At 56.8% G+C, this 57,671-nt stretch carries 50 protein-coding genes and 1 tRNA gene (2 of these 51 only partly in view); 23 read left to right on the top strand and 28 right to left on the bottom strand.

Translation table 11 applies throughout. The annotated features are described in order from the left end of the window. Positions 1 to 259, bottom strand: partial view of an efflux RND transporter permease subunit gene (locus K5845_RS16190; RefSeq protein ID WP_046478451.1) — the 5' end (the start) only. 2,093 nt of this gene lie to the left of the window's left edge; the window shows 259 of its 2,352 coding nt (coding positions 1–259); the start codon lies at positions 257 to 259; its stop codon lies beyond the left edge, outside the window. 299 nt (positions 260 to 558) lie between these two features. On the opposite strand from K5845_RS16190, the gene K5845_RS16185 reads away from it, so the two are divergent. From K5845_RS16185 to K5845_RS16175, 3 genes are all read left to right on the top strand, one after another. Continuing rightward, positions 559 to 786 (top strand): sulfurtransferase TusA family protein, encoded by a 228-nt coding sequence (locus K5845_RS16185; RefSeq protein ID WP_046478450.1) that lies wholly within the window; start codon positions 559 to 561, stop codon positions 784 to 786. A 192-nt stretch (positions 787 to 978) separates the two neighbouring features. Then, on the top strand, positions 979 to 1,986 hold the full coding sequence (locus K5845_RS16180; RefSeq protein ID WP_090230124.1) for a hypothetical protein: 1,008 nt from the start codon (positions 979 to 981) through the stop codon (positions 1,984 to 1,986). A gap of 79 nt (positions 1,987 to 2,065) precedes the next feature. Beyond that, positions 2,066 to 2,140: transfer RNA gene (locus K5845_RS16175), tRNA-Val, on the top strand. A gap of 12 nt (positions 2,141 to 2,152) precedes the next feature. Here the strand turns inward: K5845_RS16175 and speB are convergent. Both speB and K5845_RS16165 read right to left on the bottom strand, forming a co-directional pair. Then, positions 2,153 to 3,103, bottom strand: a complete 951-nt coding sequence (speB, locus tag K5845_RS16170) for an agmatinase (RefSeq protein WP_046478448.1) — start codon at positions 3,101 to 3,103, stop codon at positions 2,153 to 2,155. A gap of 107 nt (positions 3,104 to 3,210) precedes the next feature. Then, positions 3,211 to 4,404 carry a type III PLP-dependent enzyme domain-containing protein gene (locus K5845_RS16165; protein ID WP_046478447.1) on the bottom strand — a complete coding sequence of 398 codons (1,194 nt, stop codon included), beginning with the start codon at positions 4,402 to 4,404 and terminating at the stop codon, positions 3,211 to 3,213. Positions 4,405 to 4,832: 428 nt separating this feature from the next. Between K5845_RS16165 and K5845_RS16160 the strand changes: the two genes are divergently transcribed. Beyond that, complete coding sequence (locus K5845_RS16160; RefSeq protein ID WP_090230116.1) at positions 4,833 to 5,924, top strand: YeeE/YedE family protein; 1,092 nt, start codon at positions 4,833 to 4,835, stop codon at positions 5,922 to 5,924. Positions 5,925 to 5,937: 13 nt separating this feature from the next. Here K5845_RS16160 and K5845_RS16155 read toward each other — a convergent pair whose 3' ends face one another. Next, positions 5,938 to 8,139, bottom strand: coding sequence for a DUF4384 domain-containing protein (locus K5845_RS16155; RefSeq protein ID WP_287959480.1), 2,202 nt, complete (start codon positions 8,137 to 8,139; stop codon positions 5,938 to 5,940). A 299-nt stretch (positions 8,140 to 8,438) separates the two neighbouring features. Between K5845_RS16155 and K5845_RS16150 the strand changes: the two genes are divergently transcribed. Then, positions 8,439 to 8,630, top strand: a complete 192-nt coding sequence (locus tag K5845_RS16150; protein ID WP_090230111.1) for a hypothetical protein — start codon at positions 8,439 to 8,441, stop codon at positions 8,628 to 8,630. A 408-nt stretch (positions 8,631 to 9,038) separates the two neighbouring features. Then, entirely contained in the window at positions 9,039 to 9,701 is a 663-nt protein-coding gene (locus tag K5845_RS16145) for a 2OG-Fe(II) oxygenase (protein WP_210184050.1), read from the top strand. A 37-nt stretch (positions 9,702 to 9,738) separates the two neighbouring features. Here the strand turns inward: K5845_RS16145 and K5845_RS16140 are convergent, their stop codons facing one another. Beyond that, positions 9,739 to 11,010, bottom strand: coding sequence for a threonine ammonia-lyase (locus K5845_RS16140; RefSeq protein ID WP_502814143.1), 1,272 nt, complete (start codon positions 11,008 to 11,010; stop codon positions 9,739 to 9,741). A gap of 122 nt (positions 11,011 to 11,132) precedes the next feature. On the opposite strand from K5845_RS16140, the gene K5845_RS16135 reads away from it, so the two are divergent. Further along, a complete protein-coding gene (locus K5845_RS16135; RefSeq protein ID WP_287959490.1) occupies positions 11,133 to 12,035 on the top strand; it encodes an NAD(P)-dependent oxidoreductase in 903 nt (300 codons plus the stop codon). 8 nt (positions 12,036 to 12,043) lie between these two features. Continuing rightward, entirely contained in the window at positions 12,044 to 12,505 is a 462-nt protein-coding gene (locus tag K5845_RS16130; RefSeq protein ID WP_287959479.1) for a PaaI family thioesterase, read from the top strand. Between the two features lie 11 nt (positions 12,506 to 12,516). Here K5845_RS16130 and K5845_RS16125 read toward each other — a convergent pair whose 3' ends face one another. Then, entirely contained in the window at positions 12,517 to 12,996 is a 480-nt protein-coding gene (locus tag K5845_RS16125) for an Lrp/AsnC family transcriptional regulator (RefSeq protein WP_046480381.1), read from the bottom strand. A 229-nt stretch (positions 12,997 to 13,225) separates the two neighbouring features. Between K5845_RS16125 and K5845_RS16120 the strand changes: the two genes are divergently transcribed. Further along, on the top strand, positions 13,226 to 13,678 hold the full coding sequence (locus tag K5845_RS16120; RefSeq protein WP_090230108.1) for a protein tyrosine phosphatase family protein: 453 nt from the start codon (positions 13,226 to 13,228) through the stop codon (positions 13,676 to 13,678). Positions 13,679 to 13,695: 17 nt separating this feature from the next. On the opposite strand, the gene K5845_RS16115 is transcribed toward K5845_RS16120, so the two are convergent. From K5845_RS16115 to K5845_RS16095, 5 genes are all read right to left on the bottom strand, one after another. After that, positions 13,696 to 15,366, bottom strand: coding sequence for an acyl-CoA dehydrogenase family protein (locus K5845_RS16115; protein WP_244464915.1), 1,671 nt, complete (start codon positions 15,364 to 15,366; stop codon positions 13,696 to 13,698). Between the two features lie 51 nt (positions 15,367 to 15,417). Next, positions 15,418 to 16,059 (bottom strand): uracil-DNA glycosylase family protein, encoded by a 642-nt coding sequence (locus tag K5845_RS16110; RefSeq protein ID WP_046480380.1) that lies wholly within the window; start codon positions 16,057 to 16,059, stop codon positions 15,418 to 15,420. 78 nt (positions 16,060 to 16,137) lie between these two features. Beyond that, complete coding sequence (locus K5845_RS16105; RefSeq protein WP_090230104.1) at positions 16,138 to 16,884, bottom strand: MBL fold metallo-hydrolase; 747 nt, start codon at positions 16,882 to 16,884, stop codon at positions 16,138 to 16,140. Between the two features lie 114 nt (positions 16,885 to 16,998). After that, complete coding sequence (locus tag K5845_RS16100) at positions 16,999 to 17,610, bottom strand: glutathione S-transferase family protein (protein WP_287959478.1); 612 nt, start codon at positions 17,608 to 17,610, stop codon at positions 16,999 to 17,001. Between the two features lie 49 nt (positions 17,611 to 17,659). Then, entirely contained in the window at positions 17,660 to 18,139 is a 480-nt protein-coding gene (locus tag K5845_RS16095) for a thermonuclease family protein (protein WP_287959477.1), read from the bottom strand. A gap of 213 nt (positions 18,140 to 18,352) precedes the next feature. On the opposite strand from K5845_RS16095, the gene K5845_RS16090 reads away from it, so the two are divergent. From K5845_RS16090 to K5845_RS16065, 6 genes are all read left to right on the top strand, one after another. Continuing rightward, positions 18,353 to 20,005, top strand: a complete 1,653-nt coding sequence (locus K5845_RS16090) for a sensor histidine kinase (protein ID WP_287959476.1) — start codon at positions 18,353 to 18,355, stop codon at positions 20,003 to 20,005. A 111-nt stretch (positions 20,006 to 20,116) separates the two neighbouring features. After that, positions 20,117 to 20,284: a DUF1289 domain-containing protein gene (locus K5845_RS16085; protein WP_046478435.1), complete on the top strand. Its 168-nt coding sequence runs from the start codon at positions 20,117 to 20,119 to the stop codon at positions 20,282 to 20,284. 3 nt (positions 20,285 to 20,287) lie between these two features. Continuing rightward, positions 20,288 to 20,995, top strand: coding sequence for a retropepsin-like aspartic protease family protein (locus K5845_RS16080; RefSeq protein ID WP_244512475.1), 708 nt, complete (start codon positions 20,288 to 20,290; stop codon positions 20,993 to 20,995). A 79-nt stretch (positions 20,996 to 21,074) separates the two neighbouring features. Next, positions 21,075 to 21,635 (top strand): retropepsin-like aspartic protease family protein, encoded by a 561-nt coding sequence (locus K5845_RS16075; RefSeq protein WP_287959475.1) that lies wholly within the window; start codon positions 21,075 to 21,077, stop codon positions 21,633 to 21,635. A 168-nt stretch (positions 21,636 to 21,803) separates the two neighbouring features. Continuing rightward, on the top strand, positions 21,804 to 23,303 hold the full coding sequence (locus K5845_RS16070) for a phosphomannomutase/phosphoglucomutase (RefSeq protein ID WP_046478433.1): 1,500 nt from the start codon (positions 21,804 to 21,806) through the stop codon (positions 23,301 to 23,303). Between the two features lie 387 nt (positions 23,304 to 23,690). Then, positions 23,691 to 24,248: an AAA family ATPase gene (locus K5845_RS16065; protein ID WP_090230093.1), complete on the top strand. Its 558-nt coding sequence runs from the start codon at positions 23,691 to 23,693 to the stop codon at positions 24,246 to 24,248. A 27-nt stretch (positions 24,249 to 24,275) separates the two neighbouring features. Here the strand turns inward: K5845_RS16065 and K5845_RS16060 are convergent, their stop codons facing one another. The 3 genes from K5845_RS16060 to dusA form a co-directional block, all read right to left on the bottom strand. Further along, positions 24,276 to 24,953 (bottom strand): thioredoxin family protein, encoded by a 678-nt coding sequence (locus K5845_RS16060; RefSeq protein ID WP_160298721.1) that lies wholly within the window; start codon positions 24,951 to 24,953, stop codon positions 24,276 to 24,278. Between the two features lie 76 nt (positions 24,954 to 25,029). Beyond that, complete coding sequence (locus tag K5845_RS16055) at positions 25,030 to 25,863, bottom strand: sulfite exporter TauE/SafE family protein (RefSeq protein WP_287959474.1); 834 nt, start codon at positions 25,861 to 25,863, stop codon at positions 25,030 to 25,032. Positions 25,864 to 25,919: 56 nt separating this feature from the next. Next, entirely contained in the window at positions 25,920 to 26,924 is a 1,005-nt protein-coding gene (gene dusA / locus K5845_RS16050; RefSeq protein ID WP_287959473.1) for a tRNA dihydrouridine(20/20a) synthase DusA, read from the bottom strand. A gap of 246 nt (positions 26,925 to 27,170) precedes the next feature. On the opposite strand from dusA, the gene K5845_RS16045 reads away from it, so the two are divergent. Then, the gene (locus tag K5845_RS16045) at positions 27,171 to 27,920 is read left to right on the top strand and encodes a GGDEF domain-containing protein (RefSeq protein ID WP_287959472.1); all 750 of its coding nucleotides are present in this window, start codon (positions 27,171 to 27,173) and stop codon (positions 27,918 to 27,920) included. A gap of 97 nt (positions 27,921 to 28,017) precedes the next feature. After that, entirely contained in the window at positions 28,018 to 28,446 is a 429-nt protein-coding gene (locus K5845_RS16040; protein WP_244512472.1) for a GNAT family N-acetyltransferase, read from the top strand. A gap of 12 nt (positions 28,447 to 28,458) precedes the next feature. Here the strand turns inward: K5845_RS16040 and K5845_RS16035 are convergent, their stop codons facing one another. Together K5845_RS16035 and K5845_RS16030 are read right to left on the bottom strand one after the other, a co-directional pair. Beyond that, positions 28,459 to 29,391 carry a TAXI family TRAP transporter solute-binding subunit gene (locus K5845_RS16035; RefSeq protein WP_287959489.1) on the bottom strand — a complete coding sequence of 311 codons (933 nt, stop codon included), beginning with the start codon at positions 29,389 to 29,391 and terminating at the stop codon, positions 28,459 to 28,461. A 36-nt stretch (positions 29,392 to 29,427) separates the two neighbouring features. Then, a complete protein-coding gene (locus K5845_RS16030; RefSeq protein WP_046478428.1) occupies positions 29,428 to 31,674 on the bottom strand; it encodes a lysylphosphatidylglycerol synthase domain-containing protein in 2,247 nt (748 codons plus the stop codon). A gap of 632 nt (positions 31,675 to 32,306) precedes the next feature. Between K5845_RS16030 and K5845_RS16025 the strand changes: the two genes are divergently transcribed. Then, positions 32,307 to 33,410, top strand: a complete 1,104-nt coding sequence (locus tag K5845_RS16025; RefSeq protein ID WP_287959471.1) for an efflux RND transporter periplasmic adaptor subunit — start codon at positions 32,307 to 32,309, stop codon at positions 33,408 to 33,410. A 32-nt stretch (positions 33,411 to 33,442) separates the two neighbouring features. Beyond that, the gene (locus K5845_RS16020; RefSeq protein WP_287959470.1) at positions 33,443 to 36,601 is read left to right on the top strand and encodes an efflux RND transporter permease subunit; all 3,159 of its coding nucleotides are present in this window, start codon (positions 33,443 to 33,445) and stop codon (positions 36,599 to 36,601) included. Between the two features lie 110 nt (positions 36,602 to 36,711). Here the strand turns inward: K5845_RS16020 and K5845_RS16015 are convergent, their stop codons facing one another. Continuing rightward, positions 36,712 to 37,302, bottom strand: a complete 591-nt coding sequence (locus K5845_RS16015) for a TetR/AcrR family transcriptional regulator (protein WP_046478425.1) — start codon at positions 37,300 to 37,302, stop codon at positions 36,712 to 36,714. A 130-nt stretch (positions 37,303 to 37,432) separates the two neighbouring features. Here K5845_RS16015 and K5845_RS16010 point away from each other — a divergent pair, with 130 nt between their 5' ends. The 4 genes from K5845_RS16010 to K5845_RS15995 all read left to right on the top strand — a co-directional run bounded on the left by K5845_RS16010 (position 37,433) and on the right by K5845_RS15995 (position 43,430). Next, on the top strand, positions 37,433 to 38,185 hold the full coding sequence (locus K5845_RS16010) for an SDR family NAD(P)-dependent oxidoreductase (protein ID WP_046478424.1): 753 nt from the start codon (positions 37,433 to 37,435) through the stop codon (positions 38,183 to 38,185). Positions 38,186 to 38,519: 334 nt separating this feature from the next. Then, complete coding sequence (locus K5845_RS16005) at positions 38,520 to 39,719, top strand: efflux RND transporter periplasmic adaptor subunit (protein WP_090230067.1); 1,200 nt, start codon at positions 38,520 to 38,522, stop codon at positions 39,717 to 39,719. Next, positions 39,716 to 42,895, top strand: coding sequence for an efflux RND transporter permease subunit (locus K5845_RS16000; protein ID WP_287959469.1), 3,180 nt, complete (start codon positions 39,716 to 39,718; stop codon positions 42,893 to 42,895). The genes K5845_RS16005 and K5845_RS16000 overlap by 4 nt, the downstream gene beginning before the upstream one ends. A 217-nt stretch (positions 42,896 to 43,112) precedes the next feature. Next, positions 43,113 to 43,430 carry a PilZ domain-containing protein gene (locus K5845_RS15995; protein ID WP_287959468.1) on the top strand — a complete coding sequence of 106 codons (318 nt, stop codon included), beginning with the start codon at positions 43,113 to 43,115 and terminating at the stop codon, positions 43,428 to 43,430. A gap of 93 nt (positions 43,431 to 43,523) precedes the next feature. On the opposite strand, the gene K5845_RS15990 is transcribed toward K5845_RS15995, so the two are convergent. From K5845_RS15990 to K5845_RS15940, 11 genes are all read right to left on the bottom strand, one after another. Further along, positions 43,524 to 46,655 carry an efflux RND transporter permease subunit gene (locus K5845_RS15990; protein ID WP_287959467.1) on the bottom strand — a complete coding sequence of 1,044 codons (3,132 nt, stop codon included), beginning with the start codon at positions 46,653 to 46,655 and terminating at the stop codon, positions 43,524 to 43,526. Positions 46,656 to 46,712: 57 nt separating this feature from the next. Beyond that, positions 46,713 to 47,780 (bottom strand): efflux RND transporter periplasmic adaptor subunit, encoded by a 1,068-nt coding sequence (locus K5845_RS15985; protein WP_287959466.1) that lies wholly within the window; start codon positions 47,778 to 47,780, stop codon positions 46,713 to 46,715. A 269-nt stretch (positions 47,781 to 48,049) separates the two neighbouring features. Further along, complete coding sequence (locus tag K5845_RS15980; RefSeq protein WP_152024995.1) at positions 48,050 to 49,828, bottom strand: methyl-accepting chemotaxis protein; 1,779 nt, start codon at positions 49,826 to 49,828, stop codon at positions 48,050 to 48,052. Then, a complete protein-coding gene (locus K5845_RS15975; RefSeq protein WP_287959465.1) occupies positions 49,825 to 50,952 on the bottom strand; it encodes a protein-glutamate methylesterase/protein-glutamine glutaminase in 1,128 nt (375 codons plus the stop codon). The genes K5845_RS15980 and K5845_RS15975 overlap by 4 nt, the downstream gene beginning before the upstream one ends. Before the next feature lie 15 nt (positions 50,953 to 50,967). Next, a complete protein-coding gene (locus K5845_RS15970) occupies positions 50,968 to 51,855 on the bottom strand; it encodes a CheR family methyltransferase (protein ID WP_244464913.1) in 888 nt (295 codons plus the stop codon). 108 nt (positions 51,856 to 51,963) lie between these two features. Then, positions 51,964 to 52,452 (bottom strand): chemotaxis protein CheW, encoded by a 489-nt coding sequence (locus K5845_RS15965; protein ID WP_046478417.1) that lies wholly within the window; start codon positions 52,450 to 52,452, stop codon positions 51,964 to 51,966. 12 nt (positions 52,453 to 52,464) lie between these two features. Then, positions 52,465 to 54,588, bottom strand: coding sequence for a HAMP domain-containing methyl-accepting chemotaxis protein (locus tag K5845_RS15960; RefSeq protein WP_046478416.1), 2,124 nt, complete (start codon positions 54,586 to 54,588; stop codon positions 52,465 to 52,467). Further along, entirely contained in the window at positions 54,585 to 55,109 is a 525-nt protein-coding gene (locus K5845_RS15955; protein WP_244464912.1) for a chemotaxis protein CheW, read from the bottom strand. Before K5845_RS15955 ends, K5845_RS15960 begins: the two co-directional genes overlap by 4 nt. Further along, positions 55,106 to 57,112 carry a chemotaxis protein CheA gene (locus K5845_RS15950; protein ID WP_287959464.1) on the bottom strand — a complete coding sequence of 669 codons (2,007 nt, stop codon included), beginning with the start codon at positions 57,110 to 57,112 and terminating at the stop codon, positions 55,106 to 55,108. Before K5845_RS15950 ends, K5845_RS15955 begins: the two co-directional genes overlap by 4 nt. Beyond that, a complete protein-coding gene (locus K5845_RS15945; RefSeq protein WP_287959463.1) occupies positions 57,109 to 57,477 on the bottom strand; it encodes a response regulator in 369 nt (122 codons plus the stop codon). Before K5845_RS15945 ends, K5845_RS15950 begins: the two co-directional genes overlap by 4 nt. Further along, positions 57,474 to 57,671 carry the 3' portion of an STAS domain-containing protein gene (locus K5845_RS15940; RefSeq protein WP_046478413.1) on the bottom strand. Its footprint extends 147 nt past the window's final position, so the window shows 198 of its 345 coding nt (coding positions 148–345); the start codon falls outside the window, past its right edge — the gene reads right to left on this strand; the stop codon is at positions 57,474 to 57,476. The genes K5845_RS15945 and K5845_RS15940 overlap by 4 nt, the downstream gene beginning before the upstream one ends.

Below are 57,671 nucleotides of genomic sequence, written 5' to 3'. Positions count from 1 at the left end.
CAACAATCAAAACGTCATATTCACTTGATGGGAACAACCGATCGATAGTTTCGTACTGATGAAACTCTGGTGTATCGGTGCGAAAGAGCTCCGAAAGCGAATCGTCCACCTTGAGCCGCGAAACGCCAAGCGCCGCCAAGCCCGAAAGAACGACGATCAACAAAGCCGAGAGAAGAGGGGCGCGAAGCGCAATCAGCCCAAGTTTTTCCAGACCGAATGAAAACCGGAACGTCCTGGGTTTGGGTTCAGACACGTTCATGATTCCCCTCGCGTTCCCATGCCGAAAAAAAGCCGACAGCCCCTAGGTAAGCCAAACCCGACGCAAACCGTATAATGGTGACACCCGCTGATGCCTGATGACAACCAATCCGGCAATGCCTAATTGCCGCGATATACCCACTCACACCGTGCGATTCGGGCGTCAGGCCGCCAAACCTATCGCCAATTTGCACGTTTTGATATCGTCGCGCGCCTTCTACCTCTGCTATCAACCTCTCGTGAGCGGCTGAGAATTAGGCGCCGATAAAAACAAAAATCTGTCCGGAGACTGCGACGACCATGGCCGATATGACACTGGATACAAAGGGTTTGAATTGTCCGCTGCCAATCTTGAAAACCAAAAAAATCATCAAGGACGTTCCCCGCGGCGGCACCCTTGAGGTCCTGGCCACCGATCCCGGATCTGTCGCCGACTTCCAAGCGTTCTGCAAAACAACCGGAAACACCTTGTTGGAACACGAAGAAAGCGGCGGCGTATATCGCTTCCTGATCCAACATTCCGCCTGACCCATACCAGAGGCGCCGTAGGTCCACGCGGCGCCCCTTTTTCGCGCAAAGTGCCTCATTCGCGACGCCCTGTAGCAGTCAGCTGAGGCGCCGCAATTCAGCCGCATCCACCCCCTCTCCTCTCGCTATGAAGAAACTAATTCTGGGGCCAGAACGGCGACTGGGTACCGTTTCAGGCGAGCGAGATAACCGATGCGCCTTCCGACAGCTGAGTGCCACACCATCGATCTGAGCGCTGATCGAAGAGCAAGCGTCGTTCGAACGGTGGCGCTTTTCGTGGTCCTCGCGGCCTCTTTCATGTTCGGCGCACTTCAAGCCTCCGCCCTGCCCCAACAGGCTCTCAACAGTCGGGTCGTGCTCGACCTCCCGGAAGGCTTCGAACCGTCCCCGCTATTCTCCGGTTTTACAAACGAAAATCTCGGTGTGAGCTACGTGATCTTCGAAACGCCTCACGAAGCCTATGACGAATTGATTTCAGGTTTTACGGCGGAAGGGCTTGCCAAGCGCGGAATTACATCCGTCGAACGTGGGACACTGCCCCGGACGGATGACCACATTTACATTCGCGCCCAACAAACCTCGCCAACCGGTACGTACGAAAAGTTCTTCGTTGTGTTCCGTACGGCCGATCAGTCGGTATTGGTTTCCGCGAATGTGCCGGTCGAGATCATGCGTAATCGCACGATAACGGCAGAGGATATTGAGCGCGTTCTCAGTTCGGCGAAAACCGCCGCTCATCTCACGGTGCGGGAGCTTTACCGTCTTGGATATCTCGGAGAATTCAAACGAGCGGGCACCGTTATCGGCACAAGCACGGTCTATACCCGGGACGGCCGATTTGAACCTGAGCGCAAAGGACAAAGTCGCCCCGTTTTCATGATTGCCCCCTCCCTCGACAAGCGACCGGTCAAGGAGCCCCAAGCGTTTGCAACAAAGCTGCTGACCTCACTCACGGGCTATCGCCAGCTTAAGCTGAGCACGCCCACAGAAGTGACTATCGGCGGCCTGGAAGGCATATCGATAGAGGCAACCGCCGTAGACGCAACAGACGAAAATCCGGTCAACCTGCTACAGATTTTGCTTCCGGCACCCGGTGGTGGATACTATCGATTGCTTGGCATCACACCAACATCACAAACGCTTATCCCGGAGTTCCGACGCATCGCCCAAAGCTTCGAGCTGACTGATGCGCGACGGTAAGTGAAGGGTGCGAAGTTCGGTCACCACGGACCTTGACAGCAGGTGAAGAATGTCAGCATAAGCTGGCTTCCCTGGAACCGGGCGGTTAGCTCAGCGGTAGAGCACACGCTTCACACGCGTGGGGTCACTGGTTCAATCCCAGTACCGCCCACCAGTCCTAAGATTATCAGGACAAGACGCGCGAACGGCGCACGCCAGGCCCCGTCCCGGACAAAGCATACGCCATCATCTTGTAGGCAAGTTGCGCCGCAAGAAAATCATACGCATGGAAGCCCGGTATCGGCGCCAGCTCTACGAGATCCGCACCTACGATCGTGCCAACCTGCGCCGCGCGGCGCAGGATCGCAAGCGCCTGCGGATAATTCATACCGCCGGGCGTAGGCGTACCCGTCGCAGGCATGATTGACCCGTCCAGACCGTCGATATCGAAAGTGACGTAGATCGGACGCCCCTTCAGCGGCGCAACGATATCTTCGATCGACCAATGTGCTTGGTCTTTGCCCCAATGGATGTGAACACGATGCTTGTTCGCTTCGGCAAAACCAACCTCTGGAGCCGATACCGCACGGATACCAACCGAAACTAAACTGACGTGCTGATAGTCAAGCACACGCCGCATCGCTGCCGCATGCGAAAAGCGCTCACCCAGATAACCATCCCGCAAATCGGCATGAGCATCGAACTGCAAAACAACGAGGTTGTCATAGTGTGCCGCAAAAGGCCGGATGGCACCTGCAGTCAACGAATGCTCGCCACCAAGCACGAACGGAAATCGGCCAGCTTCCAATGTTTGCTCGACGATGCGTGCGAGCTTATCCAAAGCAGGTTCAGGACCCTTTTCGAGATCAATCATCGGCGGTTTCAACGTCGCGATACCGAAATCATCACAAGGCTGACGCATGAGTTCGTCGTCGTACAACTCAAGCTGATGACTGGCCGCAAGGATGGCCGCAGGACCCCGCGCCGTACCGGAGCCGTAGCTCACCGTCGCCTCGAGCCCAAACGGAATAACGAGAGCACGGGCCAAATGCGGACAAAGCACGTCGGACCGATCTGGATCGAGAAAGGCCTCGTCCGCATGTAGGTAAGTGAAGGGGTCGCTCGGTTGTTGGCCCATATCTTTTGGTCCCTGGCACTAGTCACAAAACGAGGCTCGAAAGCGTCTACCCCCGAGCCTCGTTGTTTATCAATTGTGTTCCGCCAGACGAAGCCGGCAGCGAAATTTTAGCCGCGCGCAAACCGCGCCGGCACAGCGGCATCTTCCGAGTACATGGTCACCTGAGGCTCATCGAGCAGGATGACCTCCTCGTAGTCGCCATAACCATTGAACTTGCCAGCCATCGCCCGGCCATAAGCGCCGATGTTGCCAATCTCAATGTAATCTCCTGGCCGAATGGACGCCGGCAACATGAAGGGTCCTGGCATGTGATCAATTGAATCGCAGGTCGGCCCCCACAGTTCAAACCCCGTGAGCGGTTCACCAGCTTCCGGCTCACGCGAAACCATGCGTGCCGGAAATACGAAGCCAAGATGCGCGGCATCGAACAGCGTCCCGTAAGAGCCGTCATTAATATAAAGATGGCTACCGCGGCGCGCATCCACCCGCACGATTAGGCTTTCAGCCTCTGCGACCAGCGCACGGCCTGGCTCACACATCACGCGGACATCTTCACGCACGGGCATCTCTTCGAGGCCAGCATCAATCGCGTCGATAAAATCGACGAGCGGTGAAGGCTCACTGTTCGGATACCGCGAAGGATAGCCGCCGCCGACATCGATACGGTCGACGACAACGCCAGCAACGCCGATCAATTCGCGCACCGCCTGCAATGCGGCGACGAACGCGTCTGGTGTCGTTGTTTGGGAACCGACATGGAACGTGATGCCCAATTCGGCTGCCACCTGACGCGTCTTAACGAGAAGATCCGCGGCTGCAGCACCAGCGATCCCAAATTTGTGCTCAAGTGGGATGAGGCTGTTGATCGCAGGTACCGCCACGCGCACAAACAGCTTCAAATCCCGCGCCGGGCGGCCATCCGCCCCAGTCGTCTCCTCGACAATTTTAGTAAGCTCATCGAGCCCATCGAGGGAAAAACTACGGACACCCAAATCATACGCGCGACGAATTGCGCTGCGCGATTTGACCGGATGCATGAAATGAAGCTCTGCCCCAGGAATCGTGGCGGCGTCCTCAAGCTCAGGGAGCGAGGCAACGTCGAAATGCCGGATTCCGGCACCATACAGCGCGCCGATCAGAAAGACCGAGCTGTTGGCCTTGTAGGCATAGGCCACATCGCCATCAAAGTTGTCTATAAACCAACGCGCCGCCCGGCCAGCCGCCTGCGGACGAAGTCCAAGTACGGGCTTTTCAGGGCGTCGGGATTGGATCAGAGCTGCCGCGGAAGCGAGCTTTTCCATTTCATGGGACCTCCACCAGTCGGGTTTAAAAATCCGAGGGCGCTGCTCATACCAGCAGAGACCGCCTTATCGCAAAGAAGCGCGGATATATGGTCATTTGCCCCCCACGTAAACCCCTCGTGTGATGATCGAGAAATTCGCCGGTTATCGCGGAATGGCCGTCAGCGAATTACTCGCTCTGAAACACACGAGCAACCCCATGATTCTAGTGTCCCTTTTGATTCCGAAGTTTGCTCCCAAACAAGCATCCCCTGCAGCGAACTTTGGAAACCGGACACTAGCGTGAAGCAAATTTGTTGTTCCAGGCCCGCTGTCACCGCGCCATCTTGTTCCAGGGGCGTTTAGAACAGTGGAATTCAGTTAACATTCTCAAGTTTGACTATGATAACGCTGCCGCCGACAACGGACAGTCTCGGAGACCACTGACGATGGAAGAACTACGCCAAGCCTTTATCGAAAACGCACCACTTTACCTGATGATCTCAGGATTGGTGGTCGGCTTCGCGTTTGGCTGCATCGTCTACGCCACAAACTTCTGCACGATGGGCGGGATCTCCGACGCTTTTAACTTTGGCGACTACCGCCGCTTCCGCTCATGGATCCTGGCAGGCGCGGTCGCAATCCTCGGCACCCAGGCGCTCGCCTACACTGGCATCGTGTCGGTCGAGAAGTCGATGTATCTCGGCCCCTCGTTGAATTGGTCAGGCCATATCCTCGGCGGACTGATCTTCGGCTTCGGCATGGTCTTTTCCGGCGGCTGCCCGAGCCGCAACCTGGCGCGCGCCGGTGGCGGCGACTTGCGGGCTTTGCTCACTCTCGTCGTCGTCGGGATCTTTGCATACGCCACAATCGGCGGCGTCCTAGGCCCTCTGCGAGCTGCAATTGCGGACGCGACAGCACTCCCAATGAGCGGCCTCGGCGCGCCATCGACAAGCCTTGCCGACATGGCTTCAGCCCACCAAATCGTTCCGGGCGACATCGCGGGCCTCGCCGTCGGTGCGATCATCGCGGGTCTAATGATGCTCTATTGCTTCGCAAGCCGCGAAATGCGCGCAAGCCCCGTCCATATCATCGCCGGTATTGCAGTCGGGTTGTGCGTGATCGCAGGCTGGGCGGCCACTGGCCTCGCCTTCGATGAGTTCACCGAAGCGCCCGTTCCTCCAATCTCGTTGACCTACGTCCGCCCCGCGGGCGACAGCCTAGAATGGATCCAGCGCTACACCGCACTAGGCTATCCGGGCTTTGGAGCCGCAAGCGTCTTCGGGGCATTATTCGGCGCCTTCCTTGCCGCCATGTCTATGGGACGTTTCCGCGTGGCGTCCTTTTCCGATGCCGGTGACACCGTGCGGACCTTATCAGGCGCCGCACTCATGGGCTTCGGGGGTGTGATGGCGCTCGGGTGCACGATCGGCCAGGGCCTGACAGGCATCTCGACGCTGGCTTTGGGCTCATACCTGACATTTGTCGCGATCGTTCTCGGTGGCATTCTCGGCTTGAAAGCCCTAGAGCGCTTGGCCTGATCCGCAATAAAGCTCAGTCTATCTTGATGACGATCGCGTCGCGGGCTTGCGGCAGCGGTGTCGGGTCGCTGCGGGCGGGCACTGTGTCCCGGCGCTTGCGGCCGGACACTAATTTCGCCCGCTGCACCGTCCCTCCGCCGGCACGCTCCTTGCTATCCGCTGCCAGCTCATCGCGGAGAAAGGCTTCCCAATCCCCCAGACTGGTAAAGCGTTGACGCTCGAAGTCGTGGAAAACACCGGGCGGCGAGGTACGTCCGCCCGCCATGCAAATCCCAACGATCATTTCCTCACCAACAGTCCGCAATCGGAACCTGAACTCATCAGCCGGTCCCGGCACGCGTAAACGTTGGCGGGCCTTGAGAAGGTTATCGGGATTAAAGTCGTTGGGAAACAAGACGGTAGCCAGCCCCTTGGCATCAACCGAAATCAATGTCAGATGACAATCCTGTGTGCTAGAAGCAAAGAAGTAGGCCGCTTCACCCGCTTTGTAGCTTGGCTTGTCGCTCCATAACGAAAGGCGCAAGTCATCCGCATGGGGCCGAATTGACTGCCTTTGATCCGCATCCTCAACAAGCTCAGAAGCGAGCCAGTCAAACTCCGCGCGTGTGATCACCCCCTGACGCAAGCGCCGGGCGGCAGGCGCCAAATCGCCGTCAAGCTTCTCAAGCGTTTGAGAAATCTGCTGGACGCTTCGACCCATTTCGCGGGCCACGCGGCGAATATCAAGCGCGCGCAGATAGTTCAGAACCAACGCGTGAATCGGCTCCAACCCATCGATTGTCAGATCAGGTCCAATGCCCGCCGAACGGAGGACGATCGTCTGTGCGTTGGCATCGTTCGCCAAGAGCGCATCAAGCTCCGCCTGAGAAACCAGGTGGTTTGCACCGCCTCCGCTCTGGCTGACCTCTTCCATGGCAATGCCACGCAAATCATCCTGAAAGGGCAACAGGACCGGCTGATGACAGACAAAACACCCAAGCCCTCCACCTGTCGCGCGCCCAGCCAATTCAGAGACATGGCTTTCAGTCCCTATCTCCTTTGCCTCGTCCCGCCGGGTACCATCCGCAGAAAACACGGCCGAGCCAAAAAAGCCGTTCGGAAGCTGAAACAGCAAGCGAGACTGTTCAGCACCCGCCGCCACGTCATCTCCCGCCCCGCGGCTTAGTCGGTTCGACAAATTTGTGAGTGCGTCCGACTGCTCCCCAGTCCCAGGCACGAAATCAAAAGCCTCCCAAAGTACCCGCCCATCCTTATCCGCGCGGCGCAAAAAAGTGCGCGCGGCACCCGTAACGGCACTTTGCGCAACGCCAGCAACACGTGTCTGCGCAAGATCAATGTTTCCCGTGAAACCTAACCACGCATCAAAATTCCTCTCTCGGACAGGGATCCGCAAACGCGCGTAGTAGTTTCCAGGCTCAGAGAGGGCGTACGCCAACCAGTCAGCCCGTAAAAGCGGCTGACGGCTCCCGGAACCCTCTAAAATATCCGAACCTAAATCAGGCCGTGTTGCTTCAGGCGTTTGCTTGGCAATGGCTTCCCATTCGTCGGGAGACCATCCCAGATTGCGCACATCAAAAGCAATGAAACTTCCTCGGATATCGACGTTATCCGGACGCAACGGCTTCGGCGCGCGCGAAACACTATTGAGGAGTTTGACGAGAGCCTGCCTGTAAGCATCCAGTTGGCTCTTTCCGCCACATGATGTGCCAAGATGCGAAAGTTGCACGTACCGGCGAAACCTTGCGGTCTCAGGGTCGGCCCCTTGCTGATCGGCCCGGATCAGCGCATCCACGTCCTCGGTGTCCGTGACTCCCCATACACAACGGGAAACGGCACGCAAACCGGCAATCCAAGTCCTAACCGCCGCAATTTCCTCGACGCTGGGCTCCTTGAGGTCGCCAAAGCCGTTCGTAACGTCATTCGGCATATGCCGCGTCTGCATTACGGTAAAAAGTGGAGAAGCATCCGGATAGCCAGGGCGCACTAAGTCCGCGCGCCGTGCAAGAGCATCAAGATCTAGGACATTTCCCAGATCCCCCGCCGAGACACTCCGCTTGAGACGACCCGTCTGGTGGCATCGCGCGCAGTGCTGATCCAGAACCTTGTACGCGCGCACCGCATCGCTGGCCGCGGAAGGTGCAAGCACTGCAGGGGGATCTTGATCTTGTGCCTGACACGGAACGACAAGACAGCCGAGCGCCACGAGGACGGCCACCGCCAGCCATTTCCGCCGTTGAGCTCCCGGAACCAACGAGCCGCCACCTTCCCGCAAATTCGACTCAAGCTTTCAAATAAATACCACAAACTGCTTCTGGGGCATCGCCAACCATCCGCGCGCGACTACCAAAATTGAATTACATAAAAATAAAAGTAATTACTCATTAACTTAGGTTAGCGTGAAGTTAATTTCAAGAAATGGTCGTTATCCATGTCCATTCTACTTCTTCGACTAACAAGAAGTTATCGGTTATAAAAATCCTAACGGCATTTCTCTGAATAGCCTGTGAGGAAACCATGGATCTCGAGGCAGCCAAGTTACTCAGCGGCAATATCTGTCGCTACACGATGATCGCCGCGCTCGGATGCCTTCTACTGGCCGCCCTCATTCTCGTTAGGGTATCGCTGTCGTCGAACCCTATGCTCAAAGACGATGTCGCCCTTAACGAGCCGTCCCCGCAATTTTTCGCGAAAACACGCTTAGACTAAGACAAGCCGAAATCGAGATTACCTCCGACCCAACCCGATACTGCTCCTTCCAACTCTATGACCCCGTTCCTCACCGAACGGGGTCAACTTTTTTAAATTACAGATCAAGCTCTTACCTGAGGGCTTTACTGCCATAAGGCCGACGGCACGCGGCCTCAGCCGATCCGAGCCTTTCTTTCCCCAACTTTTCCACAAATGCCAGCCAACCTGCAGGCAAGGCGTTATGGACAGCTACGGCCAAAACCGTTCAAGCTCGTCGCTGTCCACCCGCAAAAGTCCGTAACCGTCACAGCTCCCGCTCACCAAACTCCTCACGCACTTGCCCCTTGACAGACGGCCCTAGCACCGTGCCTAACCCACGAGGCGGCCACATTCCGCCAGTTGATCTCAATCGGGGACGTCCACAAAATGACCATCTCTTCGCAAGCGATCATCGACAGCATGCTGGCGAGCATTGAGTCGTCGAAACGGACCGACGAACCTTATCGACACTGGTATCTGACGGACTGCCTCCCCGCCGCCGCCGCTGAAGACATTGTCCATCTTCCCTTCCCGGCTCCGGCTCTGGACGGTGTTTCCGGAAAGCGTGAATTGCACAACGCAACGCGCACCTACTTCGATGCTGAGAACATGGCGAAGTTCCCCGTCTGCAAGGCGTTCAATGAAGCCTTCCAGGCTGACCAACTCACGCACGCGCTCGCAGACCATTTCGGCACCAACCTGAATGGTAGCTATCTCCGCGTAGAATATGCGCAAGACATCGACGGGTTTTGGCTGGAGCCACACACGGATCTCGGCGTGAAGGTCTTCACGATGTTGCTCTACATGTCGCGTGAACCCTCACACGCCAACCTCGGCACCGACATCTACGACAACGACAAGAAGCATCTTGGACGTTCACCATTCCAATCAAACTCCGCCATGATCTTCGTTCCGTCCGACAACACCTATCACGGCTTCGAGTCGCGCCCCATTGAAGGCGTTCGTAAGTCAGTGATCATCAATTACGTCACAAACGAATGGCGTGCCCGGGAACAGCTAGCCTATCCGGAAACGCCGATTAAGCAGTGACGCTCCATGAGTGAGTGCGCCCGCAAAGTCCGAAAGCTCAACGGGCGCCCTTCACCTCAACGGCAAAGCCAGCCTCTTCAAGCTGTCGCAAAACTCTACCGAGATGATCCCTATCGCGCGTCTCGATGACAATGTGCAGCTCGGTACCTTTGGCCGGCAGGTCCGTAAACACGCGCTGGTGATAAACCTCAACAACATTGGCGTCAGCCTCCGCGATAATGGCTGACACCGCAGCCAGCTGGCCTGGCCGATCGGGGATATCGATGGTGAGCTGAGACAGCCTGCCCTCGCGCGCGAGTTCCCGCGTCAACACACTGGCCAACAGACGCGTATCGATATTGCCTCCGCACAAGACCAAGCCGACCTTCTGTCCGGCAAACCGTCCCGGCTCCGCGATAAGAGCCGCCAAGCCCGCCGCGCCCGCACCCTCGACCACCGTCTTTTCGATTGCGAGCAACAAACTGACGGCCCGCTCAAGTTCCGGCTCGGAGACAAGCACAATGTCGTCGACGAGCTCTTTCACCATGGGGCTCGTCAACTTGCCCGGCGCTTTGACCGCGATCCCTTCCGCCAATGTATCCCCGCGCATCGGCAAGCTCATGCCACGCGTTGCGTTGTACATGGATGGATAAAGCTTTGCCTGAACGCCGACGACGCAAATTTCCGGCTTCAAAGCCTTCGCAGCGGCGGCAATGCCGGAAATCAAGCCGCCTCCGCCGATCGGCACCACGAGAACATCGAGATCGGGCACATCACGCAGCATCTCCAAAGCGATCGTCCCCTGCCCCGCGATTACGAGTGGATCATCATAGGGATGCACAAACGTGAGCCCATGTTCACGCCCATAGTCGTGCGCGAAAGCAGACGCCTCTTCCAAGGTCGGGCCTTTGAGAATGACCTGAGCGCCGTGCCCCCGCGTGTTCTCGACTTTTACAGTCGGCGTCGCTTCAGGCATGACAATAACCGTCGGAACACCAAGCCGGTTCGCATGATAAGCTACGCCTTGCGCGTGATTGCCCGCCGACATCGCGATAACGCCTTTGCGGCGTTCTTCAGCACTCAGCGCCATCAGGCGATTAAGAGCGCCACGCTCCTTAAAGGCCCCGGTAAACTGTAGATTCTCAAACTTGAGCCAGATGTCCGCGCCGAACATTTCCGACAGCGTACGACTGCGGTCGCAATCCGTATCGACCACCGCTCCCGCTATGGTCTCAGCAGCGCGTTTGACATCCGCCAGCGTCACAGCCAACGCACGCGCACCAGATCCCGAAGCCAGAGAACCGCCGTCATCAAGCTGCTTCGAATTCACTGAGGTGTCCTTTCTTCAGTGTTGTCACTGAACCATAGTCCCAGCTAGCCCCTTTTTCTTTGCTTCCATCATCACCCATTGGCTAAAAGTGCCGGATCAACAAATACGAACCATCGATAATTCTGGGAAGGAGCAGGGGCATGGCAAAAGTTGCGTGGATTGGGCTCGGCGTTATGGGCTTCCCGATGGCGGGCCACATCCTTAAGAAAGGCGGACACGACCTCGTTGTCTATAATCGCACCGCCGCCAAAGCCAAGGAGTGGGTTGAGCAGCACGGCTCAGGACAAACGGCAGCGACGCCCGCTGAAGCTGCCAGGGATGCCGACTTTGTCTTCTGCTGCGTTGGCAACGACGACGACCTGCGCTCCGTCATCATTGGGCCCGATGGCGCGCTCGCCGCGATGAAACCCGGATCCATCCTGATCGACAACACAACGGCTTCCGCCAACGTCGCACGCGAACTTTACGCTGCTGCCAAAGAAAAGGGCATCGGTTTCATCGACGCCCCGGTCTCCGGCGGGCAGGCCGGTGCAGAAAACGGTGTGCTAACCGTCATGTGCGGTGGCGACGCAGATGTCTTCGCGCGTGCAGAACCGGTGATCACGCACTACGCCCGGATGATCAAACACATCGGCGCGCCAGGCGCAGGCCAGCTCACCAAAATGGTGAACCAAATCGCGATTGCAGGATTGGTCCAGGGCTTGGCAGAAGCTATCCATTTCGCTCAGAAGGCTGACCTGGATATCCCGACCGTAATCGATACAATTTCCAAGGGTGCAGCCCAATCCTGGCAAATGGAAAACCGCTGGGAAGCCATGAACGCCGGCAAGTTCGATTTCGGGTTTGCCGTGGATTGGATGCGCAAGGACCTCTCCATCTGCATCGATGAGGCACGGCGTAATGGCGCCAGCCTTCCGGTTGCAGCCGTCGTCGACCAATTCTATAGCGAGGTCCAGAAGATGGGCGGCAATCGCTGGGATACGTCGAGCTTGATTGCGCGCCTGAACGCTTGCGACCGAAAATAAGGACAATTATGATCACGGACACCACCTCTGCAGTGGACCAGCCTGATCCGCGGCAACTCATGGAAGCAATGGCCGCCAATAATCCGGCTTTTAGAGAACTCGGTGTCGAAATCATCGAAGCGGGTGCCCAGCGCAGCCGCTTCGCGATGCGCGTGAAGCCTCAACACACCAACACGTTCGGCGTCTGCCACGGCGGTGTCACTTTCGCCCTGGCCGATTTGGCTTTTGGTTTCACGTGTAACGCCAGGGGCGAACGGTCCATGACGGCGGGAGCGAGCATCGAATATCTCGCACCGATCCCCCTCGGCGCTTATCTTTATGCAGATGTGACCGAAGCTGCCATCAAAGGGCGAAATGTCTACTACGATGTGCGCCTGCATTTGGAGGATGGAACGACAACGGCGATTGCGCGCGGACGAATGCGTATTCTTGGCGGACCGGTCATCACGGACCCGGAAGCCAACTCCTAAGCTGGCTTTGCCTAGGTTCGTTTGGAGTGCTGCGCATCTTCGAGAACGAAATCTAACGGCAACGCCGTGGTGTACTTGATCTGCTCCATCGCAAACGTTGAAGAGACCTTGGCGATTTCGATGCGGCCGATCAGCTTTTTGTAAAATGCGTCGTAGGCGGCAATATCCGGCACAACCACGCGCAGCAAATAGTCAATATCACCAGACATGCGGTAGAACTCGACGACCTCCTCGAAATCGACGACAGCCGCATGAAACTTCTCTAACCATTCCAGGCTGTGCTGATCCGTCTTGATCTGCACAAACACGGTAACGCCTGCATTCACCTTGGTTGGCTCAAGCAAGGCAACACGGCGTTGAATCACGCCAGCCTCCTCAAGCTTCTGAATGCGCCGCCAGCAGGGCGTGGTCGACAATCCAACCTCTTTGCCGATATCAGCGACCGCACGCGTCGTATCCTGCTGCAGCACCTTGAGGATCTTGACGTCCATCTCATCGAGCACAGCACATCTCCACCGGCTATTAAAAATTGGGACATGTCGTCACTAGAAAAAAATTTCAATATCCATGACGAAACGCAAATTTATTAGCATATGATTTCAAGTGGGACTACACCGCGTCGCGTAAAATCCGTGACTGAGATCGAATTGTCGCGTCGACCAACACGCGCGCAACACCTAAACCTGCGACGCGGCAAACGAATTGAAACGAGCGAGGCCCATGCAAACCGTTACCCACCTGACGCCAAACTTCGCGGTCGCCGGAGAATTGAGCGACGCGGATTTTGAAGAAGCGGCCGCAAGCGGCTTCAAAGCCATCATCAACAATCGTCCCGACGGCGAAGCACCTGGCCAACCAACGGCGGCATCCCAAAAGGCAATTGCAGAAAAGCATGGCCTCCAGTACGTCCACATCCCTGTAAATCAGGCGAACATCTTCAGCGACAGCGTCGTCGGCGCCATGGCAGATACCCTTGCCAAGCTGGACGGCCCGATACTCGCACACTGCAAATCGGGGATGCGCTCGGCAATAGTCTGGGCAGCAGCCAGCGCAAGAACCCGACCAGTCGCGGAAGTCGAGAAAATCCTCAGTCAGGGCCCCTTCGACCTGAGCTTCCTGCACGATGAACTGGAGCAGCAAGCCGCACATGCCGCCGGTACGGAAACGGCCTAAGACTTACATGACACCAATCATTGGAGAGGCCGCGCCCGCTCGAGAATTTCGCGATGGCCTGCCTTCCCAACGCCCGTGCCGTAGGTGTGGCGAAACTCTCCCCCTAAGCGGCTCGCGATAAACGCATCGGCCACAAAATCGGGCGAAGATTGGCGCAGCAAACATCCAGCCGCCGTCCGCGCCAACGTTTCGACAAGTGTGCGTGCATCGCCCTCCTGCGCGCTGCCACGCATCAACGTCTCAAGCCGTGCGACCGAAGCTGAAAGTACGGCATCCCCTGCGCTGCTCTCTTTCAACACAGCCATAACCGTCCATACGGCCTCAGGAGTGCGTTGCAATACCCGCAGGAGGTCAAGGCACATAACGTTGCCCGACCCTTCCCAAATGGCGTTGAGCGGCAACTCACGATAAAGCCGGGCGGCGAGCCCATCCTCGACGTATCCATTCCCGCCGAGGCACTCCATCGCTTCAAAGCCCAGCGCTGGCGCCATCTTGCACACCCAATACTTCGTGACCGGCGTCATAACCCGACGCCACGCAGCCTCATGCGGATCCATCCAAGCGCGCTCAAATGCACCGGCCAACCGCACAGCAAGCACCGTCGCGGCCTCAACGTCGATCGCCATATCAGCAAGAACAGCGGCCATCATTGGCTGATCCACAAGTCGCTTCTGAAACACGTAGCGATAGTGGCAATGATGAAGGGCCACCGCCAGCGCAAGACGCATCTGACCTGCTGACGCGACGGCACAATCGAGCCGCGTCATCGTCACCATCTCGATGATGTTGGCAATGCCGCGCCCTTCTTCCCCAATAAGCCAACCGGACGCGCCCTGGAGCTCAACTTCCGATGAGGCATTGGAGTGATTCCCGAGCTTGTTCTTGAGCCGCTGCAGACGCAAAGCGTTGATCGAGCCGTCAGGAAGAAACCGCGGAACCAAGAAGCAGGAAAGGCCGCCGGGGGCCTGCGCAAGCATCAGAAATGCGTCGCTCATCGGCGCTGACATAAACCACTTGTGGCCAGTGAGAATATACTCCTGCCCGGCCCCGGCATTCACGGCGGCAATGGCCGTGCTGGCATTCGCACGGACATCTGTTCCGCCTTGCTTTTCCGTGAGCCCCATTCCGATGCTGACGCTCTCTTTCTGAGGCCATGGCCGAAAGGCTTTGTCATAAGTTCGCGAAAGGATCTTCGGCAGAAGTGACGTAGCCAGATCAGGCTGTAGCAGCAGTGTAGGAACGGCTGCGTTCGTCATAGTCACCGGACAAACATGGCCCGGCTCCATTTGCGTCATCATGTAGAGTCTGGCGGCACGCATCACGTGCGCACCCGGACGTGGACCGGACTCGGCAGCGCCGAGATAGTCCCACGGGCTGCAATGCAGCCCCACGGCAAAACTCATCGCCATACAGTCATGATAGGCAGCGTGAAATTCGACCGTGTCGAGCGGAAATCCCTTCTCGTCAAAGCGTCGGAGCTTCGGTGGGTTTTCATTCGCCAAGCGCCCGGCTTCGAACGCTTGCGCACTTCCCGCCTTTTGCCCAAATCTTGCCAGTTCTTCTGTCTCGTGAGCCGCACCTTCTGCTGCGATCGCGCTTTGAAGAGCCGCATCACTCAAGAAAAGATTGATGTCGCAAAACGACGGGCTTTGGTTCGTAATCTCGTGCGTCGAGAAGCTTGAATGCACCGGAATGCCCTCCATGCGAACTGAGCAGACACCGGTCGCGGATGGCGGTTTCTAACGTCCACCGTCGTGCGCAACAGGGTCCGACGCCGTCGCAATAAGTCTGCGCACTTCAGATCGTACCACCGGCAAAACGTCCACCTCAAACCATGGGTTCGCTTTCAGCCAAGCTGAATTGCGCCAAGACGGATGCGGTAAGGGAATAAAACGAGGAAAATCACTCTGCTCGTAAGTCTCTCTCCAAGCGCGCACGACATCCGTCAGGGACTGCCTACGAGCCTCCGGCAAATGCCAGCGCTGCGCATAAGAGCCAACCAACAAGACGAGTTCGAGGTTGGGGAGCTCCTTGATGAGCCGGGCACGCCAGGTCCGCGCACATTCCCGGCGCGGCGGCAGGTCGCTACCCTTCTCATTGTAGCCAGGAAAGCAAAAGCCCATCGGAACGAAGGCAATACGGTCCTCATCGTAGAATTCTTGTTCATCGACGCCCATCCATTCACGCAAACGAACGCCGGAGGGATCTTTGAATGGGAGCCCGGCATCATGGGCGCGCAGCCCCGGTGCTTGCCCAAAAACCCCAACGCGCGCGCTCGATCGTACGCGCAGAACGGGACGAGGCTCATGCGGCAAAGGCTGGCCGGTCGGTGTGTCAACGCACACACGGCACCCAGAGATCTCACGCAACAAGCGCCCCAGCCCGCTAGCCGCGTTCTTTGCCTGGCGATGTGCGGAGGCAGGAGGAATGGAACTCACCTTTACTCAAATGACGAAACATCAAACGTCGAGACTGAGTCCATCTTTTGCAAGGATTACGTCACCAACATCAAGACCAGCTGCCACTCGCGACAGCATGTCATCGCCCATATGCGTTACAACTACACGGCGCGCATTGAACTCATCAAGATGGCTTGAAATCTTCTGCCAATTCATGTGATGCGGAATGTCTTGGTCGAAACTGAAGCACTCCGTGATGTAGACATCAGCCCCGCTAGCGACATCAAGCAAGGCATCAACCCATTCGGTATCTCCAGAATAACTAACAACCTTACCTTCCGCGGCGAGACGAACCGCATAGGAAGGCGCACCAGATGGATGGCTGACAGGAACGACCGTCACCACCACAGGCCCGACCTCACAAGGCACGGCTTCGTCAAACTCGATAAAATTCAGATCGAAGGCCAAGCTCTTATCTGAAGAGCCTGGAAACAAAGCTTCCGTTGCCGCGCGATAACGTTCCGCGATCGTGCTCGGCCCGACAATAGTCAGCGGCGTCTGTCGCTTTGCAACATGCCGTGCGTGAAGCAGCCACCAGACAAGCCCCGAAAAATGATCCCCGTGCAGGTGAGAAATAAAAATAGCGGAGACACCGTTCGGGTCGAGTCCGAGACGCGACATCCCCATCAGGGTTGTCGCGCCGCAATCTATAAGACAGTTCCATTCGCCGATTGCGACGTGGAAACTCGTCTGCAATCGACCGCCCGAACCAAACGCGTCACCTGAACCCACAATGGTCAGTTTCATGGCGATGTTGCCCGCATCTATCCCGCGATCTCCCAGATTGCCATAGGGATAAATTACGGGCTGTTACCTAGGGAACATGCCCGCGGCAACAGAAAACGAACATGATAATGGGAATTAGGCTTTCGCGCTCGGTCTCGCACTAACCTCATTATACCAGCGCTGAACATTGGAAAGAGTATCGGGCATGTCGATGCGGGCAACCTTCATAAAGTCCACAGCAACGAGGCCTGTGATGTCCGCAATCGAATAGTTTTCGCCCGCGACGTATTGGGTGTTCGCAAGTTGATCATCAAGAATCTTCAGAGCGCCCAAGCACTTTGCTTTGTTCGCCTCACCCCACTCAGCGACCTGAGGCACTTCCCGCTCGCGCATGTTGGGATGTAGATGCCGGAAAGCTTGACCGACAGCCGTAAAGAAATTGAGCTCCATACGCCGGTTCCACATTTCGACGAGCGCCTTGCCCAACGCTCCTGTGCCGAAGAGCGGGGGCTCCGGGTGCAACTCTTCAAAATACCGGCAGATCGCGACGCTCTCGCTGATACACGTCCCATCATCGAGCACGAGAATCGGAACGCGTTGCATCGGATTCATTGCTGTGAATTCCTCAGAACGCAGGTTTGTCATATTCATTTCGAAAGGCTCAAATGGAACGCTCAATCCTTTTTCAGCCAAAAAAATACGGACACGTCTCGGATTTGGCGCCGTAGTCGTATCTAGAATTTTCATATGGTGCTCCCCGTTTTGGCCCGCGAAGCCAAATCTCAACGTCAATTCATTAGTTGCCGATGCCGCGCTCACGGCGCCAATCGCGTGGCCTTTCAAATTCTCCAGCCCAAAGACCTCTATTGGAATTTGCCGCCTCTCGCTCTTCAGAGCCATATCGACCATAGGCGACTGCAAATCCGCGAATCACCATTTCTTGATTGAGATTCAAATTTCCGACAAAACATAAAGCGAGAAGCCGCCCATGCTTGTCGATCTCAAGCCCCTCGCAGCGCACCGTCTGCCCACCGATCAGCGCAGTAAGCTCTTGAGTTGCAGCCTCGCCACATTCCCATTTCGCACCGCCGCGGCGGCAAACCTGCTGACCTTCCGGAGCATCAATGCCTTGTAGGCGCACCTCCCGGCCGACCACATAAAGGCTGTCTCCGTCGATCGCAGTTGCATGTCCTTCGACATCGCCGACGTCGGTCTGTTCTAGCTGACGCACAAGGAAGGCAGCTGCGATAAGCCCCGCCAACAGGGCGATTGACACCCATCGATTGCGCCAAGTCCGGCCTCTGAAGACCATGCTCACCATGCCGCAGACCTTAACAAATTGAACTCACCGATAAACACTAAGTTAATGAGTTTAGTAGATATTAACACATCGTGTAGACTGTAGCTCTGCCCTACTAGGGCCATGTAGTTGTATCGGAATCAGACGTAACCACGCGGTTCCTTCACCTTGATTAGAAGTTCGGGACATATGACCTGGTCTCCCACATCAGATGAGTTCGCGCCTCTCCAAGGCCGTCGAGAAACTCGCAATCGCGCCTTCGACAACGTCAAGGCCGTGCGCGAACGCCTGACCAACGGCGGCGAGCTCCGTCCCGAAAACGAATACGATCTTCTGACGATGTTCGTGCGCAACGAAATGGCAGCGGCCGCGACCATGCCAGCGCTGTCCATCATCATCTCGATCGCTTCCATGTTATGGGCAACGCCCTTGGAAGCAGCGCTGTGGATGATCCTCGTCATCTCCGCCAAGGTGCTCCTCCTCGAGCTGTGCCGTCGTTTCCTAGCCCTGCCCCGCGCCGAAGTTGACGTGCGCGTTTGGCGCCGGCGTTTTGTAATTGCCGAATTGATCAACGGCATGACATGGGCCGGCTTTGCTTTAGTTGGCATCGGCGCGCATACGCTGTCGAGTCCCGCAGCTCTGTTTTCCGCCCACGTATTTATTTTCGCTATGCTGATTGTCATTTTGGCGATCCGCATGACGTTTTCATCTTCCATTCTACCGATCATGCACGCCGGAACAATTCCGGTAACGGTAGCCGTTGTCGGGCGCCTCGCATATCTCGGCGTGGAAATGAATGATCCGCTCTATTTCGCACTCGCGACAATGGCGGTTGGTGTCCACCTCTATTTCATCTTCCTAGCGATCGGCCTCAAATCGACGGCTCAAGCAATGCTCGAGTTCCGCGACCAGAAGGACGCGTTAATCGCTGAGCTCGAAGAGGAAAAAGCTCGATCGGATGAAGCCCGCCGTCGCGCCGAAGCCGCCAACAAGGCAAAGTCGCAGTTCCTCGCAACGATGAGCCATGAATTGCGCACGCCGCTGAACGCCATCATGGGCTTTTCGGAGGTCATGAAAGCGGAAATTCTTGGACCGCTGTCCAATCCCACATACCGGGAGTACGCGTCCAATATCCACGACAGCGGCAGCCATCTGCTGAACCTGATCAACGAGATCCTTGACCTGTCACGCATTGAGGCGGGACGCTACGATCTCAACGAAGAACCTCTGCGCCTGACGGAGGTCGTGGAAGATGGCCATCGTCTGTTAAAACTGCGCGCAAATAACAAAAATCTGCGGGTCTTAGAGGATTTCGACGCCGAACTCCCGCCCGTTTGGGCCGATCCGCGCGCTATGCGCCAGATCGTGCTGAACCTCATGTCGAATGCCTTCAAATTCACACCGCAGGGCGGAACCGTGAAGCTGACAGTAGGCCATACGGCTGACGGTGCACACTTCATTTCGGTCCGGGACACAGGGCCAGGCATCCCGCGTGAAGAAATTCCGAAAGTAATGCAGGCATTTGGCCAAGGATCGTTGGCCCTGCACACAGCGGAAGGCGGAACCGGCCTCGGCTTGCCGATCGTCAAGAAACTGATCGAGCTCCACGGCGGACGCTTCGAACTTAGGTCCGAACTGCGCAAAGGTACCGAAGCCATCGTCTACCTTCCACGGCAACGGGTGCTGCGCGCCGTCGCTCCGTTGCAACCCCTTGGAAGCGAACGGCACCGCCAAAACGCCGGCGTCACACAGCGCGCCAGCAGGCCACCACGGCTGGTCCGCGATCAGGCCGCTACGCCAACCTTCACCGTGCACAAGACAGCCACAGTGGTTCATCATTGAGCCGTCTGACGATTGTACTCACACGGATGTCGGCTTACATCCATACGGCACACGTGCAAACGCAGGTCGCCCGCATTGCGATGCGCAACCGGCAAAGGAATTATCGCGCCTATGGAGTCACCCTGCATCAATATTTGCGCCATTAGCGACGAAACCGAGATGTGTGAAGGCTGCTACCGAACCATTGACGAGATTGCATCCTGGAGCCGGTTAACCGCTGAAGAACGCAAGCGGATCATGGCGCTTCTGCCCGAACGCAAGGCGAAAGCGAGGGTATAACGAATGCTCGGCTGGCTCGTCGCAATCCTCGCTGTCTTGATCGGTGTATTCTATTTCCTGTCCGGCAACACCGCTGTGATTGCGGAAATGGGCGGCCTAGAACGTTGGCTTCTTGTCATCTCTGCAGCCCTCATTTGCCTCTATGCAGGCGTGCTGCTCATGGGCCATGGCGGCCGCTTCATGCAGGCCGTTCGCCATCTCGGCATTTGGCTTGTCATAGGGCTGCTGCTGATCGTGGGATATACCTACCGCAACGACGTTTCGATGGTCGCCAACCGCGTGGCTGGTGAATTGCTGCCCCCCGGCGAAACCATGACGGTCACCCGAAACGGCGACGGCCCGGCATCGGTCCGCATCCGTCAGCGCAATGATGGCCACTTTACCGCCCGCGCAAAGGTCAATGGCGCTCACCTATTCATGCTTGTGGATACCGGAGCATCAACCGTCGTTCTGAAACCCGCAGACGCGGAACGGGCTGGAATTGATACAAGTACGCTCTCGTTCACAATTCCTGTGCGGACAGCAAACGGCACCGGCTTCGCAGCGCCCGTGCGCCTGCGTTCTGTCTCGATCGGCCCCATTGCCCTGGACAATGTCGAGGCCTTGGTTGCCAAGCCGGGAGCGCTCAACGAAAGCCTGCTCGGTATGAGTTTTTTAAGACGTCTCCGGTCCTATGAGTTCTCGGGTGAGTTTTTGACACTCCGCAGTTAACCGTCGCAGCTCCCTGCAATCGGTGCCTCTGGCGTGTCGCCACAAATTGCAGATCAAAAACGCACGGTTGTTTCGTGATATGGCGCTATCAACTGGAACGCGCGCACTTCTGAGCGAAGCCCTGAGTTGGACAGCAGCGGCAGCCATGATCGCCGTTGTAGCGGCGCACTATACTGAGATCCGCGATTTCGCTTTGCAAACTCTCAGCTCCTCTCAGAATAACGTTACGCAGATCACAGACGCCCGGTCCGTCCCCGACTCCAGCCCGTATGGGTACGTCGAACTTCGCGCCGACACCCAGGGTCACTACAATAGCGACATCGAGATCAACGGACGCACCGTCCATGCCATGGTAGACACCGGCGCAACGATGGTAGCTATGAGCTACGAAGATGCCGAACACGCCGGTATTTTCCTTTCTCCGTCCAACTTCACCCATCGCGTCAACACTGCGAATGGGGTCGCCCGTGTCGCTCCCGTAACGCTCGATCGCGTACGTCTCGGATCCATAGAGGTGCGCGACGTACGCGCCGCCGTCGCCGAACGGGGGCGGCTAAACGGCACACTCCTGGGAATGTCGTTTCTTGGCCGCATCTCCCGGCTTGAGATGCGCGACGGCGTTCTAGTACTTCAGGATTAATCATCCATCGTTGACGCCATGCCATCGGTTTGTCATCGAATTCTCCGAAAGACATATGCGGAATGCCGGAATCTCACCTTGTGCTCCCAGCGCAAGACGGAGTTCCTAGGCTGAATACAAGCTGGATCTTGCCGCCGTTGCAGGCGGACTTCTCATAAGGACGACCAAATGCTCCCCAAGCCGCGCGCAGATCTGAAGCCCAATACCGCCGACTTCGAGCGCTTTCCACTCGTCAAACCCACCGGCTTCCGCGAGTACGACGCACGCTGGCTATTCCCCGAGGAAATCAACCTCATGGGGCTGAATGCCGTAGGACTCGGCATGGCAACCCTGTTCGACCGCCGCGGCGTCAAAAAGCGCATCGTCGTCGGACACGATTATCGCTCTTACTCCGGAGCCGTAAAACAGGCGCTCATGACGGGCCTGCTGGCTGGCGGCTTTGAGGTCCATGACATCGGTCTGGCACTCTCGCCCATGGCGTATTACGCGCAGTTTGCGCTCGATGTCGAAGGCGTGGCCATGGTCACGGCAAGCCATAACGACAACGGCTGGACGGGCATCAAGATGGGCCTTGATCGCCCCCTGACGTTCGGCCCGGATGAAATGTCCGAACTTAAAGCCATCGTACTGGACGGCACCTACGATGCTCCCGGCGGCGGCAAATATATCTTCGTTGAGGACATGGCCCGGCGCTATTTGACCATGCTTACCGACCGTCCGAAGCTAACCCGCCCGCTCAAGGTCGTCGCCGCGTGCGGGAACGGCACGGCAGGCGCCTTCGCCCCCCAAGTCCTGGAGGCCGTCGGCTGCGAGGTCGTTCCACTGAACGCCGACCTTGATTACGCATTCCCCAACCACAATCCCAATCCCGAAGATTTGGCCATGCTCCACGCCATCGCCGACGAGGTAAAGCGAACCGGCGCGGACGTTGGTTTGGCCTTCGACGGCGATGGCGACCGCTGCGGGGTCGTCGATAACGAGGGGCATGAAATCTTTGCCGATAAGGTCGGCGTCATGCTGGCACGCGACATCTCTAACCTGCACAAGGATGCCAAGTTCGTCGCCGACGTGAAGTCGACGGGTCTTTTCATGACTGATCCCGTACTGAACGCGAACGGCGCCACGACCACCTATTGGAAGACGGGGCACTCATACATCAAGCGATTCAGCCATGAAACCAAAGCGCTTGTGGGCTTCGAAAAGTCCGGCCACTTCTTCTTCAATCCGCCACTCGGCCGCGGCTATGATGACGGCATTATCGCGGCCCTGGCCGTTTGCGACATGCTTGATCGCAATCCGGATAAGTCCATGGCCGACTTAAAGAACGATCTCCCGCGAACGTGGCAATCACCCACGATGTCTCCGAAATGCGGAGACGAAGTGAAGTACGGCGTCGTCGACCGCATGGTCGCGCACTATCAGGCAAAAGCCGATGCGGGAGAAAAGATCGCCGGACAGTCCGTTCGCGAACTCATCACCGTCAACGGCGTGCGTATCGTCCTGGAAGACGGTACATGGGGCCTGGTGCGCGCCTCATCGAACAAACCCGAACTCGTCATCGTCGTGGAGAGCCCGACGTCAGAAGCGAATATGCGCGCCATCTTCGCGGACATCGACTCCGAACTGCAGAAGGAACCGGAAGTCGGCGCGTACAATCAGAAGATTTGATTTTCTGGCCAACGGCCAACCGCAAATCAAACCGGTACGAGACTTAGGTGGCGGCTACGGCTGACGGGAACAGCCGCCACCTCCACATTTCAGTCTACGATCACCAAACATCGATTAAGGAGCTGGGCGTTGCTATAGCTTGCATCAGCTATCCTCCGTCCCAAGACATCCAGCAAACCTGATCGATACGAAGTGCTGGCCGATATTCGAAAAAATTACAAAACTGACGCGTGAGCCTGCTCCGCAAAACAATCTGCCGTTGCTGAGCTGACGGCTCTTGGCACAGTCGGTCACTTCCGGCCCAAAGCCCCACACCCTCACCTCGCCCCCCGTGTTCGTCGTAAGGCAACGTGTGCCTCTCGAACGCCCACGCATCATGGAGAACATATGGACGATATAGACCGCTTCATCATCCTCACCGGAGGTCCCGGATCCGGCAAAAGCACGCTCATCGCCGAGCTCGCAAAATCTGGCTACGCGCATGCGCCAGAAGCGGGTCGCGCGATCATCCAGGCACAGGCCGCCATTGGCGGCAAAGCACTACCCTGGACGGACCCAACGGCATTCGCCGAATTGATGCTCTCTTGGGATATGCGATCTTACGAGCGGGCACGCGAGCTCAAGGGCCCTGTCTTCTTCGATCGCGGCATCCCCGACGTTCTCGGCTATCTGACGCTATCAAACGTACCGACACCAACCCACGTACAAACCGCAGCGCAGCTCTTCCGCTATGGCCGCGTCTTCATAGCTCCGCCCTGGCGAGAGATTTTCGAGCAGGACAACGAACGCAAGCAGAACTTCGACGAAGCTCAACGAACATACGACGCGATGACGGACACCTATCAGAGACTTGGATACGTCCTCGTCGAGCTTCCCAAAGCATCTGTCGCAGACCGCTGCGCGTTCGTCCTGGAGACCGCTGGGCTCAAGGCCAACAACAGCTAACCCAGCTAGCCCGAACAGATCCGCAGCTCAGTTGCTTGGCCTGCTGGCCGCATCCTTTTTCTTGGCTTCAGCCAATGCTTCACGCTCATTATACCGCGCGAGATGGAACCGCTGGAAGTTGCGGTCCTGCTCGTAGATCTTGTGATCAATCCAAACGAACATATCGTAGAAGGTTCCCGCACCAATACCCAAGTTCATGCGCGTAACTTCTAGTGGCTGGCCCCATTTGCCATCGAGCCCGGAGAGATCGTCTTTGAAGAAGACGATGGTCGGCGTGAACATCACGCCCCAACGCTCGGCAAGCTTCTTCTCAGGCATCGCCGTGCCATCAAAGTCGGTAACCTCACGCGCGCCCCACATATCAAATTGGAGGATGGTGAAGTTCTCCCGGACATAATCATTGATATATCGCTTGGAGAGAACTTCCGTGTGCATCTTCACGCAATACACGCAACCGCGCTGCTCGAAGATCACGGCAAATCGCTTGCCTGCCTTTCGCGCCTCTTCAAAGTCCTCGCGCAGATCGAGAAACGACGCGGTGTTGAACCAAGGCTGATGATAGATCCCATCTTCGCCCTTGATCGGCGCTGCGGCCGGCTCTTCCACACCAATAGGTGGCGGCAAATCGCTTGCCGTTGCCGGGATGCCTGCACCCAGCACCAAAACACCCAAGGTCACGCCAATCCGTAGCCGTCGCAAAAGCATTTTATGGACCTTTCCTCCAGGAGCCGAGAGCGGCATGCCGTAGCCTTGGCCAGGAACCGCAAGCAACGCCATCATCCTATTCCAATATAAGGCTGCTGAGGAACCGCAAAACAATGACCACCAGAAACACAGCAAACGCCAGTTCGAGTTTACGCCGTGAGACGCCGTGTGCGAGCCGTACCCCCACTGGGGCCACCAAAACACTCGAAGGAACGATCAATGCCGCACCGAGCAAACTCACAAATCCAAGCGACAGTGGCGGCAAGCCGGGGTGCCCCCAGCCGGCCCACATCATCCCGATAGCTCCAGGTATCGCAATCAGGGGGCCGATTGCCGACGATGTTGCCACCGCCGTCAGGATTGGCCGGCCGTAAAGCGTGAGGAAGGTCACAATAAACGCAGCACCGCCAATGCTCATCAAAACAGAAATGATTCCGACTAAAACACTGAAGATCTCAAGCTTCGGCAACGCAGGAAGATCATGCCCCAGGCGCCACGTATCCCGTCCAAACGCCATCTTGGCTGCAAATAGCGTCCCAAACACCACCCAGACCCATTTCAGCGTCGTACCGGTCACTTGATCCGCGAACATAATGCCGAGAACAACGCCAATGACGATCCAGGGGCCAATGCGTCGAACCGCAACCCAATCCACGACGCCGTTAGCACTGTGAGCCATGAGCGCACGCAGGGACGTCGGAATAATAACAGCGAGAGATGTCCCAATAGCCATGTGCATCCGGATAGCCGGATCTACACCAAGCGCAGCGAAGGTTTCGTAAAGGACCGGCACCAAAATGCCGCCGCCACCGATACCAAGCAATCCAGAGAGAAAACCTACGATTACGCCCGCGGCCAGAAGCGCGAAAGCCAGCATGCTGAAGCCAGCCCAAGTCATACCGATGTCCATAAACCCGACGTCTCCGACGCTCTCCCGGCCCATTGAGGCACAGGAGCAGCTCCCCTTTATACGACCGCGCCGGTTCTTGCTTGGCCGGCAACACCCTCGGCAATAGCTATCGCCTGTAACAGGACATCGCTGCGGGCTCCATCACGAACTGCGTTCTCACTCAGGTGACGCCGGAAAGCGCGTGCACGCGGTCGACCGTGATAAAGCCCCAAAATATGACGGGTCACGTTATTGAGCCTGCCGCCAGCATCGAGATGCCGTTCCACGTAAGGAACGAGTTGCCTCAGGACGTCACCCCGCGACGGCACAGCCGAGTCGGAAATGAACAACCTTTGATCCACGTCCGCAAGTAGGTAAGGCGTCTGATAAGCAGCACGCCCCAGCATCACCCCATCAACATGCTGCAAATGCCGCTCGCTTTCATCGACGTCTGCGATGCCGCCATTAATAACGATGGTGAGGTCGGGCCGCGCCGACTTAAGCCGATAGACACGCGCATAATCAAGCGGTGGAACCTCCCGGTTTTCCTTGGGAGACAGCCCCTTGAGCCAAGCCTTACGCGCATGCACAATGAACACCTCCGCACCTGCATCCGCGACCGTGTCGATAAAGCGCTGGAAATGCACTTCGCTGTCCTGATCGTCGATTCCAATGCGACACTTCACAGTTACGGGAACGCGAACTCGTGCCCGCATAACGGCTATGCATTTTGCGACCAACTCTGGCTCGGCCATCAGACAGGCGCCAAACCGTCCCTCCTGCACGCGATCTGAAGGACAACCAACATTGAGGTTGATCTCGTCATATCCGAAGGCTTCTCCGATTTCCGCAGCGTCAGCAAGTTGCGCCGGATCACTACCACCGAGTTGAAGTGCCAACGGATGCTCGCCAGGTGCAAAACCCAACAACCGCTCGCGCGCACCATGCAATACCGCAGGCGCCGTCACCATCTCTGTATAGAGCAGTGCTTTGCGCGTCAGCAACCGATGGAAAAACCGGCAATGCCGATCAGTCCAATCCATCATGGGCGCAATGCAAAATCTATGTGGTTTAAACTGCACTGGGATTACAGATCTCTCGTTGTTTTAAACAGGCTACGGTCCCCACAACTACTACGGCACGATCCTTTTCAGAAGGGTAGGGGCCTGCGCAGAAAGCCGTCCTCGTATCGCAAGTTAACGGCTAGTCAACTGCATTATGATACGATGTTCGCTGATAAATCGGTCAATATAGTCGACGAGCGGGCGGAGAGTTCCACGGTCGATAGTTCTTCTTCGAGCCACGACTGTGCCGCTTGGAAACCTGTCATGCATACGCCGCCGGTCCATTATCTCTTCTTCTCGACTGCTATATTTTTCGCGGCCCTTTTGATGGCACTGGAATACGACCTCATTCGCAACTGGGATTTAAAGCCCAGCGAACAAAAGAAGCTGCAAGTTGAAGAAATCTTCGTACTTGCCTCGATCCTGATAGCCGAACTGCTGATATTTTCCTGGCGGCGCATGCGCGACCGCGCGGACGAACTCATGCGCAGAATGGCGGCAGAACAAGATGCCCATCAGTCCGCGCGTCATGACACGCTTACAGGCCTGCCAAATCGTAAACTCTTTGCCGAACGCGCTGGAGAGGCGCTTAGCAATTCATGGAACCGTGGCACGGATTGCGCAGTGCTCCTCATCGATTTGGATGGGTTCAAACCGATCAACGACACATGGGGACATGCCTCGGGTGACGCAGCCCTCCTCGAGGTGGCGGAACGCCTAAAGTCTTGCTCTCCGAAAACCGGCATGGTCGCACGGTTGGGTGGCGACGAGTTCGCCGTACTTTGTGAAGCTCCTCTCGGCGGCACGGCTGCAACGAGTTTAGCGCAAGGCATCCTGCGTGAACTTGAAAAGCCGATTGGCATAAATGGGCACAATATAGCCATCAGCGCCACGATCGGCATCGCCATCGGTCCCGCCAATGGACGCCGCGCAGAAGACTTGATCCACGCCGCAGATCTCGCAATGTACGAAGGCAAGAGAAGCGGACGCGGCACGGTGGTGATGGCCACGTAATCCGTAGGACCACCTGACACGCCCTACATTTTCACGCATGCACACACAAAACTCTTTTCATATCAAGACGGCCCAAACGGCGATGGACCTTGAAGCCGTGGCCACACTATTTCGAGCGTACGCCGCAGCCCTCAATATCGACCTATCGTATCAGAATTTCGAAGCTGAACTGGCGAGCCTCCCTGGCGAATATGGCCCACCCGCCGGGTGTCTACTTCTCGCACGATCTTTAAACGGAAACGCTATCGGATGCGTCGCCTTGCGGCCGTTAGAATTTCCCGCCTGCTGCGAGATGAAACGCCTGTACGTCGCGCCTGACGCCCGCCGTAGCGGATTGGGCCATCACTTGGTTAACCGGATCCTGAAGGGAGCAACCAAACTCGGATATCGAGAGATACGATTGGACACACTTCCGAAATTATCAGAAGCGATTGCGCTATATGGCAAAGCCGGTTTCGAGGTGACGGAGCCTTACTACGACACGCCGATTGCAGGCACGATTTTCATGCGCCGTCCGCTCCCATAAAAAGCCGCACCACTACAAACCTAGATCGCGCAAGTATCTCTCGACACCTGGATGAATCTTGTCCGCATCAGCGGCGCCCCGTGTGTTCGCAGGCGTGGTCTCACGCGCCTGATCTAGACGAGACACCATTGCGCTTTGGCCCATATGCAGCGCCTTCGCCAACCGGTAGCCTGTATCGTCCGGAAGATCTGGTCGCGCGAGGATGTAGCTCCATACCCCAACGGTGTTGACCGGTTCCCTTTGCCCCTCATAGGCTCCGGCGGGGACCGTCATGGATTTAAGAAAAGAATACTTCGCCGTGACTGCCTTGATCTCGTCCGCAGAAAAGCCCATCAGCCGACCGCCGGACGCCATGACCTTGGTGAACCCCGGCCAGCCGATCCCTGCACCCCAAAGTGCCGCGACGCGCCCCTCCCGCACCATGCCCGGCCCATCGCCGGCCTTCTCGAGAAAGTGCGGCTCAAAGTCGGCATCACGCTTGAGACCAAGCCCATCCATCACGTACTTGGCCATGAGCGTTAGACCAGACGTACGCGTCCCCCATGCTATGGGCTTTCCAATCAAGTCGCCCACCGACCTCGCGGAACTGTCGCCGCGCACCGCGAACATGCCTGGGCTTGAATAAATCGCCGCAATAACTTTGAGGTCCGCCGGTTGGCGCCCGATACCAGTGAATGCTTCATAGGCCGCAACGCCCTGAACAAGTCCGATATCGAATTTCCCCTCTTCGAGGAGACCGATGTTCTCAACACTGCCCTTGGTGTTGTGGGTGCTGACGGAGATCGAGCCATCCGCGGCGTTGATCGCAGCCGCGGCGACGTCCCCAAACAGTGTAAAACCACCACCTCGTGTCGCCGTAGCTAAGGTGACCTGAATAGGCTCAGCTTGAACCGGCAAAATGAAAAGGAAGAACAACGCCGATAGCACTGCTCTGGCAATCGGCATTTTCACGGCGGCATCTCCCGAACAACGCAAGGACCTTTATCCGCTAGGATACAATCTTTCCACGCTGCGTCCGTCAACAGCGTGATCGGCGTCCGCACTTTCATTCACAAATGAGACATGCCCCGTATAGCGCGGCGCGCTACTGGCAAGAGCAACCAGCAGCCCCGCAATGAACCAGAAAATACGCTGGTAAAAGAAATCCTGAGTGAGCCCCCCAAGACAAAACGCGACAAGACAGATGAAGGCTGCATTCGCCACAATTTTCGCGTTGGGCAACAGCCGATAGCTCATTAATCCACCAACGAACATCACAAACCCCGTGGCGATGAGCGCAAAACCGACGAGCCCCATCTCAGCCAAGATCCAAACAGGTACGTTGTGAATAACCAGCGCCTTTTGCCCATGTGCAATGCGGTCATGAATAAACCCGCCAAGCCCGTGCCCCAACAATGGAGCCTGACGCCAGAGCTCAAGACCCTGCACGATTGACTCCATACGCTCCTGATCGGACCCCTTGCGAACGACGGTTTTGCTGATCTGCGCCAACTGTATACCGTCGCCTTGCCACAGAAGCGGAACATTTGAGATCGCGACGGCCAAGACCAGCCCAATCACCACACCAGCGCTGAGTTCGCGTCGGCAAGACGGATACAAAACGAAGATCAAAAGGGATGAAGCACCAAGCATAATCCATCCGGTACGCGATTGCGCGAGTACAACCGCAAGCGCAAGCACCGCCGGGATCAACCTGAAACCCCACGCATCGCGACAGATCACATAGGACCGCAAGAAAAAGTATCCAATGAAGGCAATGACGCACTGGAATGCAAAGGCATTCCTATCGGCGAGGAACCCCTCAAGCTCCTTCCCAAGAATATCGCGTGGCAACTTGACGATCATGCTGTCGATCACAAACAAAACAATTTGTAACGCAGCCACGATCGCAACGGCAGAAACCAGGAGACGTAGCGTTTGCACAATGCGGCTACGCCCACCGTGTCCCCACAGCAAAAGACCAACGCTCACGTAGGAAAGAATAACAAACCAACCGAGTGTGCGGTTAACGAAAGCCCACGACAGAAAGCCGTGAGAAACGACCCCTACGATCAAGGAAATGACGATCGCCGCGGTGATCGCACCCAGCGGTGCAAAAAGCCACTGGGCCCGCCGTACGGTGCTCCGGGTAGAACCCCACGTAAGTGCCAGAACGGCAGAGGCCGAGATTGCAAGAATGTCTGCCAGATTCACGTTCAGGGAATGCTCCGGCATTGGAACACGCACCTGAAACATAATCGCGAAAGGCAACAGAACAGAAATGATCGCCGCAAACAACCGATCGATGTCATGCTTGGCGGCTTCTGCGCCTAGACGGTCAACAGCGAAACGGGGGTGCGAGCGAGGGCGTACTGAAAGGAAAATGGTCGCGACAAAACAAACCGCGACAAGCAGCAACGACAAAATCCCGATCGCAGCGCCGACAGCAACGCCGATGGCAGCCGGTACCCCCAATTGCCCCAAGACGTGCGCAGCGCTGAGTTCTCGAATACCCCACCCGGCAAAGCTGATCGGCAAAGCAGCAAGAAACATGACAACCGCCAGGGCACCGAGCGCCGAAGCGACCGGCACAGGCTGATCATACGCGGAAAACTGCGCATAAAACGCACCGAGCATCGCGCAATGGGCAACCACTGACAGGAGAAAGCAACCCGCAATCGCAGGCCACGACAAGCGATCCGCCAGCTGAGCAAACAGGATGCGGATACGACGTCGATTGAAGAACGCGTAAAGCAAAAAGATCAGAGGGAGAGAGACCAAGAGATTCAGCAGGTAAAGACCGCCATGCTCCATATCGAAGCCAAGAGATCCGAGAGTGTAGCCCCCGCCGATGAGCGCAAAGATTAGCAACGATCCAAGCGCTATCATGCGCTCAACGAGACTAAGAAATGTAACAGCCGAAGCAGACACACCGGCGTTCGTCAGGATCGCAGCGCGACCGACCGCCTGACCGACCACACTGAATATGAGAAGACTGCCCAAGTGTCCGACAAGAAACGACCTGAACGTGTCGGACATGGGCACTTGAAGCCCGAGAATCCGGAACGAGTAGTGGAACCGCAGGAACGACAGAAGCAGATTGGCAAGGATGCACGAAAACGCAACTGCAGTCGGAACCCCAAACCCGCGACCAAGGGTTTCCACCACCGTTGTGAGGTTGATCTGAAAGGCGATAACCGTCGCAGCAAGCGCTGTTATAACGATTGTTATGCCGCGCTGGAGACGCATCGCCCCCTCCTGCTCACGCCAACCCAACAAAGCCCCTGCGCATTGAGGCTCGGTTGTATATCTATTATTTTCTAAGGTCGCTGGCGAGGCAGAAGCGCTCGGACCAGGATCAACCCGCTATGCCCATGGGTATAGCGAGGACCGTGCGGGTACCAGATCGAGTGAGCTCAAGAAAGCGAGAGGGCAGGGGATAACCCATCGACCCAAGCAAACACCTAGCGAAAGTGACATTCTCGCAATTCATTGGATTATTCTTACTTGAACACTCATCATCCCTAGCTACTGCAGATCAAACAAAACCAGATTTAACAAGCCTTCGCCTTAACAACCGCATGGCAGACAGATGGCTGCGGAGTAAAGACAAAGCCGACCCCTTACCCCCTCCGCGGCGGTGACATTTTCTCTCGAGCAATCATTTAAAGGTTAAATACTCTGAATGTGCGCGATGAACGCTTTGCACGTTCAACTTCCAAGTTCGCGAACATCTTAGCTAAGCGCAAAATATATCAGACCAACAAAGATATTTACTGGGTTGACCCGCCCGATGTACTCCGTAAGTTGGCTTCAATTACGGAGTATTGAGCTAAATGCTATGATAAAATTTTAGTCATAGTAGTCTTGGGAGAGACCAGTTGCTGAGGACGCTTGCAGGTATTGTCGCTGGACAGAGCTATAGAGTTCTAGCTTGCCTGTTTGTCACGGCGGTCTTCACACTTCCCACGAAAGGGCTGCATGCAGCAGATGCTGCCCCGGTGATCGTAGAAAGGGTTCGAGAAGTTCCACTCATCAGTAAGCTTGAGCTTTCCGGAACCGTGACCTCACGACGTGTCTCGCAACTTTCAACCGCCGTCCCAGGCTTGATCACGACGGTTCACTATGACGCCGGCGCACAGGTTAAAGCCGGAGAAGTCCTACTGGAGCTGGATCCCAAACTCGAACAGATTACGCAGGAACAGACGCTGGCTAATATCGCCGAGGCTGAAGCACAGCTGGCGGATGCCCATAGACGCCTAAAAATCGCGGAAGACCTGGCTACCAGGTCGCATGGGCCGCAGAATGCTGTCGACACGATCAAGACAGAGATCGCAATTCGCAAAGCCACGTTGGAACGGCTCCACGCCCAGCGCAATGCATCCGATGAGCGCCTTGTTCGACACGTTGTAAAGGCGCCATTCGCCGGAACCATCTCACGCAAACTGGCTGAAGCAGGTCAATGGGTCGTACCTGGAACAGCCGTTTTCGAACTGGTCGAAATGTCGGGCCTGCGGATCGAGCTGCCCGTCCCCCAACAGCATTTCGCGAAAATTGACGATGACATCGACATCAATCTGAACTTCGACGCCGTCCCAAATACCAATGTTCCAGCCCGCGTCGAAGCAATCATCCCAGTGAGCGATCCGACCGCACGTACATTTACCCTGCGGGTCATTCCTAAGACCGAGCGCAACGACATCACGCCGGGGATGTCGGCGCGCGCAAGCATAAGCCTGCAAACGAATAGGAAGGGTCTCGTTGTCAGCCGCGACGCTCTGCTACGCCAACCTGATGGCCGCATCACGGTTTGGGTCGTCGAACCGAATGGCAAGGCAAATCTGGTTCGCGAACGGCGTGTCGAAATCGGTATTTCATTTGATGGGCTGACGGAGATTCGCTCCGGCCTCAAACTCGATGATCAGGTCGTTGTCCGCGGCAATGAATCATTAAATGAGGGACAAGCCGTTCGGCTCTCGAGCTGAACCGTGATCAGCGCCACGAAAGGATTGCCATCGTGTTCGAGGCCTTGATCAAGAGAGGCACGCTAACGGCAGTGATCACACTGATCGTTTGCGTTATAGGCATCGTAGCAACGATGCGCATTCCCGTGCAGATGATTCCGGACCTCGACGTAAGGACCGTCACCGTCGAAACCACTTGGTCTGGCGCGACACCGCAAGATATCGAGAAGGAAATTCTCATCGAGCAAGAGGAATACCTCCGCTCGATTCCAAGCCTCGAACGGATCATCTCGCGTTCATCGAGCGGCAGTGCGGAAATTGAACTTGAATTTCCCTACGACATAGACCTCAACGAAACGCTGATACGTATCAACAACGCGCTAAGCCAAGTCCCATCCTACCCTGAGAACGTTGACCAGCCGCGCATCTTCGCAAGTTCCTTCAGCGCAAACTCATTCATGTACTTGCGCGTCTCGCCGCTGGACGGGAATCCAAACCAGCTCGACATGGACATGATGCGCGACTTCGTCGACGACCACGTGCGGGTTCGTCTCGAAGGGGTGCCAAACGTTTCGCGCGTCAATATTGGGGGTGGCGCAGAAAAACAGGTTCAGATTCTCGTCAACGCCCCAGCTCTGGCAGAACGCGGGCTCACCCTCTCCGATGTTCGCAATGCGCTAGCCTCAAGAAACCGCGACACATCCGGCGGCGAAATCGAAAGCGGCAAGCGCCGGTACTTGTTACGCACCATAGGTCGCTTCGACGACTTGGAGTCACTCAGAGACCTGATCATCGTTCGCCGCGGCGACACGGTCACCAGACTCCGTGATGTGGCCGATGTGAGACTCGATCACTTCGAGATACGACAGCACGCTTACGTCAACGGCAAACCGATCATATTCCTTTCCATCCAACGGGAAGCCGGCTCCAACGTCATCGACATCAAAAAGCTGGTGCTCGAAGAAATGGAAGCGATAAACCGGAATGTGCTGAAACCCGCCGGTATGGTCCTGGAACTCACCGCCGACGACGTTGTGTACGTTGAAGCCTCAATCACGAATGTCTGGACGAACCTCGCCATCGGCGCGGTTCTCGCAACTCTCGTAATGTTTCTGTTCCTGCGCACCTTGTCGGGAACACTAATCGGCGTCATCGGCATTCCGATCTGTACGATCGCAGCCTTCCTCGGCCTTTTGCTATTCGGGCGCACCATCAACGTCATCTCGCTCGCAGGCGTTGCGTTTGCCATCGGCATGACAGTCGACAATTCCATTGTCGTGCTCGAAAGCATCGAATACGAGCGGCGGCGGGGCCTTGACCGAATGCAGGCCGCGATCGAGGGGGTACGCAAGGTTTGGCCCGCTGTGATCGCATCCACGATGACAACCGTGCTAGTGTTCGTCCCCATCGTCTTCATCGAGGAAGAAGCAGGGCAGCTTTACTCTGACATTGCGATTGCGGTCGCTGCGTCCGTATTGGCTTCGATGCTCGTAGCCATCACGGTGATCCCGACAGCCTGCGCACGCATCGACATTGCAGGAAAGAATAAGCAGACCGGGAGCATGCTCGAAGCGGGTTCAACCACGCTCGTCGGCTGGCTCGTGAAAAGCCGCGTACGCGCCGTGATGTGTATTGCGGTGATCACTGGATTGGGCACCGCCGTCATCACGTATTTGACTCCGCCCGCAGAATATTTGCCCGAGGGCGAAGAGCCAAAGGTCTTCGCCAGAATGAACGCGCCGCCCGGCTACAATCTCGAAACGATGCACCAACTCGGCTTGGGATTGCAGACTGAACTCCTGCAGTACGTCAACGACGACCCTGAGCGTTTCAAGCGCGGAGAAGTCCCCTTCCCAGCTCTCAAATACGTTTTTTTGAGAGTGAATGCCGAAGGTCTTCGCATCATCGGTGAAACAGTCGATCCCGCTGATATAGAACCGTTTATGACGGCTATATCGGCCAAGTATCAGACCTACGCCGGTATGCAGGCCTTCGCCTCGCGAGGCTCAATCATTACCAGCAATGATGGGGGGACGCGCAGTGTAAGCCTTGATATTTCCGGCCCGAGGCTTGAAGACATTTTTGCGGTCGCCGCAGCCGCATACCGCCGAGCGGAGGAAGTCTTCAACAACCCACGGATTCAAGCCGATCCGCCTACGCTAACCCTCTCGCAGCCCCTCGTGGAAATACGGCCCAATTGGCAACGTGCTGCAGAGCTTGGCATGGCCGCCAATGATCTCGGCTTTACCGTCGCAGCACTGACCGACGGCGCCTTTGCCGGATATTTCTATCAAGACGACGAGAAGATCGATCTCTACTTCTACGCGCACGATCCCTCCAACGTCGCCGTCGAAAATATCGAGAAGCTGCCCGTTTACACACCGCAAGGAACGATGGTGCCGCTGTCCGCACTCGCGGACGTACGCGAAACTGTCGATACGAGCACCATCCGGCGCATAAACGGAAGACGAACGGTGACACTCAACATCATCCCCCCGCCGTCCATTGCGCTTGAAACCGGCGTTGAAATCGTCGAGCGGGAAGTCGTCGAGCATTTACGGCGAACCGGCCAAATTCCGCAGAACATTGCTCTCGACATCTCAGGGGCAAGCGACCAACTGGAACGCACGCGTGATGCGCTCTCCGGCAACTACGTGGTGGCCATCATCATCATCTATTTGTTGCTGGTCGCAGTCTTCAGCCACTGGGGCTATCCGATACTGATTATGACGACGATACCTCTCGGCATCGCAAGCGGCATTGTCGGGCTGGCGCTCATGAACTTGGCTGGCGCGGCCTTGCCTTCAATTGGACTGACGGGCTTCCATCAGCCCTTCGACATGATCTCGATGCTGGGCTTCCTGATCCTGATGGGAACAGTGGTAAACAACCCAATTCTTGTCGTGGACCGTACGTCATATAACGTTCGGGAGATGGGCATGGACGCGCGGCAAGCCGTCACTGAAGCGGTTCAATCCCGTATACGCCCCATCACAATGACAACCCTGACGACGATCATCGCCTTGGCGCCACTCGTCTTCATCCCCGGCGCCGGAACCGAGCTTTATCGCGGCGTTGGAGCGATCGTTCTGTTCGGGATTCTCGGCAGCACGATCGTCACCTTGACGTTCCTGCCGTCGCTCACAGCTCTTGTGTTTCAGTACATCCGCTCGCCGTCTACTGCGAGCGGCGCGGAGACCTCCAAAGCCTGATGACTATCGGCGCACCGCCGGTGCGAGACGTTGCCCGCTTAAAAGCGTCGCAAGCGAATTTCGCGATGGCTTGAGATTGAGGAGTTGTCAGACTTGTACCAGCTGGCCGATCAGTCAGGCCACGCCTTCAATGACATCTCCACCACGTTCAGGAGATCCGCGTGCGACGCGCCACCTGACGCTTGAACCGACATGCCCTGAACAACCGTCTCCACATAGCGTGCAAGAGAAGCCGGATCGCTTTCAGGCGACAAGTCACCCTCCACTTTGGCCCGTTCAAGTCGTGCGCGAAGCGCTGTTTCACTGGCGGACCGGCGTGAGCACAGCTCATCCTTGATGGACTGTGCGGCTTCACCACACGACAAAGCGCCCTGGACGGCAAGACAACCACGTGGGTTACAGGGATCCGTCAAGCTCTTGGCTGCGCTTGTAAGGAGTCGCTCAACCACGGCGCGGGCGGTGGGCTCTTCCAATGCGGCACGTTGGAGTGCACCCGGCCCGGTCTCGACATAACGGTCCAAGGCGAGGCGGAATAACTCCTCCTTGTTGCCGAACGCGGCATAGAGGCTCGGGCGATTGATGCCCATGGCCTCGGTTAGATCGGACAAAGACGTTCCTTCATAGCCCCGACTCCAGAAAACGTGGAGGGCCTTATCTAGCGCTTTGTCAGTATCGAATTCTCTCGGACGGCCTTTCTGCACCGCTCTTCTCCTTTCTTGAACGAACCCCCTATACCATTAACATACTCATCGATACAAATAGTGATTGACAGCCCGGATGCCAGACCTATATGTGTACCGCACAGTACAAATATAGAGCACGAGGCATACAATGTCACATTCCCTCAAAGGTAAGGTTGCTCTTGTCACAGGAGCATCTCGCGGAATCGGCGCAGCAGCGGCATACGCACTCGCCGACGAAGGCGCCCACGTCGCAATCAGTTACGCAGCCTCAGCAGACAAGGCTGAGGCCGTCGTTCGCGAACTTGAAAAGAAAGGTGTCAAGGCCGCAGCTTTCAAGGCTGACCAAGCCAATCCCACAGAGGCGGCTGGTCTCGTAAAGGCTGTCGTCGACAAATTTGGTCGCCTGGACATCCTCGTCAACAACGCCGGTGTGTTCGTGACCGGTGCGGTCGGCGACGACGCGAACAATGACTACAACGCACTTGATCGCCAGCAGGCCATCAACGTGAACGGCGTTGTTGCGGCCATTCGCGAAGCATCCAAAGTCCTAAGCGATAACGGCCGGATCATCACAATCGGGTCCGCCATTGCAACGCGCGTCGGTTTTCCAAATCTCGCCGACTACGCGGCGACGAAGGGCGCTATCGTTGGTTACACAAAGGGCATCGCGCGCGACCTCGCATCGCGCAACATCACAGTCAACGTGGTGCAACCCGGCGCTGTTGATACGGACATGAACCCGGCGGACGGTGATTTTGCCAGTCACCTTAATGCCGTGACGGCCCTCGGTCGGTACGGTCGCCCGGAAGAAATCGCAGCAGGCGTAGCATTCCTCGCAAGCCCAGCGGCTTCGTATGTAACCGGCACCGTCCTGACAATCGACGGGGGTTACACAGCCTAATTCCCTAAGTCGCCCCCAACCACTTCTGGAGGATCCGGCACTCAGCCAAGTGTCCTGATCTACCGCCTCTCACATCACTTACACCCATGTCCCGGCGTGCCGAACGACAGCGACCTCCGCTGACGCTCGACACACCGAACGGGGAACTGTTGCCCGACAGCAGCCAATCAAAAAGTCACAAGAGGCAGTCATGAGCCGCAATCAATTCCTGCTCCGCGTCTTCGCCGGCGAAGCCGTTCTCATCGTCTTGTTCAGCGTCCTCATCCTAGGCAGCAGCTGAAACAGAACGCTCGCTGCCACAACAACAAACGGTCCCAAACGGAGCCCATAAGAGATGATCCGATCCCCCGCCTTTATAGCCCTAGGGCTTGCCTTCCTCGTGGCCATCGCGATGGTGCTTGCTGGCTGCGACCTCAACGAGACCAAAACCGCCGCCGCATCCCCTGCGCCACCGCAGGTCGTCGCTGTAGCGCCGACAGTCAAAAAAATCACCGAGTGGGACGAATACACAGGACGGTTCACCGCCGTTGAAAGTGTCCAGGTCCGAGCGCGTGTAAGCGGCTACCTCACCGCCATTCACTTCAAGGATGGCCAGCTCGTAAAAGAGGGTGACTTGCTGTTCACGATCGATCAGCGACCCTTCAAACTGGCAGTCGCATCCACGCAAGCCGATGTCGGGGCTGCGGAAGCCGCACTGGAATTCGCTCGCCAGGAACTGTCTCGCGCGGCAGCGTTGCGTCCGTCGCAGACCGTACCTGAGCGGCTTTATGACGAGCGCGCGTCAGGCGTCCGGCAGGCCGAAGCACGCGTCCTCACCGCGAAAGCTGCGTTGGACCGCGCGCTGCTCGACCTGGAGTTCACGGAAATCCGTGCACCCGTTTCTGGGCGCATCGACAGTCATAAGGTCGACGTCGGCAACTTGATCGGCGGCGGCGGAATTGACGCCACGGTTCTCACTGACATCGTGTCTCTGGACCCCATCCACGTGGTTTTCGACGTCGATCAGAACGCATACCTGAAATACGTCCGCGCCGCGCGGAATGGCACGCGGCCAAGTTCACGCGAAGCCCCCAACCCAGTTCAAATTGCACTGCCAGACGATAAGGGATTTCCCCATTCCGGAACCATGGACTTTCTGTCCAATCAGGTGGATCGGGCAAGCGCAACGGTTCGGGCGCGCGCCATCGTGAGTAACCAGGATCTCGTCTTCACTCCTGGACTGTTCGCACGCGTTAAGCTTATCGCGAGCGGTGCTTACGATGCCGTGTTGATCCCAGACGAAGCCATCGCCACCGACCAAGCTTCCCGCGTCGTCTACGTCGTTAAAAATGGCAAGGCCGAACTGCGCAATGTCACGCTAGGGCCCATCGTCGACGGCCTACGCGTCATTCGCACCGGCATTACGCCCAGCGATATTGTGGTGACCTCCGGCCTGCAGCGCATTCGAGCCGGCCAGGAAGTCGCCATCAGCTCTACCCCCTCCGAGCCCGATATCAAAACTGCTCGCATTACCTCTGAGGAGATCGCCCGATGACACTCGGTCGCTACTTCATTGATCGGCCGGTATTCGCGATCGCCTTGTCGATCGCTACCCTGATCATCGGAGCCGTCGCCGCAAGCCGGCTCCCAATTTCCCAGTACCCAGAAGTTATTCCGCCAACAGTGACGGTGTCAGCTCAATACCCCGGCGCCAACGCTAAAACGATTGCCGACACGGTCGCGACGCCAATTGAGCAAGAAGTGAACGGCGTCGACGACATGCTCTACATGCAGTCTCAATCAACTCAGGACGGTCGCCTCAGTCTCACTGTGACATTCCGCATCGGAACCGATTTGGACAAAGCGCAGATGCTGGTTCAGAACCGCGTTGCACTCGCCGAACCTCGCCTTCCCGAGGTCGTTCGGCGCATCGGCGTCACGGTAGAGAAAAACTCACCCGATTTCCTTCTTGTTGCCCAGCTCATTTCTCCCGACAATAGCCGCGACCAGCTCTATCTATCCAACTACGCGACCCAACGAATTGTCCCGGTTCTCAGCCGGTTGTCCGGCATCGGCAGCGTCCAGATACTGGGTGCACGCGACTACGCAATGCGCGTGTGGTTGGACCCTGACAAAGTCGCTGAAATGGGCTTGTCGGCATCGGAAGTTGTAGAAGCTTTGCGCGCCCAGAACGTACAGGTTGCAGGCGGCGTTCTCGGCCAGCCGCCAGTTCCGACGGATCGCGCCTTTCAACCGTCTTTGACTGTCCAAGGCCGCTTCATCGAACCCCAAGAGTTCGAGCAAATCATTGTCAAGCGCACCGACGACGGCCGTGTCGTGCGTCTGCGCGATATCGCACGGACCGAACTCGGTGCCCGCAACTACGGCACTAATGCCTACATCAACGACACTCCCGTGGTCGCGCTGCTCGTCTTCCAGCGACCCGGCACCAACGCGCTCGATGCCTCGACGTCTATTCAATCGACGATGGCGAAATTGGCGGAAGGTTTTCCATCCGGTGTCGATTATCGGATGACCTATAATCCAACCGAATTCTTCGTCCGGACATCCATCGAAGCGTTGGAACACACCATCTACGAGGCCATCGCCCTCGTCGTCTTCGTGGTCATCCTCTTCTTGCAAAGCGGAAGAGCCACGATCATTCCGCTTCTGGCTATTCCAGTATCTCTTGTTGGAACGTTCGCCGTCATGGCGGCGCTCGGTTACACCATCAATACCCTGACACTGTTCGCATTGGTGCTGGCCGTTGGCATCGTTGTCGACGACGCCATCGTCGTCGTCGAAAACGTCGAACGCTATCTACGCGAGGGATTGTCACCCAAGGAAGCTGCGCGCAAGACCATGGACGAAGTGGGCGGGGCACTGATTTCAATCGCACTCGTGCTGACGTCGGTGTTCGTTCCAACCATGTTCCTCGATGGCATCTCTGGTGAGTTCTTCCGGCAGTTTGCCGTAGTGATCGCAGTCGCGACGTTGATCTCGGCGTTCAACTCGCTGACCTTGAGTCCTGCCCTAGCTGGGTTGCTTCTCAAAAAGCACGACACCCATACGCGCCGTCCGAGTATCTTGGCCAGACTGCTTCAGCCCCTCATCAACGGCTTCAATACTTTCTTCGACAAGTTGGCTTCCGGATACGCCGCACTAACGCGACAAGCGATCCGCAGGACGGGTTTCATGTTGGTGCTCTACGCGGGATTGATCGCGGCGGCTGTCTGGGCGTTCGTCCAGGTTCCGCGCGGCTTCGTCCCCGCTGCGGACCAGGGCTATCTCATTGCCTTGGTTCAGTTGCCGCCAGGCGCATCCTTGCAGCGGACAGACGACATCGTTCGCGAAGTGGGAGCCCGCTCCCGCCAAATTCCAGGAGTGGAGTGGGCACACATGTTCCCAGGCCAAAATCTGGCAACCGGAACACAGAGCAGCAGCGCTGGCGTGGTCTTCGTCCAGCTGGAGGATTTTAAAAAACGCCATGACAAATCAAAATCCGCAACGGCAATCCAAGCCGAGCTGAACAAGCGTTTCGCCGATATCGCAGGTGCCCAGATTACAATCATCGCACCTCCGACGATCCGTGGCATTGGCGCATCCGGCGGCTTCTCATTGCGGGTGCAGGATCTCAACAACCACGGCTCTGTAGCGCTCGAAGATGCCACCCAGAAACTGTTGGCTGCGCTCAGGGCGGATCCTCGAATTGCGTTTACGTTCACGCCGTTCAACGCGTCGGCGCCGGAGTACTTCTTCGACATCGACCGCACGCAAGCTGAGATGCTCGGCGTCGCCGTAGCAAGCGTCCACGAAACCCTCGAAACCTATCTCGGCAGCAGCTACGTCAATGACTTTAACCTCTCCGGACGCACGTATCAGGTAATCGCCCAGGCGGAGGGCCGGAACCGTCTCGATATCGAGCAAATTAGCAGGCTCAAAACGAAGGGCGACTCCGGTGCGATGGTTCCGCTGGGGTCGATTGCGACCTTCAAGACCCAAGCCGCACCCGATCGCGTGCCACGCTATAACTTGTTCCCAACCGCTGAAGTCATTGGGTCCGCAGTCCCGAATGTAAGTTCTGGCGCCGCACTCGATCTGGTGGAGGAAATCGCAGCAAAGACCTTATCGAGCGATTACGCCATCGAATGGACCGAGCTGTCCTATCAGCAGCGTTTGGCCGGAGGCGGTATTGTGATCTTCCTCCTGAGCGTGGTCTTCGTCTACCTCGTCCTGGCCTCACAATACGAAAGCTGGTCGTTGCCACTTGCCGTCATCCTGATCGTTCCAATGTGCTTACTCTCAGCAATCGGCGGCGTGATGTGGCTGGGCCAGGACAACAACATTCTGACGCAGGTGGGCCTCGTTGTTCTCGTTGGCTTGGCCGCAAAGAACGCAATCCTGATCGTCGAGTTTGCACGTGACCTCGAAGCTCATGGCCAATCCATTGACGATGCCGTCGTGGAGGCTGGCCGCTTGCGGTTGCGTCCGATCTTGATGACATCGCTGGCGTTCATTCTCGGCGTTGTGCCACTGATGATCGCTGAAGGTGCCGGCGCAGAACTACGCCACGCCATTGGTACAGCGGTATTCTTTGGGATGCTCGGCGTCACCGTATTCGGCCTGTTCTTTACGCCGGTCTTCTACGTGACGGTGCGCCGTCTGCTCACCCGCAGACAAGCAACAAATCAAAGCCAAGGATCAATCTCTGCTGATCCCGTGCACACCTAGAAAGAACACAATGATCATGCGCCGCGCTGACGGAAGAAGATGCCGATAGCGCGGCGCAAAGAGATAAATCGCTGCCTAGAAAAGGGACATCTGCGCACAAATTAATAAAACTAGAAATCTGCAATTCGATTATCCGATTTTAAATGAGTGACAGCTAAAGTATGAGGGATTTCTGTCATCTAGAGCAATTGTCCCGAAAAGGCTGGTGTATCGCCCCATGAACGAACACCGAAAATCCCGTAGAACCCACACTAAGAAGCTGGCCAAGATTGTCTTTGACGACGGCCGCACTCCCCTGAATTGCATCATACTCGACACGTCAGAAGGCGGCGCGCGCCTTCTTATGGAGAGCAATGAGGAACTTCCTGACCAATTTTTTCTGTTCAGAAGAGCTGAGTTGTCACTTCGCGAAGCCACCGTCGTCCGCCGTGCCTATAAAACGGTGGGTGTCCGGTTGTCGGAACCGCTTTCCGCAACCAGCGAACGTGCACGCGCCTTAAAACACCTGAAGGACCTTTCCCCCGTCTTCACGTGACGTCCGATACCATAGCCATAAGATTGCGGCCTCTAGCGAACAGATCGTTAGAGGCCGCGATGGTTTTGAAAATGCTTGATGCGTCCTCTAACGCTACTGCGGCGCCGATTTCAACTCCTCCACCAGCAAGCGCGTTTCATCAGCCCGCGGTTTTGAAAACGGCGCCAGTATCCGAAATGTAATCGGCGTCAGGAAGAGCGTGAAGATCGTCGCAAACCCCAAGCCGCCGATAATCACCCAGCCCAAAGCCAAACGCGACTCCGCACCGGCACCCGTCGCGAATATCAGGGGGAGCGCACCCAAGACGGTCGACGCCATCGTCATCATCACGGGCCGCAACCGGGTCGTCGCCGCATCACGGATCGCAGTATCGACGTCCGCGCCTTCATCCCGGCGCAGGTTTGCGAATTCAACAATCAAAATACCGTTCTTCGCCATCACACCCACGAGGAGAACAAGCCCAATCTGGCTATAAACATTGAGCGTCCCACCGGTGAGCTGGATAGCGAAGACCGCAGCCGCCAAACCAAATGGAACGGTCAGGAGAATGACGAGCGCGCTGACAATACTCTCAAACTGCGCAGCCAAAACCAGGAAGACAATGATAAGCGCGATGGAGAAAACCAGTGCCGTGTTTTCGCTCGTTTCCGATAGCGTCCGTGCTTCACCGAGCAGGATAATTGACATGTTCGGATCCATAAGCGGGGCGGCCACCGTCCGCATCGTTGCCACCGCGTCACCGAGCACGACATCCTGATTCAACGACGCGGTGATCGGCACGGACCGTTGTCGATCCTCACGGCTTAAGCTTGGAGCAATAGCCACCTCCTCCATTGTCACAAGGGAGGACAAGGTGATGAAGCTACCATCCGATGCTTTGACGAAAAGATTTTCAAGGTCCGAAGGATCATTGATCGGGCGCCCACCCGCCTTGACCTGCACTTCAACGATCTCATCGTCAATGAAGAGATCCGCCGCCTTGCCATAGTCCACCATCGTGTTGATCAGGCTTGTGATGGTGTCGATCGACACGCCGAGTGTCGTCGCCGCCTCGCGGTTGATGCGAACGGAAAGCTGCGGTTGCGTGGTGTCGTAATCAGTCCGCGCGTTACGAAAGCCGGGCGTCTCAGAAAGTTTGTTTGCAATCTTAAGAGCAACATCGGCAAGCCGGTCATAGTTCGGCCCTGCAACCGCAAACCTCAGGCCCTGTCCTCCACCACGTATACCAAGACTGTTTGGTGACAACAGTGAAACCGTTATACCCGGTATGGACGCGAAGCGGCGTTGAAGCTCAGCTTGTATCTCCTGCTGGCTACGTGATCTCTCCGACCAAGGTGCGAGCGGTGCAATCACAAAAGCCCGGTTCACCCCACCGCGACCGATCATCGCCAACACATCGGTCACCTCTCCACGATCCTTGAGTTCGTGAAGAACGGCCTCGACGCGCTCTGTCTTCTGCGCTGAATACTGGAGATTGCTGCCTTGCTGCGTCCCAAGACGGATAAGCACAACGCCACGATCCTCCGTCGGCGTGATCTCCTTAGGCAAGTTCTCGTACGCAAACCAGCCCAGAGCAGCAAAGCCGAGGCAAAGTGCAATGACGAGATAACGCAACTTCAAACACAGATTGAGAATTGCACCGTAAGCGGCGGACCCCAGCGCTCCCACGCCTCCCAACAGGCCTTTGCGTGTTTCTCCATCAGAGATCGAGACCCCGGTTCCAAGCTTCGATGCCAACATCGGGCAAAGGATCAACGCCACCGCAGACGAAATCGTCACCGCGAAGGCCAGCACAAATCCGAACTCGGAGAACAGGTTGCCCACGATGCCCGGCATAAACGAAATGGGCACAAACACAGCCGCGAGCGTCGCCGTGGTGGAAAGAACGGCGAAGACGATCTCCTTCGTTCCGAGAACCGCGGCCGCGCGAGGACCTGCGCCCATCGCTCGCCGTCTGGCTATGTTTTCAAGAACCACAATAGCGTCGTCGACAACGAGGCCCGTCGCGACCACGAGCGCCAAAAGCGTCAGTAGGTTAATCGAAAACCCTGCCATCCATATCGCGGCTAACGTGCCGATAAGCGATACAGGGATCGCCAACGCCGGCGCCACCGTCGCACGCACCGACTGCAGAAAGGCAAAAATGATCAAGATCACAATTGCCGTCGCCAACAAAAGGCTGATGAAAACTTCCGAGATGGACTCACGTATGAACGTCGCGTCATCAGACGTGATCGCGATGGTCACGCCTTCGGGCAATGATTTGCGAAGCTCTTCGACCGCGGCGCGCACACCATCGGAGATGCGGATCGTGTTCGCTTGCGCCTGACGGATGATCTCCATTCCGATGGCGGTTTCCCCATTGAGACGGGTCACGGCGGTCGCCTCTTGAAACGCCCACCGGACAAAGGCAACGTCGCCAACCTTCGTGTGTGAATTGATCTCTAAGGCGCTCACATCTGTTGGAGACATAACGGGCGCTTCCGCACGAACGAGAAGCTGCTGCGTCTCGTTTTCAAGAGCACCTGATGGCGTGACCACAGAAGCTTTGTTGATCGCGGCGATGAGATCCTGAAGGCTTAAGCCACGTCCCGCCAGAGCGACGAGCGACGCCCTCACCTCGATGGTCTTGGCACGTAAGCCGTAGGAGTTGGCAGCCGCGACGCCCTCAACGGCAGCAAGACGATCCTCGATGATGTTTTCGACGTAGTCCGTAAGCTCACTTTCGGAAAGCGTCGTCGAAGAAACGGCTATCCGAATGATCGGCGAAGCATCCGAGTCAGCTTTAATCACGCGGGGTTCTTCATCCATATCGTCGGGCAGTTGATTGGTGATCCCGGCAACGGCATCACGCACGTCCATCGCCGCAGTTTCCATATTCGTCTCACTGGAGAACTCGATGGAAACGCGGCTCGAGCCGTACGAGGACGTTGACGATATGCCGGTAATCCCCTGCACCCGAGACACAGCACTTTCGATGATCGCCGTGATTTGAGCATCCATACTTTCCGGTGTTGCCCCGGGATAACTCGCGCGCACCGTAACGACGGGACGGTCAACGTCAGGAAGCTCGCGAATTTCGATAGATTGCAGAGCCGCGACACCGGCAATGATGATCAACAGATTGACCACCAAGGCGAGAATCGGCCGGCGAATAAAGACGCCAACCCATCCCCCATCATCCGGTTTCGAGCTTGATTGCGAGCCTTCGGGCGCAGCGGTCATCGTCTGAATTCCAAAGTTGTTCCGAGGGAAGCGTTCACGACACCAGGAAGGCGCTCGTTAGGAGTTTTGCGGATTGACGGTTTGTCCCGCGCGCAGAAAGCCACCGCCTTCATGCACAACTTTATCGCCGGCCTCGAGATCGGCCTCGACAAGCACGCGGCCGCCGTTACGTGCAAGGATTACGGCATCGACGCGTTCGACGGTGTTCTCCCCAGTCAAGCGCCAGACAAATGCACCCGCGCGATCCCATTGAATCGCGAGACCAGGAAGCTCTGGAGCCTCTTCGCCAGGGAGGCGGATGCTGACAGAAAAGGTTGACCCCGGGATGAGGGAAAGATCTGTATTCGGGATTTCGGCGCGGACCCGCAATGTCCGTGAAACTGGGTCGATGCGCGTACCCACAGCCTGTACTTTGCCATTGGAAACATCACCTGTTCGCGCGATCGGGTTGGCCCGAACCGGCAACCCAATCTTGACCGAGGACGCGACCGCTTCCGGCACCGTGAATTCGATGATCAAGGTAGATCGATCGTCGATCGTGGCGATCGCATCACCAACAGCAACGTAATCACCAGGTTGCAAGTTCGTCAGTCCCATGACACCTGCAAAGGGAGCCCGGATGGTCATCTGATCGAGCTGGTAACGCGCCGCGCGTAGCGCAGCATCGGCGACTTTGAGCGCGGTTTCAGCCTCCGACTTCGCCACGCGGGTAATGGAACCGGAACTGAGCTGATTGTATCTTTCGACGGTATCAAATGCCTGGGCGCGCTGAGCCTCGGCTGTTTCAACGGCAATAGCCTCCGGCTCCGATAAGAGCTTTAATAGAGGCTCGTCCGCTGAGACCTTGGACCCACCTTCAAAAAATACATCCGACACCACACCAGCCACCCGAGCCGTAAGCGTCACTTCCTGACGTGCGCGGCTTGACCCGACTGCGGCAACACGGTCATTGCGTGGCCGCATAGACACGTCGACAAACGTGATTGCCGGAGGTTCATCCCCGCCGCGACGGCGTTGCGCTTCGGCAGGCGGAGCGAAAAACGAGGCCGCCAACAAGAAGACGGCGGCCGTATAAATCACGTTCTGCCCGTAACCACGAGTAGAACCAGGAAAAATCCCAATCATCCGGTGACCCTCAAGGTGTGCCCTATTGCGCGGTACTAGTCGCCGAGACACGACCAACCGTCAATTCAAACAGCACAACGAGAAAGCCCGGCAAAATCCGTTGCACGCATCATCACGATGAATTGTGCAACGGATACGGAGCGTGTAAATCCACGCTTAGGACAACAGAAAATACGGAAGGGACCCCGGGGCCTCGATTTACTCACCCCAGCGACATGCGGGCGATCTGAGCAGGCACCGTCAGCGTGGTGCGAGGGTGTTCCCGCCTGTTAAAAGAAAATGTCGTCGAGGCTCGTTTCCAGCTCCAACGGTGCGGTGACGGCCTGACTATCCGGAGCCGCACCCAACAATAGATCATGCAAGCGACGCTCACTGTCCATCGTATAACGGGCGCGCAACTTACCCATGAAGGCCTGATCGAACCCGGAAGCTGCCGTCTTCTGAACATTTGTCGGAGCAATCACCTGGAATTCGCGCAGAACCGCCCGCCAGGTGTCCGCAAACTCACGACGTCCGGAAACGCTTCGAATTGTTTCATCCAAAAGAGAAATCGTCCGAGGCCCGGCGGACGACATCGTCTCTACGCATGCCCGCATGCGGCCAACGGCCGTTTCAAACAAGGCGATAGCGTCCCGTGCGCCTTGGCCGAGAGCCGAGGCGTTATCAGCCGCCGCTGCCGAACGTCGTTCAACGAGTCGCTGCGCGAGCATATCAACCTCAGCCAACTCGGTCATAATCGACTCCGCCGCTTCCACCGTCGCTTCCGCCAGAGAACGCAGGTTCTGTGCCACAACCATCAATGCATCACCCTGATCCCCCAACTGACTGCACTGAATAACAGTGTTGAGGCTGAGCATACGGATGCGCAGCTCGATATCGCGGATAGTCTCGACGTGTTCAGCCATTGCCGCCACCATCGCACCAACCGATTTCGCAACTTCTCCGGTAATTTTCTGTAAGCCAGCATGCGTCTTCTCAAAATCGTCGAACAAAACGCAGATTTCGCGAAGGTCGTCGATCAACGCCGCCAAGGCCGTACCACTCTTTGAAAACAGCTGCTCTGCTTCTTCGCTGTTCTCCCTCAAAACCGCGGCCGTATCTTCTGCAAGCTGGCCGAGTATCTGTGCGAGTCCCGCGACTTGTTCATCAAAGTCCGAAATAGCTTCATCCAGTTGCTCAGCTTGAATACCGAGAACTACGGAAATGGTATTGGAACCAAGTGTCGGATCGCTAGCCGACTTCTCCGTGTCGTTGGAATAGTCGTCAAGCATACCCAGCGCTTCTTCAATATGCTCCACGCGTTGGCGCGTAATATCCCCGATCTGAAGAGCTGCGACAGCCTCTCCTACTCGTGCCGTGAGACGGCTGAGAGAGGCGGCATGATCTCCGGCCTTATCCGCGGCTCTCGAACGGTGCTGTGTAAGGATAGAAAGATGTTCGCTCAATTTGCCCGAGACATGATTGAGCGTCGCTTCGTGCCGAACAGCAAAAGCAGCATTCGCCGAACGAGCGACTGCAAGACCAGCTCCTAGTCCCTCGAATGAACGGGAAAATGCGGAAACGGCACCTTCGACGCTGCGGCCTAATTCGGCCATATCCGTTGTGGAAGCGTCAAACGTCCCATGTGCGCCCTTGATCCCCGCAGCGACGACACGCGCGTTGACCGCAATAAAGCGGATGGCACGCACCGCCTCCCGCAAATCGGTGAGAGGCTTTTTCACGCGTCCGGCAGTGCTCGTCAGCTGAACAATATCGTCCTGCTCGGCAGAGTGCGCCACCACCAACTCTGCCAACTGCTCGCGAATTGCCTCCAGCATCTCGATGGCGGACTCAAACTCTGCGCTCTGCAGTTCCGCAGGCATATTCTCATGGGCGTCAGCGATTTGGCGCAGCTGACTTGTGCAGCCAATCAGCCTCCCACCCATCTCGGTAAAGGTCTGCTCAATCGTATCGCGCGGCTCCGCAAGCTGTTTCCTCTTCCCAGCAAATGAGACCGCTCGCGGGTCGAACGACGAGGCTGACACAGCTAGATTCTCAGACTTACTCACGATGCACACGCCTCCGGGCTACGCCGGACGTCCTCTGTAATCTGACGGGCTATACGATCTAGGGGTAAAATCTTTTCGGCCGCGCCCAACGCGATCGCTTCTTTCGGCATTCCGAATACGACGCAGGTCGCCTCATCCTGCGCGACTGTGCGCGCACCGGCAGAGCGCATTTCCAGAAGTCCATGCGCACCATCATCACCCATCCCCGTGAGCAAAATGCCCATCGCGTTCGCCCCCGCGGCCTGGGCCGCAGACCGGAACAGGACGTCTACAGATGGCCGATGCCGTGACACGTGCGGACCATCTTTGATGACGACCCGGTATTGCTTCCCAAGCCGCTCCAGCAACATATGATGATTGCCAGGTGCGATAAGAGCGCGACCGGGAATGACGGGATCCCCCGTTTCGGCTTCTTTGACCGCAATCCGGCAAAGTCCATCAAGCCGCTCGGCGAAAGATGCCGTAAACCGCTCCGGCATGTGCTGAACGATGACGATGCCAGGACAATCCACAGGCAGAGCCGTCAGAACCGCCCGCAAAGCTTCCGTCCCGCCGGTAGAAGCCCCGATAGCAATGATCCTATCGGTGATCAAACCGGGCCGTTTGCGCAGGGTAACGTGGGGAATGATCGCATCCGCTGTAAGCTTCTTCTCGATCTTGACCGGCTGAACAACACGCCGCCGGACACCAATCCGGGCATGAGCGGCGGCGCGGGCCACGTCACAGATACGCATCCGTGAATCAGAAAGCGCCTGCGCCGTATCAACGCGCGGCTTTGTAATGACATCGACGGCACCGGCTTCGAGTGCCTGCATGAACGCCGTCGAACCCTCAGCCGTCAGCGTTGAGCAGATCACGACCGGAATAGGTCGCTGAGCCATAATTCGGCGCAGGAATGTGAGGCCATCCATGCGCGGCATTTCAATGTCCAGGAACATGACATCGGGAATCTCATCGCGCATGCGCTCGGCCGCCTTATAGGGATCCGACGCCGTTGCCATAACTTCGAGATCCGGTGCGCTCGATATGATGTCGGAAAGAGCACGTCGCACGGTGGCGGAGTCATCGACAATAAGAACCCGAATTTTCTCCGATGACGCCGACTTGGCCAATCTGTCGACCATCAACCCCTCCCCCGCTCACGCATCATATTGGAATACGCCTGGCGCCCACTGACGCAGGGACATATTAGTGCCAATCATTGATTCGGAATGACCGAGAATAATGAAGCCGCCTGGACGTAAATGCCCCATGAGCCGGCGCACCACAGCTTCCTGTGTCGCCTTTTCAAAATAGATGAGCACATTGCGCAGGAAGATGACGTCCACATCCCGATCGATGGAATAGCGGTCATCCATAAGGTTGAGTTTACGGAACTGTACCCGGCGGCGTAGCTCCGGAACCATTCGGACGTCCCTCGTGTGGGAAGGAGAGCGCCCACGCATAAGATAGCGCTCCTGAAATTCCGGCGGCACCGGCACCACCATCTCGGCGGGATAGACAGCTAGATCAGCCGCAGCCAAAATGCGCGTAGAGATATCCGTCCCAAGAACGGCAAAATCAAACGCCTTCGTTTGCTCGGCCAAGTTCGCCATCACCATCGCAATGGTATACGCTTCAGCGCCGTTCGAACTGGCGGCACTCCAGAACTTGAGCCTCGGCCTTCCACCCCTCGGACGCCGCGCAAGAAGTGATGGTAAGAGTTTATTTTCCAGAACTTTAAAATGCTCAGGCTCACGGAAGAAATCCGTCTTGTTTGTTGTCACGGCATCAATGACGTGGACAAGTTCTGTGGCGAGCCCGTTCTGGTCAAAGAGAAATCGGCAATAGGCCGTAAGGCTTGGGTGACCCAATGTACGCATGCGCTTACGCAAGCGCCCCTCAACCATAAGCCGCTTAGCATTCGGCAACTTGATGCCCACCTTGCCGCTGATAAGCGACGCGATGCGACGAAAATTCGCCTCGCTCAAGCGGTCATAGCCCAGCGCTTCCTCCGCTGGGTCTTCAAGAAGCAAAGCCTGTGACACGACAACCCCCGAAAGTCTGGAACTCGCTAAGAGCTCCATCAGAGACACATATGGAGAATGAGAAAGGGAAGGATCGCGGAGCACATCGATGCACTCCGCGAAGTATTTCTAGGCCGCCCGTCCATCAGCCTGATTAGACGGAGCGATGACGGAGATTTCGCTAGCCTCAAAGAGCCGGTTTAAATCGAGAACTGTAACAAACGCACGGTGCCGCCGGCCGATTCCCGCGATGAACTCAGACCGCCATTTGACCCCAATCTCCGGCGGCGGTTCGAGGTCGGGCTCATCGAGCACCGTAACCTCAAATACGCGGTCAGTTTTGAGACCAAACGTAAGCTCACGCCCTGAGACCGTGACATTGAGCACGATGATACGCGTGTTCTCAGTGTCCTCGCTCGCGTCGAAGCCCAGCTTCCGGCAGAGATCAACCACCGGTACGCCCTGCCCTCTCACATCGATCATTCCGAGAAGATAGTCGGGTGCATGCGGCAGACGGGATACGAGTTGTACTTCCAAAATCTCTTGCACCCGCTCGACTGGCACCGCGAGCAATTCGCTCGCGATGCCAAGGGTGACATATTGGGCCATGTCAGCCATGAGTGTCCCCCTTTACGCCGCACCCTGGCGTTTGAACTCAGCGTCGAGTTCGTCGGAACCCTCACCCATGTCGAACGAGAAGCCACCATTTGCTTTCGCCGGACGCTTGGCTGCAATCTGTGGAGCTGCAGCTTTAACCGCATCCTGCAGAGCCGCGACTCCCGACTTAGCGGAAGGTGTCATACGACGTGCGCCCTGCGTCTTGCTGGCTGTGCGAACTTTCGCGGACACAACTGAGGTTTCATCCAGCTTGAAGTAGCTGATTGAATTCTGCAGCTGCTCTGCCTGAGTAGCGAGTTCCTCCGCGGTCGAAGACATTTCCTCAGCGGCCGAGGTATTCTGCTGGGTGACCTTATCAAGCTGCTGTATGGCAGCGTTGATCTGACTTGCCCCAGCATTCTGCTCGTTGGACGCCGCAGAGATTTCGGAAACAAGTTCCGCCGTTCTCTTGATGTCCGGCACCAGCTTGGAGAGCATTTCGCCAGCCGACTGCGCCGATTTCACAGTGTCACCAGATAGTCCGGAGATTTCCTGAGCCGCCGCCTGGCTGCGCTCCGCAAGCTTACGCACTTCCGACGCCACCACGGCAAAACCACGACCATGCTCACCAGCGCGAGCGGCCTCTACCGCAGCGTTGAGCGCCAAGAGATCGGTCTGACGAGCAATCTCTTGGACGATCATAATCTTCTCTGCGATCGTCTCCATGGCCTTGACGGCGTCACCGACAGCCAACCCTGAAGCCTCTGCATCAACCGCAGCCTTACGGGCAATGGTTTCGGTCTGGCCGGCGTTATCAGCGTTCTGCTTGATATTGGCAGCCATCTGCTCAACCGATGACGACGCTTCTTCGGTGGAGGATGATTGCTCGACAGCACCCTGGCTGAGCTGCTCGGCAGCCGCAGACATCTCCTGACTACCCGAGGCAACGTTACGCGTGGCCGAGGTCACTTCACCAATAATCTCGCGAAGCTTGAGAGTCATGTCATTGACGGAAGCCAAAAGGCTCGTCGTGTCGCCTTTGCGCGTGGCAATCTCAACACCCAGATTTCCAGACGCAACTTCGCGCACCATTTCCTGAGCATACGCCGGCTCACCACCGAGCTGACGCATAACATCACGAACGATCCATACTGCCATACCTATTCCGATCAGAGCGGCCGCGGCAAGAAAGGCAAGCAACATCATCCGGCTGGACTCATAGGTTGCATCAGACGCGACCTTCGCTTCATCCAACTGGCTGGCATTCAGCTCAAGGATGGATTGGAATGTGGCGACAGCTTTGCTGCGGGCCTCCGCAGCGGAGCCGTTCGCGAGTTCAAATGCTTTCTGATTACCGTTTTCCACGGCAACATCACGGACCTGATGCAGAACTTTGACCCATTCGGCATAGCGTGCATTGAAAGAATCCAAGATGACACGATCGCCGTCACTGAGACGCGAGTGGACCGCCTCGAGCCTTGTCTGAAGCCCTGCCAGGGCTTCATCCATAGCCTTTGAATAGCGCTCCACAGTGCTACGGTTGTCCAGCGAAAGAATGATATTCTTTGAGATGCGCTGAAGATTCATCATCTCGGGAATGACTCTTTCGATATCTCGGAAGACAGCGAGCGAAGCCTGTCCAGCCTCAACCTCACCCCTCATTCGATCTGCTAGACGCAACAATTCTGCATTCGCGGCATCAAAGCCCTGCCGTTCCTCGTTCTGAGACAGACGGCGTGCCCTGAGGCTCGACTGAAGCCGCGCGAAATCCTGAATCTTTTCATTGAGAGAAATGTAATTCTCCCAAGCTGAAAGGAAAGCGTCAGCACGACGTTTTCCTTCATCGCTGGAGGAAGCCCGCAGATTAGCCAATTCTTCTTGGATCTTCTTGTCTTCATCCGCCATCTGCTTCGCGAACTGATCCATCTCCTCGACCGAGGTTGCAAGGATCATATTCTTTTCATCGCGTGTCACGCGCAGTGTACGAGCATTGATCCGGTTCGCCATGCGGATACGCTCAACCTGACCGTCCAATACGGCGTCGAAGTTCTCATTGAGCTGCGCCATGCTGGTAATTCCGAGGAACATCCCCCCGGCAGACAAGAGGACGACAGCAGCAAATGCCATCCCCAGTTTGAATTTCAATGTAAGTCTCATTGGTCTACCCTTCCCTCCGATGCCAAGGCGTCTCCGCCCCCGTCCACTCCAAAGATTCGCCCCAGATCGGGGATGATGATAAAATTCTCCGCGTGCTTACCGATCCCGCGCACATATTCAGACCGCCAGCGCATGCCGACCTTCGGCGCCTCTTCGATGTTCGCCAACTCGATGTCGGTGACGTCATGAACCCGGTCAGCGAGAATCGCCGCGATTGTCGGTTCGCCATCCAGTTCAATTTCGATCACGACAATGCGGGTGTCGCGTCCTGGCGGAGGACGATCCATGCCGAACATCACCCTAAGATCGGCCAGCGGAACGACCCGCCCCCGCACATTGATGAGCCCGCCCACGAAAGGACGTGCGTTGGGAACTTCGGTAATTGGAACGACATCGAGAATCTCACGCACGCTTTCCGCTTCTATGGCGAAGACTTCATCCTGAAGTCCCAGGGTCAGCGCCCGCATCATTGGGCCAGTCGCCGCTAAGTCGGTTTCGGTCTTTATAGCTGCGTTGCTCATGCCGCCCTCCCGCTGTGCATGTTCCTCAGGCGCTCCTCGAAATTTTGCCCAAAGCGAACGAGGTGCACGACATCGAGAATGAGCGCGACCGTGCCATCCCCAAGGATGGTCGCCCCGGAAAAGGTCTCGACATCTGAGTGCAGTTTCGAGAGTGACTTGATGACAGTCTGGTTGTTGCCAAGGATCTGATCGACGACGAGTCCGACCCGATGCTCACCGGCCGAAACAATGACCACCTTCTGGTGGAGATCAGCCGGCGCCTGCGTCTTGAAAAGCTCCCGCAAACGCAGGAACGGGATCAGGGAACCTCGGATATTCAGGAAGTTGCGGCCTTTGCCACCTGAGGATACGGCGTTCGGCAGCTCTACACATTCTTCAACCGCCGAAAGCGGGATGGTGTATCGACTGTTCCCAACCCGCACCAACATGCCGTCGATGATTGCCAGCGTAAGGGGCAACCGCAGGGTGACAGTCGTTCCTTCGCCACGCGTCGAGACAACGTCAATGCTGCCACGCAGCGCATCGATTGTACGCTTGACCACATCCATGCCGACGCCGCGACCCGAGACGGCAGTAACTTCCTTCGCCGTCGAAAACCCTGGATGGAAAATGAGTTGGAAGAGATCATGATCGGCGACCTTCGCATCAGGTGCGACCAACCCAACCTCTTCCGCCTTGGCCCGAATGCGTTCGACATCAAGCCCTGCGCCATCGTCGGTGATTGAGATTGCAACCTCGGCCCCCTTATGGACCGCGGCAAGCTTGACACGGCCTCGAACAGGCTTCCCAGCCGCCGCACGACGCACGGGATCCTCTAGACCATGATCAACGGAGTTCCGGATCACGTGAACCAGCGGATCGGCCAGCCGTTCAATGACGGTCTTGTCGAGTTCGGTCTCTTCGCCGGATGTGAGGAATTCGATATCCTTGCCAAGCTCGCTAGATAGGTCGTGAACCAAGCGACGGAAACGACCAAACAGCGTACCGATAGGCACCATGCGAATACCCATGGTGGTATCGCGCAACCCCGAAGCAAGCCGCTCAATCTCCTCGGCAACCGCCTTGAGGCTGCCGTCATCGCTCACCGACGCGATTTGCAAGAGACGCGCCTGTGCAATGACCAATTCACCCACGCGGTCCATAAGCTCATCGAGGCGTTCCGCTGGAACACGCAAAGATGAGCTCGCCTGCTCGGATGAACCTGGCTTGCGTCCGCCTTGCTTGATCTTCGATGCTCCAGATGGCGCGTCGGCAGACAAAGCCGGGGCGACGGCATCGCCGTTCACGCCTACAGGAGGAGCCTCTATCAACTCGATATTGAGGTCCATGCCCTCGCGAAGGAAGATGAAAACGTCTTCAATTGCGTCCTGCCCGCGCGTCGTGTTGAGCACCACGTCCCAGTGCAGATAACAAACTTCGACGTCAATCTCCTCAAGCAAGGGAACGTCATCACTCAACGCCGTAACGATGCAGTCGCCCAGCTCTCTCAACTCGGCAAGCAACAACGCGGGATTTGTCCCGAGCATGAGCGCATCGTCCGGCAACCGGAATCTGATCCGCCAGCTTTGCATACCCTCGGCTAAAGGCGTCGGTTCGGCTACAGCAGCGACATCCTTTGGTGCGGCGTTCTTCCCGGTTGCAACGATTGACCTCAGTTCCCCAAGGATCGGCGCACCCCCAGCCGCATGAACACCTGGCTCTGCAATAAGCTTAGTGACATGGTCCTTTGCAGCGAGCGCAATGCTAATGAGCTTCGGGCCAATATCGGCCTTGCCCTTGCGCACCTGATCAAAGGCCGTCTCAAAGTCATGCACGAAGTCCGCAACTTCATCGAAGCCGAACATGGCCCCAGAGCCTTTGAGCGTGTGCAACGCCCGAAATGCGGTGTCAACGAGATCGCGATCCTCCGGATTTTGGTCGAGATCAAGAAGTGACTGCTCAAGGCTTTCCAGAAGTTCACGCGCCTCCTGGCGAAAAGTTTCGTTTGGATCTGTTGCTGTCATGACCCTGCAATCTTTTTGACTACGGCCAACAACTGGTCCTGTTTGAAGGGCTTTACGATCCACCCGGTTGCGCCAGCCGCTTTAGCTTGACTCTTGAGCTCTTCGTCGGATTCCGTCGTCAGAAAAACGATCGGAACGCCGACGCTGGAAGGATGCGCACGATACTTGCGAATAAACTCGATACCCGTCATGACCGGCATATTGAGATCGGTAATAATCGCATTGACCTTATTGGAGGTCGCCTTGGCGAAACCCTCTGCGCCATCGGCGGCTTCAATGACGGTGTAACCCGCACCAGTCAAAGTCATAGCCACCATCTGCCTTACAGAAGCGGAATCGTCGATTGTAAGTATCGTCTTACTCATAGCGTCTGCCCCTCCAGGCCTTTGCCACCAAACCAAAAGGCCGCATCCAGATTGCAGCCCCCGCCCTGCGTTCCACTCAGCCCGATTTCAGCAAGCGTTCCGCGAAAATTTTCAGAACTATTCGATGAAATCGTCAGCGCTTTGCCTCTAGCGCTCGCGCTTTTGCGAGCGGCAATCAGAAGTTGGACAATACT

It is taken from the genome of Filomicrobium sp., from assembly GCF_025698805.1.
GTDB lineage: Bacteria > Pseudomonadota > Alphaproteobacteria > Rhizobiales > Hyphomicrobiaceae > Filomicrobium > Filomicrobium insigne.
The sequence above is the reverse complement of the archived record's forward strand: the minus strand, read 5'-3'. Positions and strand labels throughout refer to the sequence as shown.

Bases quoted from the DNA above. Each gene is read 5' to 3' on its own strand.
- K5845_RS16180 (WP_090230124.1), top strand. From the start codon at position 979: ATGCGCCTTCCGACAGCTGAGTGCCACACCATCGATCTGAGCGCTGAT.
- K5845_RS16130 (WP_287959479.1), top strand. From the start codon at position 12,044: ATGATCACGGACACCACCTCTGCAGTGGACCAGCCTGATCCGCGGCAA.
- K5845_RS16080 (WP_244512475.1), top strand. From the start codon at position 20,288: ATGCTCGGCTGGCTCGTCGCAATCCTCGCTGTCTTGATCGGTGTATTC.
- K5845_RS16055 (WP_287959474.1), bottom strand. From the start codon at position 25,863: ATGGACATCGGTATGACTTGGGCTGGCTTCAGCATGCTGGCTTTCGCG.
- K5845_RS16100 (WP_287959478.1), bottom strand. From the start codon at position 17,610: ATGAAAATTCTAGATACGACTACGGCGCCAAATCCGAGACGTGTCCGT.
- K5845_RS16145 (WP_210184050.1), top strand. From the start codon at position 9,039: ATGACCATCTCTTCGCAAGCGATCATCGACAGCATGCTGGCGAGCATT.
- K5845_RS16085 (WP_046478435.1), top strand. From the start codon at position 20,117: ATGGAGTCACCCTGCATCAATATTTGCGCCATTAGCGACGAAACCGAG.
- K5845_RS16090 (WP_287959476.1), top strand. From the start codon at position 18,353: ATGACCTGGTCTCCCACATCAGATGAGTTCGCGCCTCTCCAAGGCCGT.
- K5845_RS16010 (WP_046478424.1), top strand. From the start codon at position 37,433: ATGTCACATTCCCTCAAAGGTAAGGTTGCTCTTGTCACAGGAGCATCT.
- K5845_RS16005 (WP_090230067.1), top strand. From the start codon at position 38,520: ATGATCCGATCCCCCGCCTTTATAGCCCTAGGGCTTGCCTTCCTCGTG.
- K5845_RS15990 (WP_287959467.1), bottom strand. From the start codon at position 46,655: ATGACCGCTGCGCCCGAAGGCTCGCAATCAAGCTCGAAACCGGATGAT.
- K5845_RS15975 (WP_287959465.1), bottom strand. From the start codon at position 50,952: ATGGTCGACAGATTGGCCAAGTCGGCGTCATCGGAGAAAATTCGGGTT.
- K5845_RS15960 (WP_046478416.1), bottom strand. From the start codon at position 54,588: ATGAGACTTACATTGAAATTCAAACTGGGGATGGCATTTGCTGCTGTC.
- K5845_RS16065 (WP_090230093.1), top strand. From the start codon at position 23,691: ATGGACGATATAGACCGCTTCATCATCCTCACCGGAGGTCCCGGATCC.
- K5845_RS16070 (WP_046478433.1), top strand. From the start codon at position 21,804: ATGCTCCCCAAGCCGCGCGCAGATCTGAAGCCCAATACCGCCGACTTC.
- K5845_RS16060 (WP_160298721.1), bottom strand. From the start codon at position 24,953: ATGCTTTTGCGACGGCTACGGATTGGCGTGACCTTGGGTGTTTTGGTG.
- K5845_RS16185 (WP_046478450.1), top strand. From the start codon at position 559: ATGGCCGATATGACACTGGATACAAAGGGTTTGAATTGTCCGCTGCCA.
- K5845_RS16045 (WP_287959472.1), top strand. From the start codon at position 27,171: ATGCATACGCCGCCGGTCCATTATCTCTTCTTCTCGACTGCTATATTT.
- K5845_RS16030 (WP_046478428.1), bottom strand. From the start codon at position 31,674: ATGCGTCTCCAGCGCGGCATAACAATCGTTATAACAGCGCTTGCTGCG.
- K5845_RS15945 (WP_287959463.1), bottom strand. From the start codon at position 57,477: ATGAGTAAGACGATACTTACAATCGACGATTCCGCTTCTGTAAGGCAG.
- K5845_RS16125 (WP_046480381.1), bottom strand. From the start codon at position 12,996: ATGGACGTCAAGATCCTCAAGGTGCTGCAGCAGGATACGACGCGTGCG.
- K5845_RS16075 (WP_287959475.1), top strand. From the start codon at position 21,075: ATGGCGCTATCAACTGGAACGCGCGCACTTCTGAGCGAAGCCCTGAGT.
- K5845_RS16165 (WP_046478447.1), bottom strand. From the start codon at position 4,404: ATGGAAAAGCTCGCTTCCGCGGCAGCTCTGATCCAATCCCGACGCCCT.
- speB (WP_046478448.1), bottom strand. From the start codon at position 3,103: ATGGGCCAACAACCGAGCGACCCCTTCACTTACCTACATGCGGACGAG.
- K5845_RS15955 (WP_244464912.1), bottom strand. From the start codon at position 55,109: ATGAGCAACGCAGCTATAAAGACCGAAACCGACTTAGCGGCGACTGGC.
- K5845_RS16035 (WP_287959489.1), bottom strand. From the start codon at position 29,391: ATGCCGATTGCCAGAGCAGTGCTATCGGCGTTGTTCTTCCTTTTCATT.
- K5845_RS16105 (WP_090230104.1), bottom strand. From the start codon at position 16,884: ATGAAACTGACCATTGTGGGTTCAGGTGACGCGTTTGGTTCGGGCGGT.
- K5845_RS15950 (WP_287959464.1), bottom strand. From the start codon at position 57,112: ATGACAGCAACAGATCCAAACGAAACTTTTCGCCAGGAGGCGCGTGAA.
- K5845_RS15965 (WP_046478417.1), bottom strand. From the start codon at position 52,452: ATGGCTGACATGGCCCAATATGTCACCCTTGGCATCGCGAGCGAATTG.
- K5845_RS16000 (WP_287959469.1), top strand. From the start codon at position 39,716: ATGACACTCGGTCGCTACTTCATTGATCGGCCGGTATTCGCGATCGCC.
- K5845_RS15985 (WP_287959466.1), bottom strand. From the start codon at position 47,780: ATGATTGGGATTTTTCCTGGTTCTACTCGTGGTTACGGGCAGAACGTG.
- K5845_RS15995 (WP_287959468.1), top strand. From the start codon at position 43,113: ATGAACGAACACCGAAAATCCCGTAGAACCCACACTAAGAAGCTGGCC.
- K5845_RS16120 (WP_090230108.1), top strand. From the start codon at position 13,226: ATGCAAACCGTTACCCACCTGACGCCAAACTTCGCGGTCGCCGGAGAA.
- K5845_RS16150 (WP_090230111.1), top strand. From the start codon at position 8,439: ATGGATCTCGAGGCAGCCAAGTTACTCAGCGGCAATATCTGTCGCTAC.
- K5845_RS16160 (WP_090230116.1), top strand. From the start codon at position 4,833: ATGGAAGAACTACGCCAAGCCTTTATCGAAAACGCACCACTTTACCTG.